Origin of the sequence: Streptomyces cavernae, assembly GCF_004023625.1 — a bacterium.
In the GTDB taxonomy this organism is placed as follows: domain Bacteria; phylum Actinomycetota; class Actinomycetes; order Streptomycetales; family Streptomycetaceae; genus Streptomyces; species Streptomyces cavernae.
In genome coordinates this window covers 381,572-437,960 of sequence record NZ_ML137708.1, presented here as the reverse complement: position 1 = coordinate 437,960, position 56,389 = coordinate 381,572, and the positions used below count along the sequence as shown (strand labels likewise).

52 protein-coding genes and 4 pseudogenes (2 of these 56 cut by a window edge) are annotated in these 56,389 nt (G+C 70.6%); 29 read left to right on the top strand and 27 right to left on the bottom strand.

Annotation, left to right across the window (positions count from 1 at the left end; genetic code table 11):
• From EF387_RS02025 to EF387_RS02015, 3 genes are all read left to right on the top strand, one after another.
• Nucleotides 1–49, top strand: the end of a protein-coding gene (locus EF387_RS02025; protein WP_338058077.1) for a glycine betaine ABC transporter substrate-binding protein. Its footprint begins 317 nt before the window's first position; only the last 49 of its 366 coding nucleotides appear in the window; its start codon lies off the left edge, out of view; its stop codon occupies nt 47–49.
• Complete coding sequence (locus EF387_RS49340; RefSeq protein WP_338058076.1) at nt 46–216, top strand: glycine betaine ABC transporter substrate-binding protein; 171 nt, start codon at nt 46–48, stop codon at nt 214–216. Before EF387_RS02025 ends, EF387_RS49340 begins: the two co-directional genes overlap by 4 nt.
• 350 nt (nt 217–566) lie before the next feature.
• On the top strand, nt 567–1,115 hold the full coding sequence (locus tag EF387_RS02015; protein WP_128374688.1) for a DUF1062 domain-containing protein: 549 nt from the start codon (nt 567–569) through the stop codon (nt 1,113–1,115).
• A gap of 181 nt (nt 1,116–1,296) precedes the next feature.
• On the opposite strand, the pseudogene EF387_RS02010 reads toward EF387_RS02015, so the two are convergent.
• A pseudogene (locus EF387_RS02010) lies at nt 1,297–1,485 on the bottom strand (MFS transporter); the annotation flags it as partial.
• A 30-nt stretch (nt 1,486–1,515) separates the two neighbouring features.
• Between EF387_RS02010 and EF387_RS47940 the strand changes: the two are divergent.
• Together EF387_RS47940 and EF387_RS02005 are read left to right on the top strand one after the other, a co-directional pair.
• A pseudogene (locus EF387_RS47940) lies at nt 1,516–1,605 on the top strand (hypothetical protein); the annotation flags it as partial.
• Between the two features lie 54 nt (nt 1,606–1,659).
• Nucleotides 1,660–2,304 carry a hypothetical protein gene (locus tag EF387_RS02005; RefSeq protein ID WP_238431295.1) on the top strand — a complete coding sequence of 215 codons (645 nt, stop codon included), beginning with the start codon at nt 1,660–1,662 and terminating at the stop codon, nt 2,302–2,304.
• A gap of 469 nt (nt 2,305–2,773) precedes the next feature.
• On the opposite strand, the gene EF387_RS01995 is transcribed toward EF387_RS02005, so the two are convergent.
• Nucleotides 2,774–3,169 carry a DUF5997 family protein gene (locus EF387_RS01995; RefSeq protein WP_128374687.1) on the bottom strand — a complete coding sequence of 132 codons (396 nt, stop codon included), beginning with the start codon at nt 3,167–3,169 and terminating at the stop codon, nt 2,774–2,776.
• Nucleotides 3,170–3,613: 444 nt separating this feature from the next.
• Between EF387_RS01995 and EF387_RS01990 the strand changes: the two genes are divergently transcribed.
• The 3 genes from EF387_RS01990 (at nt 3,614) to EF387_RS01980 (ending at nt 6,329) form a co-directional block, all read left to right on the top strand.
• Nucleotides 3,614–4,459 carry a LysR family substrate-binding domain-containing protein gene (locus EF387_RS01990; RefSeq protein WP_128374686.1) on the top strand — a complete coding sequence of 282 codons (846 nt, stop codon included), beginning with the start codon at nt 3,614–3,616 and terminating at the stop codon, nt 4,457–4,459.
• 128 nt (nt 4,460–4,587) lie between these two features.
• Nucleotides 4,588–5,562: a TIGR03619 family F420-dependent LLM class oxidoreductase gene (locus tag EF387_RS01985; RefSeq protein ID WP_238431281.1), complete on the top strand. Its 975-nt coding sequence runs from the start codon at nt 4,588–4,590 to the stop codon at nt 5,560–5,562.
• A complete protein-coding gene (locus EF387_RS01980) occupies nt 5,559–6,329 on the top strand; it encodes a type 1 glutamine amidotransferase (protein ID WP_128374685.1) in 771 nt (256 codons plus the stop codon). The genes EF387_RS01985 and EF387_RS01980 overlap by 4 nt, the downstream gene beginning before the upstream one ends.
• Nucleotides 6,330–6,390: 61 nt before the next feature.
• On the opposite strand, the gene EF387_RS01975 is transcribed toward EF387_RS01980, so the two are convergent.
• The 4 genes from EF387_RS01975 to EF387_RS01960 form a co-directional block, all read right to left on the bottom strand.
• Nucleotides 6,391–7,290, bottom strand: a complete 900-nt coding sequence (locus EF387_RS01975) for a carbohydrate ABC transporter permease (RefSeq protein ID WP_128374684.1) — start codon at nt 7,288–7,290, stop codon at nt 6,391–6,393.
• Complete coding sequence (locus EF387_RS01970; protein ID WP_238431292.1) at nt 7,290–8,135, bottom strand: carbohydrate ABC transporter permease; 846 nt, start codon at nt 8,133–8,135, stop codon at nt 7,290–7,292. The genes EF387_RS01975 and EF387_RS01970 overlap by 1 nt, the downstream gene beginning before the upstream one ends.
• Before the next feature lie 112 nt (nt 8,136–8,247).
• A complete protein-coding gene (locus EF387_RS01965) occupies nt 8,248–9,618 on the bottom strand; it encodes an ABC transporter substrate-binding protein (protein WP_128374683.1) in 1,371 nt (456 codons plus the stop codon).
• A 282-nt stretch (nt 9,619–9,900) separates the two neighbouring features.
• A complete protein-coding gene (locus EF387_RS01960; RefSeq protein WP_128374682.1) occupies nt 9,901–10,494 on the bottom strand; it encodes a TetR/AcrR family transcriptional regulator in 594 nt (197 codons plus the stop codon).
• 157 nt (nt 10,495–10,651) lie between these two features.
• Here EF387_RS01960 and EF387_RS01955 point away from each other — a divergent pair, with 157 nt between their 5' ends.
• Genes EF387_RS01955 through EF387_RS01945 form a run of 3 tightly spaced genes read left to right on the top strand, consistent with a single transcriptional unit; the run spans nt 10,652 to nt 14,129 of the window.
• Nucleotides 10,652–11,659, top strand: coding sequence for a patatin-like phospholipase family protein (locus EF387_RS01955; RefSeq protein WP_238431280.1), 1,008 nt, complete (start codon nt 10,652–10,654; stop codon nt 11,657–11,659).
• A gap of 1 nt (nt 11,660) precedes the next feature.
• Nucleotides 11,661–13,190, top strand: a complete 1,530-nt coding sequence (locus tag EF387_RS01950; protein ID WP_128374681.1) for a flavin-containing monooxygenase — start codon at nt 11,661–11,663, stop codon at nt 13,188–13,190.
• A gap of 60 nt (nt 13,191–13,250) precedes the next feature.
• Nucleotides 13,251–14,129, top strand: a complete 879-nt coding sequence (locus EF387_RS01945) for a fructosamine kinase family protein (protein ID WP_128374680.1) — start codon at nt 13,251–13,253, stop codon at nt 14,127–14,129.
• A gap of 120 nt (nt 14,130–14,249) precedes the next feature.
• Here EF387_RS01945 and EF387_RS01940 read toward each other — a convergent pair.
• The 8 genes and pseudogenes from EF387_RS01940 to EF387_RS01905 form a co-directional block, all read right to left on the bottom strand.
• Nucleotides 14,250–14,473, bottom strand: a pseudogene (locus tag EF387_RS01940) (alpha/beta fold hydrolase); the annotation flags it as partial.
• Nucleotides 14,474–14,596: 123 nt separating this feature from the next.
• The gene (locus EF387_RS01935; protein WP_128374679.1) at nt 14,597–15,340 is read right to left on the bottom strand and encodes a metallophosphoesterase family protein; all 744 of its coding nucleotides are present in this window, start codon (nt 15,338–15,340) and stop codon (nt 14,597–14,599) included.
• Nucleotides 15,337–15,600, bottom strand: coding sequence for a hypothetical protein (locus tag EF387_RS01930; protein WP_128374678.1), 264 nt, complete (start codon nt 15,598–15,600; stop codon nt 15,337–15,339). The genes EF387_RS01935 and EF387_RS01930 overlap by 4 nt, the downstream gene beginning before the upstream one ends.
• Complete coding sequence (locus EF387_RS01925) at nt 15,597–16,289, bottom strand: nucleotidyltransferase family protein (protein WP_128374677.1); 693 nt, start codon at nt 16,287–16,289, stop codon at nt 15,597–15,599. Before EF387_RS01925 ends, EF387_RS01930 begins: the two co-directional genes overlap by 4 nt.
• 307 nt (nt 16,290–16,596) lie before the next feature.
• A complete protein-coding gene (locus EF387_RS01920; protein ID WP_128374676.1) occupies nt 16,597–17,001 on the bottom strand; it encodes a universal stress protein in 405 nt (134 codons plus the stop codon).
• Between the two features lie 65 nt (nt 17,002–17,066).
• Nucleotides 17,067–18,569: a tripartite tricarboxylate transporter permease gene (locus EF387_RS01915; RefSeq protein ID WP_128374675.1), complete on the bottom strand. Its 1,503-nt coding sequence runs from the start codon at nt 18,567–18,569 to the stop codon at nt 17,067–17,069.
• Complete coding sequence (locus EF387_RS01910) at nt 18,569–19,102, bottom strand: tripartite tricarboxylate transporter TctB family protein (RefSeq protein ID WP_128374674.1); 534 nt, start codon at nt 19,100–19,102, stop codon at nt 18,569–18,571. Before EF387_RS01910 ends, EF387_RS01915 begins: the two co-directional genes overlap by 1 nt.
• Nucleotides 19,099–20,109 (bottom strand): Bug family tripartite tricarboxylate transporter substrate binding protein, encoded by a 1,011-nt coding sequence (locus EF387_RS01905; RefSeq protein ID WP_128374673.1) that lies wholly within the window; start codon nt 20,107–20,109, stop codon nt 19,099–19,101. The genes EF387_RS01910 and EF387_RS01905 overlap by 4 nt, the downstream gene beginning before the upstream one ends.
• Nucleotides 20,110–20,206: 97 nt before the next feature.
• On the opposite strand from EF387_RS01905, the gene EF387_RS01900 reads away from it, so the two are divergent.
• Nucleotides 20,207–21,880, top strand: coding sequence for a sensor histidine kinase (locus EF387_RS01900; protein ID WP_128374672.1), 1,674 nt, complete (start codon nt 20,207–20,209; stop codon nt 21,878–21,880).
• Entirely contained in the window at nt 21,877–22,551 is a 675-nt protein-coding gene (locus EF387_RS01895) for a response regulator (RefSeq protein ID WP_128374671.1), read from the top strand. The genes EF387_RS01900 and EF387_RS01895 overlap by 4 nt, the downstream gene beginning before the upstream one ends.
• A 180-nt stretch (nt 22,552–22,731) precedes the next feature.
• Here EF387_RS01895 and EF387_RS01890 read toward each other — a convergent pair.
• A pseudogene (locus EF387_RS01890) lies at nt 22,732–23,661 on the bottom strand (NAD(P)-dependent oxidoreductase); the annotation flags it as partial.
• 288 nt (nt 23,662–23,949) lie between these two features.
• The gene (locus tag EF387_RS01880; protein ID WP_128374668.1) at nt 23,950–24,642 is read right to left on the bottom strand and encodes a TetR/AcrR family transcriptional regulator; all 693 of its coding nucleotides are present in this window, start codon (nt 24,640–24,642) and stop codon (nt 23,950–23,952) included.
• A gap of 116 nt (nt 24,643–24,758) precedes the next feature.
• On the opposite strand from EF387_RS01880, the gene EF387_RS01875 reads away from it, so the two are divergent.
• Complete coding sequence (locus tag EF387_RS01875; protein ID WP_128374667.1) at nt 24,759–25,319, top strand: NAD(P)H-dependent oxidoreductase; 561 nt, start codon at nt 24,759–24,761, stop codon at nt 25,317–25,319.
• A 120-nt stretch (nt 25,320–25,439) separates the two neighbouring features.
• Nucleotides 25,440–26,000 carry a GNAT family N-acetyltransferase gene (locus EF387_RS01870; protein WP_128374666.1) on the top strand — a complete coding sequence of 187 codons (561 nt, stop codon included), beginning with the start codon at nt 25,440–25,442 and terminating at the stop codon, nt 25,998–26,000.
• Between the two features lie 73 nt (nt 26,001–26,073).
• Here the strand turns inward: EF387_RS01870 and EF387_RS01865 are convergent, their stop codons facing one another.
• The 3 genes from EF387_RS01865 to EF387_RS01855 form a co-directional block, all read right to left on the bottom strand.
• Nucleotides 26,074–26,916, bottom strand: a complete 843-nt coding sequence (locus tag EF387_RS01865) for an LLM class flavin-dependent oxidoreductase (RefSeq protein ID WP_128374665.1) — start codon at nt 26,914–26,916, stop codon at nt 26,074–26,076.
• 422 nt (nt 26,917–27,338) lie between these two features.
• Nucleotides 27,339–27,464, bottom strand: a complete 126-nt coding sequence (locus EF387_RS49335; protein ID WP_274388910.1) for a hypothetical protein — start codon at nt 27,462–27,464, stop codon at nt 27,339–27,341.
• A 71-nt stretch (nt 27,465–27,535) separates the two neighbouring features.
• Complete coding sequence (locus tag EF387_RS01855; protein WP_162467064.1) at nt 27,536–28,429, bottom strand: PhzF family phenazine biosynthesis isomerase; 894 nt, start codon at nt 28,427–28,429, stop codon at nt 27,536–27,538.
• Nucleotides 28,430–28,603: 174 nt separating this feature from the next.
• Between EF387_RS01855 and EF387_RS01850 the strand changes: the two genes are divergently transcribed.
• From EF387_RS01850 to EF387_RS01835, 4 genes are all read left to right on the top strand, one after another.
• Complete coding sequence (locus EF387_RS01850; protein WP_238431278.1) at nt 28,604–29,491, top strand: helix-turn-helix transcriptional regulator; 888 nt, start codon at nt 28,604–28,606, stop codon at nt 29,489–29,491.
• Nucleotides 29,492–29,596: 105 nt separating this feature from the next.
• Nucleotides 29,597–30,304, top strand: coding sequence for a TetR/AcrR family transcriptional regulator (locus EF387_RS01845; RefSeq protein ID WP_338058071.1), 708 nt, complete (start codon nt 29,597–29,599; stop codon nt 30,302–30,304).
• Nucleotides 30,305–30,483: 179 nt separating this feature from the next.
• The gene (locus tag EF387_RS01840) at nt 30,484–31,971 is read left to right on the top strand and encodes a glycosyltransferase (RefSeq protein ID WP_128374663.1); all 1,488 of its coding nucleotides are present in this window, start codon (nt 30,484–30,486) and stop codon (nt 31,969–31,971) included.
• A 34-nt stretch (nt 31,972–32,005) separates the two neighbouring features.
• Entirely contained in the window at nt 32,006–32,989 is a 984-nt protein-coding gene (locus EF387_RS01835; protein ID WP_128374662.1) for an endonuclease/exonuclease/phosphatase family protein, read from the top strand.
• Between the two features lie 278 nt (nt 32,990–33,267).
• On the opposite strand, the gene treS is transcribed toward EF387_RS01835, so the two are convergent.
• The 8 genes from treS to rhaI all read right to left on the bottom strand — a co-directional run bounded on the left by treS (nt 33,268) and on the right by rhaI (nt 45,150).
• Nucleotides 33,268–35,634: a maltose alpha-D-glucosyltransferase gene (gene treS, locus EF387_RS01830; protein ID WP_128374661.1), complete on the bottom strand. Its 2,367-nt coding sequence runs from the start codon at nt 35,632–35,634 to the stop codon at nt 33,268–33,270.
• Nucleotides 35,635–35,680: 46 nt separating this feature from the next.
• Nucleotides 35,681–36,670 (bottom strand): Gfo/Idh/MocA family protein, encoded by a 990-nt coding sequence (locus EF387_RS01825; RefSeq protein ID WP_128374660.1) that lies wholly within the window; start codon nt 36,668–36,670, stop codon nt 35,681–35,683.
• Nucleotides 36,671–36,987: 317 nt separating this feature from the next.
• Nucleotides 36,988–37,635: a LutC/YkgG family protein gene (locus tag EF387_RS01820; protein ID WP_128374659.1), complete on the bottom strand. Its 648-nt coding sequence runs from the start codon at nt 37,633–37,635 to the stop codon at nt 36,988–36,990.
• Nucleotides 37,632–39,155 carry a LutB/LldF family L-lactate oxidation iron-sulfur protein gene (locus EF387_RS01815; RefSeq protein WP_128374658.1) on the bottom strand — a complete coding sequence of 508 codons (1,524 nt, stop codon included), beginning with the start codon at nt 39,153–39,155 and terminating at the stop codon, nt 37,632–37,634. The genes EF387_RS01820 and EF387_RS01815 overlap by 4 nt, the downstream gene beginning before the upstream one ends.
• Nucleotides 39,152–39,925 (bottom strand): (Fe-S)-binding protein, encoded by a 774-nt coding sequence (locus EF387_RS01810; RefSeq protein ID WP_128374657.1) that lies wholly within the window; start codon nt 39,923–39,925, stop codon nt 39,152–39,154. The genes EF387_RS01815 and EF387_RS01810 overlap by 4 nt, the downstream gene beginning before the upstream one ends.
• 286 nt (nt 39,926–40,211) lie before the next feature.
• Nucleotides 40,212–41,672: a rhamnulokinase gene (locus EF387_RS01805; protein WP_202918112.1), complete on the bottom strand. Its 1,461-nt coding sequence runs from the start codon at nt 41,670–41,672 to the stop codon at nt 40,212–40,214.
• The gene (locus tag EF387_RS01800) at nt 41,669–43,708 is read right to left on the bottom strand and encodes a bifunctional aldolase/short-chain dehydrogenase (RefSeq protein WP_128374656.1); all 2,040 of its coding nucleotides are present in this window, start codon (nt 43,706–43,708) and stop codon (nt 41,669–41,671) included. Before EF387_RS01800 ends, EF387_RS01805 begins: the two co-directional genes overlap by 4 nt.
• Before the next feature lie 281 nt (nt 43,709–43,989).
• Complete coding sequence (gene rhaI, locus EF387_RS01795) at nt 43,990–45,150, bottom strand: L-rhamnose isomerase (protein WP_128374655.1); 1,161 nt, start codon at nt 45,148–45,150, stop codon at nt 43,990–43,992.
• Between the two features lie 269 nt (nt 45,151–45,419).
• Between rhaI and EF387_RS01790 the strand changes: the two genes are divergently transcribed.
• From EF387_RS01790 to EF387_RS01745, 10 genes are all read left to right on the top strand, one after another.
• A complete protein-coding gene (locus EF387_RS01790; RefSeq protein ID WP_128374654.1) occupies nt 45,420–46,934 on the top strand; it encodes a sugar ABC transporter ATP-binding protein in 1,515 nt (504 codons plus the stop codon).
• Nucleotides 46,931–47,971 carry an ABC transporter permease gene (locus EF387_RS01785; protein WP_128374653.1) on the top strand — a complete coding sequence of 347 codons (1,041 nt, stop codon included), beginning with the start codon at nt 46,931–46,933 and terminating at the stop codon, nt 47,969–47,971. The genes EF387_RS01790 and EF387_RS01785 overlap by 4 nt, the downstream gene beginning before the upstream one ends.
• Complete coding sequence (locus EF387_RS01780; RefSeq protein ID WP_128374652.1) at nt 47,964–48,989, top strand: ABC transporter permease; 1,026 nt, start codon at nt 47,964–47,966, stop codon at nt 48,987–48,989. Before EF387_RS01785 ends, EF387_RS01780 begins: the two co-directional genes overlap by 8 nt.
• 30 nt (nt 48,990–49,019) lie before the next feature.
• Nucleotides 49,020–50,102 carry a rhamnose ABC transporter substrate-binding protein gene (rhaS, locus tag EF387_RS01775; protein ID WP_128374651.1) on the top strand — a complete coding sequence of 361 codons (1,083 nt, stop codon included), beginning with the start codon at nt 49,020–49,022 and terminating at the stop codon, nt 50,100–50,102.
• A gap of 94 nt (nt 50,103–50,196) precedes the next feature.
• The gene (locus EF387_RS01770; protein WP_037671256.1) at nt 50,197–50,517 is read left to right on the top strand and encodes an L-rhamnose mutarotase; all 321 of its coding nucleotides are present in this window, start codon (nt 50,197–50,199) and stop codon (nt 50,515–50,517) included.
• A gap of 34 nt (nt 50,518–50,551) precedes the next feature.
• On the top strand, nt 50,552–51,982 hold the full coding sequence (locus tag EF387_RS01765) for a BNR repeat-containing protein (protein ID WP_128374650.1): 1,431 nt from the start codon (nt 50,552–50,554) through the stop codon (nt 51,980–51,982).
• A gap of 76 nt (nt 51,983–52,058) precedes the next feature.
• Nucleotides 52,059–53,078, top strand: coding sequence for a LacI family DNA-binding transcriptional regulator (locus EF387_RS01760; RefSeq protein WP_128374649.1), 1,020 nt, complete (start codon nt 52,059–52,061; stop codon nt 53,076–53,078).
• Nucleotides 53,079–53,252: 174 nt separating this feature from the next.
• Entirely contained in the window at nt 53,253–54,551 is a 1,299-nt protein-coding gene (locus EF387_RS01755; protein ID WP_128374648.1) for an alpha/beta fold hydrolase, read from the top strand.
• Between the two features lie 407 nt (nt 54,552–54,958).
• Nucleotides 54,959–55,600, top strand: a complete 642-nt coding sequence (locus EF387_RS46535; protein WP_155589727.1) for a hypothetical protein — start codon at nt 54,959–54,961, stop codon at nt 55,598–55,600.
• 103 nt (nt 55,601–55,703) lie between these two features.
• Nucleotides 55,704–56,389: the 5' portion of a PIG-L deacetylase family protein gene (locus tag EF387_RS01745; protein ID WP_128374646.1), read on the top strand. The gene runs 43 nt beyond the window's last position; 686 of the gene's 729 nt are visible here — the first part of the coding sequence; its start codon is at nt 55,704–55,706; the stop codon falls past the right edge of the window.

Here is a 56,389-nt window from a genome sequence, read left to right as displayed (position 1 = left end):
GCTGGAGGACCCGAAGAACCTGTTCTCCTCGCAGAACGTGACCCCCTGATCTACAAGGAGGCCTTCGACGACAAGTCCAAGGCGGCGCTCAACGCCGTCTCGGCCAAGCTCACCACCGAGGACCTGCTGGAGATGATGAAGAAGCTCGTCAACGACAAGGAGGACGCCGACACGGTCGCGAAGGACTGGCTGACCCAGGCCGGTCTGGTGAACTGACCGGAGGGGCGTCCGCTGTCGGCGGCGGTCGCATGCAGTGCCGCGACCGCCGCCGCGGCGACGCCGTCCTCGTCGGTCGGCATCCGCACGCCGCCGAAGCGCACACGGTGGAGGTGGGCGCCGCCCGATGGGTCATGATCCGCCGGATGGAACCTGGTGGTGAGGCGCTCGAAAACCAGTGGAGCCGTGCCGCTGTGCGCCATTACCGTGCTGCCGAGCCAAGTCGTCTGGGTAAGGACGTGCCGTTGTACACCGTGTGAGACCTCCCGAGAGCTGATGTGTCGCGCGTCGCGCATGCGCGCCGCGCTCCTTTTTGCTGCGGACTTCTCATCTGAAACCGGTGTACTTCTGTGCTCAACAACTGGGTGGTCATGCCCACCTGTCTGCCGACCGTTCTCCGCCGTTGCCACGCCTGCGCGTCCGAGCGTTTCCGGGCGAACGGCAAGTTTCGCGTCAACGCCAACCACAAACTCCTCGACGCCTGGCTCCTCGTGCTCTGTACCGCTTGCGGGGACACGGCAAAGCTCACGGTTCTGGAACGGATGAACGTGCGCTCGGTACGGCCTGAGCTGCTGGACCGGCTGCATGACAACGACCCTGTCCTGGCAGCCGAGCTGCTTCAGGACGCGGTCGTGCGGCGCCGTAATCGCATCGCCCTCGACTGGGACGGCGCCTGGCGCCTCGACACCGGCGGATCGGATCACCTGGACTGCGAGGTGATCGACGTTTCAGTCCGCTTTGCGGCGCGGATCCCCGTCCGGCCGGTGCGACTGGTCGCTGAAGGTTGCGGACTCTCGCGGGCGGAGGTCGAGAGACTGATCACGGAGGGGAATCTCGTTTCGGCAGTCCGGCTGACCGGCAAGCTCTCCGGCGACTTCACCTTCACGCTCAAGCGCTGAGCATCCTCGGACCGGGGGCCTGTCCGGTTGTTCCGCCGGACAGGCCCTCAGGAGGTGTTGCAAAGGATGACGCCATCCACTACCCCGATGACTGACTGCACGTGCCCGAGCAGCCGGCCGCTCCTGGTCCCGGCACGCGGGGCACAGCGCCGTCCGGACACCGGGCGACCCAAGGGTGCCGTCACGTGGCGAAGTCGCAGTCGCGGGTTTCCGGCAGGGCCAGCAGGCACAGGAGGCTCAGCAGACAGAGGCTGCCGGTGTAGAAACCGAGCACGAGCGGTGAGTTCCACCGGCTGTTCAGCCAGGTGGCGGCGAGGGGAGCGAAGCCGCCGCCGAGGGTGTTGGCGAGGATGAAGGCCGTGGAGGCGCCGTTCAGACTGCCGTTTCCGGCGGCGAGTTGATGCCGCCGGAGGTCGCGGAACGGTTCGCCGAGCGGTACGGCGTTCCGGTCGGCGAGTCCTACGGGACCACCGAGACCGGTGTGGTCGCCATGGACGTCGGCGGCGCGCTGCGGCCCTCGGTCGGCCGGGCGGCACCCGGCCTGGTGATACGGGAGCACAACGGCGAACCGGACGTCGCGCTGGAGGAGTCGCCGTACCTCTTCGACTCCGGCGGTACGCAGTACGCGGACGGCAGCCTGCACGCCCGCGACCGGGCCACGGTGGACGCCACCGGGGCGGTCCGGGTGCACGGCCGAGCGGACTCACTCGTCGTGATCGGCGGCCTGAAGGTCGACCTCACCGAGGTGGAGAACGTGCTCCGCGAGCACCCGGCGGTCGAGCAGGCGGTGCTGGTCGACGAAGGCATCACCGAGGCGTATGTCGCGCCGGCCGCCGGTGGAGCGCCCCTCCGCCGAGGAACTGCTGCGCTGGTGCCGGGAGCGGCTGGCCGACTACAAGCTGCCGCGGGTGATCCGGCTTTCATCACCACCGACACCGTCCGGGAGCTGCTGTCGGACCGCAAGATCTTCCCCGGGGTGCCCGCCGACCTCGGCGAGGACACCGAACTGGTCCTGGACTCCCTGGGTCTGGTGTGGCTGCTGCACGTGGTGGAGGAGCGCTACGGCCTGGTCGTGGAGCCCGGCGACGAGGACATCGCGCAGTTGACCTCACTCCGCAGGCTCACCGAGTCCCTGCACGCCGCCGCCCGGACGGATCAGGCGGACGGGGGTGGCCGTGTTGAGCGGTGAGGCGGCTGTGTTGAGCGGTGAGGCGGCTGTGTTGAGCGGTGAGGTGGCCGCGTTGAGCGGTGAGGTTGCCGTGACCGGCTTCGGCGTGCGCACCGCCTTCGGCGCGGGCGCCGAGGCCCTGCGGCGCGGGGTGTTCGCCGGAGTCCCCGCTTCACGCCCACTAGGTTCGACACCGGCCCCTACCGAACGCCGATGGCGGCGGCCCCGGACGACGGACCCGACGCGGTGGAGGACTGGGCGCTCCGCCACGCGCTCGCCCGGTGCGGGACGGAAGCCCTCGACATGGCCGGCCTCGGCCCGGGCACGGCGGCGGCGGTCCTGCTCGGTGTCGCCGGTGACCACACCAGCGTCACGCGGTACTGGCGGAGCGCCGGCCACGGCGCCTGGGCAGGCCACCCCGACGGCTCCGTGGCCGGGCCGCGGGCGGACGGAGGGGCCGGGCCGTGCGCCGGGCCTTGGGCCGGGCGCGCTATCGGCGGGTCTGCTCGGCGAGTTCGGCGTTCTTCTTCTTGATGCGTGCCGCTTCCTTGCGGACCTCGGCCTGGGTGGCGCGTTCCTTTTCCAGCCACTCGGGCGGAGCCGTCAGCAACGCCTCGATCTGCTCGGTCGTGAGAGGGTCCGTGATTCCGCCGCGGGCGAGACCCGAGATGGAGACGCCCAGTTTCGCCGCGACCACCGGACGGGGGTGGGGTCCGCGTCGCCGCAGCTCGCGCAGCCACTCGGGCGGATCGGCCTGGAGCTGGTTCAACTCGGCACGTGAGACGACACCCGCCTGGAACTCGGCCGGGGTGGCCCCGAGGTACACACCCAGCTTCTTGGCCGCGGTCGCGGGCTTCAGCGTCTGGGTGGTCTGTTGCGACTTCATGGCGACAAGACTATCGGCCTGACGCGGGAGCCTCTGCCGCCGTGCGCGGGACGGCTGCCGCGTGCGGGACCGCCGCCGCCAGGGCGGGGTCGGGGGCCGCGACCGGGATGCCGCTGCCGCTCGCCGGACCGCCGACACCCCGTGCGGGATACGGGCGCCCGCGCACTGGATCGCCGACGCCGGCTGATGGACCATCGGCCGCGACCGGGATGCGGGTGCCGCGTACGGTCTCCTGGTGCGTCAGTACGGGACCGCCGGCGGCCCGTGCGGGATGCCGGTGCCGTGTACGGTCTGCCGGTGCGGAGTACGGGACCGCCGGCGGCCCGTGCGGGATGCCGGTGCCGTGTACGGTCTGCCGGTGCCCGGGGCGGGACCTCCGGTGGCTCGGGCGGGATCGCCGATGCCTCGGGCGGGACCTCGGCCGTGAGCGGGTAGCCTGGCCGGGTGACAGGCTCGGAAGCATCCCCATCGTTCCGGCTCGCGTACGTCCCGGGGGTGACGCCCGCCAAGTGGGTGAGCATCTGGAACGAGCGCCTGCCCGACGTCCCCCTGACCCTGGTCCCCGTGCCCGCCGCGGAAGCGGCCGATGTGCTGCGGAGCGGGGGAGCCGACGCGGCGCTCCTCCGGCTGCCGGTCGACCGCGCGGTCTTCAGCGCGATCCCCCTCTACACCGAGACGACCGTGGTCGTCGTGCCCAAGGACCATCTCGTGACGGCGGTGGACGAGGTGTCGGCCGACGACATCGCCGACGATGTCGTCCTCCACCCGCTCGACGACGTCCTCGGCTGGGCCGCGCCGCCGGGGCGGCCCGCCGTCGAGCGCCCCGCCACCACGGCCGACGCCATCGAACTCGTGGGCGCGGGCGTGGGCCTCCTCGTCGTCCCGCAGTCGCTGGCCCGCCTGCACCACCGCAGGGATCTCACCTACCGGCCGCTCGTGGACGCCCCTCAGTCGAGCGTCGCACTGTCGTGGCCCGAGGACGCGACGACCGATCTGGTCGAGGACTTCATCGGGATCGTCCGCGGCCGGACCGTCAACAGCACCCGGGGCCGCCCCACGAGCGGCACGGCACAGCCGGAGAGCAAGCGCCCCGACACGTCCGGCGCACGGCGCAAGCCAGCCGGCGGGAAGACGAGCGGCGGGAAGACGACCGGCGGAAAGTCGAGCGCCGGGAAGCCGCGCGGCGGCTCCGGGGGCCGGGGCGGTTCCGCGGGTTCCGGCGGCTCCGGGGGCTCCGGGGGCTCCGGCGGCCCCAGAGGCGGCAGGCGCGGGAGGCCGCGCCACCGGTGAGGCACGGTGTGGCGGCCGACCGGCCGCCGCGCTGCCGCGGCCTTGGGCGGCTCCGCTGCGCCGACCCGGCTGCCTGAAAGGCACGCTCTTGCCGTCCCAGTCCGCATCGGCATATTGTTTGGGATCAAATGACATTCGAAGACCGGAGATCGGAGGTCCCGGTGCCGGACCGCATTCCCCGTATGCAGCTCGTGCTCAGCGAGAACTGGACCATGACCGGTGGTCGTGCCGACCTGCCGACGGTGGTGCGCTGGGCCCGGGAGGCCGAGGACGCCGGGTTCGACTCCGTGATGATCAGCGAACACATCGTGCTCGGACCGGACGCCGGCGTGAACGGCATCATGGGCAACCCCCGCGACTGGGCGCTGCCGGGCAACCAGGACCCGTACACACCCTGGCCCAACTCCCTGCTCCTGCTCGCCGCCATCGCGGCCGTGACCGACCGGGTGCGCCTCGCCGCCTCGGCGGTGATCGCCCCGCTCCGCCATCCGCTGCTACTGGCCCGCGAGTTGGGCACCCTCGACCTGCTGAGCGAGGGCCGGCTGATGGTGCTGCCCAATGTGAGCTGGAGCCGTGACGAGTACGAGGCCCTCGGCGTCCCCTTCTCCCGGCGCGGGAAGCTGCTCGACGAGCACCTGGAGATCTGGGCGAAGTTGTGGGGCCCTTCTCCCGTGTCGCACAAGGGCGAGCACTACGGCTTCGAGAACGTCTACTTCGAGCCCAAGGCCCACCGCCCCGACGGTCCGCGACTGTGTCTCGGCGGTGCCGGCATGCACGACGCCATGGTGCGCCGGATCGTACGGTACGGTCACGCCTTCAACCCGCTCGGACGGCCCACGCCCGAGGAGATGCGGAAGCTGACGCGGGCGATGGCCGCCGCCGGACGGGACATCGCCGACCTGGAGATGATCGGCGGCATACGCGTCGTCTTCCCGGACGACACCTCGTGCGCGGACCTCGCACGGGCGCTGGAGTCGATCCCCGAACAGATGGCGCAGGGTTTCACCACGTTCTGTGTGAAGCCCTCCCAGTTCACCGACGACCCCGGCGGCGTGGGTGCGTTCTGCCGCGAGGTCATGCGCCGGGTGGAGAAGCTGAGTTGACGACGCCCGCACGCGCCCTACGCGCCCTCGTGGTACGCCACGACCACGCGTCACTGTCCGGGCCCGTCGGTGGCCGGCTCACCCGGCTCGGCTACGTACTCGACGAGGTGACGGTCGTCCCCGCCGACCGCCACCGGGCCCCCGCGGTCGACTTCGTGTTCCCCGACCCGGCCGGGTACGACCTGCTGGTCCTGCTCGGCGCCCCCTGGTCCGTCTACGACCGGAACGCCGTCGCACCCTGGATCGACGGCGAACTCCACCTGCTGCGCACCGCGCACGCCTCGGGCACCCCCGTCCTCGGCATCTGCTTCGGCGCCCAGGCCCTGGCAACCGCCCTGGGCGGACGGGTCGAGAGGGCGCCACGCCCCGAGATCGGCTGGACGACCGTGGAGTCCGAGGCGCCGGAACTGGTGGCGGCGGGACCGTGGTTCCAGTGGCACTTCGACCGCTTCGTGACCCCGCCGGGAGCCGTCGAGCTGGCACACAGCGCCGTGGGACCACAGGCGTTCCGCTCCGGCCGTGCGCTCGGCGTGCAGTTCCACCCCGAGATCACCGAGGCGACCCTCCGGATGTGGTTCGACCTCGGCGGCCGCCGCCAGGCCGCGGAACACGGGGTCGACCCCGACCGGCTGCTCGCCGACACCACCGCCCTCAGGAACGAATCCCGGCAGCGGGCACATGACCTGGTGGACGCGTTCCTCGCCCAGGTGGCGGCATACGGGACCAACGCCGGTCCGGCGGAACGCCCGGACGCACATCCCGCTTGAACCCGTCCACCGTGAACCCGTCCCGTGTGAACCCGTCCCGTGTGAACCCGTCCAGTCCGGTTCAGCCCTTCAAAGCTCCACCGAGCGCCGAACTGCCGCCGATCAGGCGGGACATGACCACGTACAGCACGATCACCGGCGTCGAGTACAGCACCGAGAAGGCGGCGAGCTGGCCGTACTGGACCGTTCCGCGGGAGCCGAAGAAGGTGAAGATGCTGACCGAGGCCGGCTGTTGGTCGGGGGAGAGCAGCAGAAAGAACGGGACGAAGAAGTTGCCCCACATCAGGATGAAGGTGAAGATCGTCACGACCGTCACCCCCGGCCACATCAGCGGCAGCACGACCCGGCGCAGTGTCTGCATGCCGGACGCGCCGTCCGTCCAGGCCGCCTCCTCCAGCACCAGCGGTACGCCGTCCATGAAGTTCTTGGTCAGCCAGATGGCGAACGGCAGCGAGGACGTCCCCAGGAACAGGATGGTGCCGTACATGGTGTCGATCAGGTTGACCTGGACGAACATCCCGTAGACCGGCACCATCACGGCCGTGATCGGCAACCCCGTGGCGAACAGGATGGTGAGCAGGAACGGGCGCTTGAACCGGGACTCGTACCGGGAGAGCGGATAGGCCGCCAGGACCGACGCCGCCACACACAGTACGGTCGCCCCGCCGCACAGCACCAGGCCGTTGAACATCGGCAGGAAGGTGATGTCGGTGGTGAGCACGGCGCGGAAGTTGTCGAGGGTCAGCGGGTCCGGCGAGGTGATCCGCAGACCGGCCGTGCCGTTCACCGAGGCCAGGAACAACCACACCAGCGGTGCCAGGAAGCACAGGGCGATCAATGACAACACCGCGTTCACCACGGCACGTTCGGAGCGGCGGCGATCGCGGTGCCGTGTACCGAGCGCGGCCGGACGCCGGGCGCGCGGCGAAGTGGTGCTGTCCGGCCTGGCGATGACGGCCATCAGACCTCCGTCCGCAGCAGTCGCAGATACAGCACCGAGAACAGCGCTCCTACCACCAGCAGCATCAGCGCGACCGCCGTGCCGTAGCCGATCAGGCTGTTCTGGAAGGCCTGTTCGTACATATACAGCGGAAGGGTCTGGCTCTTGTTGCCCGGACCGCCACGGGTCATGACGAAGATCAGGCCGAACACCGACAGTGTCTGCAGGGTGTTGAGCATCAGGTTGGTGCCGATGGAACGACGGATCATCGGCAGGGTGATGTGCCACAGCCGGTGCCACCGCCCGGCGCCGTCCACCTCCGCGGCCTCGGTGATCTCCTGGGGGATCTCCCTCAGCGCCGCGGAGTAGACGAGCATGGAGAACGCCGTCCCCCGCCAGACGTTGGCCAGGGAGACGGCGAGGATGGGCAGCGTGTACAGCCAGTTCTGCTGCGGCAGATGGAGCAGGGAGAGGATGGCGTTGAGCTCTCCCTCCTTGCGGAAGAACACATACAGCAGGTAGGCGGCCACCACCTCGGGGATGACCCAGGCGGCGAGCACCACCGTGCCCGCGATCGACCGTACCGCCCGGGACGCCTTCTGGAGCAGGGCGGCGAGCGCCAGACCCAGCGTGTTCTGGCCGATGATCGACGACACCACGGTGAACACGAGGGTGAGGACGACCGCGTTGAAGAAGTCGGGGTCGTCGAAGGCCTTTGTGAAGTTGTCGAGTCCGACGAAACGCGCTCCGCTGGCGCCCGTCAGCCGCATGTCGGTGAACGCGTAGTACACGCAGTACGCGATCGGTCCGGCGAGGAAGAGCAGCAGCAGGACCACCGCGGGAAGCACCGGGAGCCCGCGCAGCAGCGACCGGCGGGCCCGCGCGGCGGGGGAGGGGGACCCGGAGGGGCGCGGGCGGCGGGCACCGGCCCACCGACCGCCCGCGCCCGCGCCGGCCGCCCCCGTAGTCACGGCGAGGTCACCCACGGCTGACGACCGCTCCGTCGGTAGCGCTCCTGACCGCCTCGTCGTAGTCGGCCGCTGCCTTGTCCGGGCTCGCCTGACCGGTCGTCACCGCTTCCATCGCCTCCTGGATCGCGGTGGACACCTGCGGGTAGACCGGCAGCGCCGGACGGTAGTGGGTGTACTGGACCAGGCCGGTGAAGAAGTCGACCCCGGGCATGGACTTCTGGTACCGGGCGTCGGCGGCGACGTCCTCGCGCACCGCGATGCCCGCGTTGCGGATGCAGTACTCGACAGCGTTGTCCTTCGTCTGCATCGCCTTGATGAAGTCGAAGGCCAGCTCGGGGTTCTTCGACTTGGACGGGATCGCCCAGGTCCAGCCGCCGGACAGGGTCACCGTGCCGGGGGACTGGCCCCCTTGGGTGGGCATGGCCGTGGTGCCGAGCACCGTGTTCCACTCCGGCCAGGGCTTGGCGCCGGTCTCGATCCAGTTGTTGCCCATCCACGACCCGTCCAGGTCGATGGCGAGCTTGCCAGCCGGCAGCAGCTCCGTGGCCACCGTGCTGCCGAAGTTCGCGTCGAGGGCGTCCTCGACGGCCGGGCCCAGCTTCTCCTTGAACACCGTGTCCAGGAATTCGAGGGAGTCCTTGAAACCCTTGCTGCCGACGACCCACTGCTTCGACGACGCGTCGTACAACGGATTCTCACCGGTGCCGTACAGCAGCATCTCGAAGCCCTGCATGGTCGCGGCCTCGCCCGCGGCCTTCCCGGTGTAGATGTTCATCGGCGTGACGCCGGGGAGCTTCTTCTTGATGGTGCGGGCCGCGTCCAGCACCTCGTCCCAGCTCTTCGGCTTCCAGTCGGTGGGCAGCCCGGCCTTCGCGAAGAGCTGCTTGTTGTACCACAGGCCGCGGGTGTCGGTGCCGTCCGGGACGCCGTACGTCTTGCCGTCCTGGCCCTTGGCGGCGGCCTTTGCGGTGTCGACGAACTGGCCCCAGTCCTCCCAGCCCTTCAGATAGTCGTCGATCGGGGCCAGATAGCCGCTGGCGATGTCGGCGTTGATCAGGAAGGTGTCCTCGTAGACCAGGTCGGGGGCGGTGCGCGGCGAGCGCATCATCAGCTGGATCTTGGAGTAGTAGTCGTTCTCCGAGGCCTGGATGGGGACCAGTTCGACCTTCCTGCCCTTGGCGGCCTTCTCGAACTGTTCCTTCACCATGGCCAGGTAGTTGTCCATCACCCGGGACTTGTTGTCCACCTGGCGCCAGTAGGCGACCTTGATGGTGTCGCTCGAGCCGGATTCCCCGGAGGAGCCTCCACAGGCGGTGAGACCCAGGGCGAGCGCCCCGCTCAGCGAGACGGCGAAAAGTGCTTTGAGGTGCGCGTTCATGAGCTCCTCGCAAGGAGAAGGCCCTCGAAGGTCAAGTGCTTCAAGGGAGTTGGCGCAAATCGATGCGGCTGAAAGTAAATCTGATGGATTGATGAAGTCAACTGCCGTGCGGCACATTGGTTAATCAATTCACCGATGGTGGGTGGGCGCGTACCCTCGGTGCGGTCCAGTGGTCCTTGCGCTCCCCAGGTGTCACCCACCGTGAGGCTCCGGCTGCGGTTGGGAGTGTGGCTGACCTTGGGACGGTGTCTGGCCTTGGGAATCCGGCTGATTCCGGTGATCTCACCGGCCCTTGCGCAGGATGAGCCGCAGGGTGTCCGTCAGCACCGCGGTCGGGACGGCCGGGTCGGCCACGCGCTGGATGCCGAGGCCGATGCCCAGGCTGAGCAGCGTCATCGCGGCCTGTTCGGCGGGCATCGCCAGGGAGGCGCCCAATTCCCGGGCCAGCGCGTCGAGAAGCTGCGCGAGCGCCTCACGGATCGCGCCGACGCGCTCCGTGATCTCGCGCCGCAGTTCCTCGTCATGCCGCGCCCGGGTGAGGAACTCGACCTCGAGCGTGGTCCAGGCCTCGTCACCGATGTGGGCCTCGCCCCAGGCGGTGAAGGTGGCGAGGCGGTCCTCGATCCGCTCGTCACGCATCACGGACTCGGTGAGCAGTGCCAGCTGCCGGGCGCGGATGTCGTCGAGGACGGCGAGACAGAGGTAGTCCTTGTTGCGGAAGTTGGAGTAGACGGCCCCCTTTGAGTACCCGGCCGTCTCCGCCACATCGCTGAGAGAGGTGGCGCCGTAGCCGTTGCGCAGGAACAACTCACGTGCGGTGGCGACGAGCCGCTCGCGAGTGAGTTCCTGACTCTCGACGCGGCTGAGGCGGGCCATGTCTCGCTCCCCTTCCCGTCCGGCGGCCTTCGGCTGACCCCGATCGTCGATCCCCTTGCTGAGGCCTTCGGATCCTATCCCCGCACAGGACTGTTCCCCCGTCTTCAGATACCACTAGTATCCGGATCTCATCGGTATCCGAATCGGCGGAGACTCAGTGACAACAACTGGTAGGCGAACGGCCCCTTCCCGGGGACTGGTGCTCGGCTGCGGCGGAACACTCGGCGCCGCATGGACGATCGGCGCCCTGCACTCACTCGAGGAAGCGCTGCGCTGGGACCCGCGGGACGCGGACGTGCTGGTGGGCACCTCGGCCGGGGCGGAGCTCGCGGCCATGCTCGGCGCCGGCATCGGTGTGGCGGAGCTGCTGGCGGCACAGCTCGCCCAGGAGGACGCCCGCCCGGAACTGGTCCGGCACTTCGCGGCCCCGCCCCGGGCCTTCCCGCCCCGCCCCGCGGCCTTCCCCGGATCGCCGCGGCTGGCACGTGGCGCGCTGCGGGGTACCGTTCCGGCGCTGGCGGGCCTGTCCGCGCTGCTGCCACAGGGGCGTGCCGACGCCGGTTGGCTGGCGGCCCTCGCCGACCAGCTGACGCCCGCCGGGCAGTGGGTCGGCCATCCCGCGACCTGGCTGGTCGCGGCCGACTTCGACACGGGCCGCCGCACCGTCTTCGGACACCCCGACTTCCCGCGGGCCGCCCTCCGGGATGCGCTGCGCGCCTCCTGGGCGGTCCCCGGCTGGTTCCGGCCCGTACGCATCGACAGCCGGCGCTACGCCGACGGCGGCATCCTCTCCACGGCCTCGGCCGACCTCCTCGTCCCCCATGGGCTCGACGAGGTGTACGTCGTGGCGCCGATGAGTTCCGTCTCGCCCGGACCGCGCCGCGGTCTCGGCCGGGCCGAGGCACTGCTGCGCCGGGCCATGACCCGCACGCTGAACGACGAGTGCGCGGCGCTGCGGGCTACGGGCACCCGGGTCGTCCGCATCGAGCCCACTCCGGCCGACCTCGACGTCATGGGCGGCAACTTCATGGACGGCGGACGCCGTCCGGCGGTCCTCGAGACGGCTCTGCGCACCACGCGGGCCGTCGTCCGCGACCGCCTGGCGCCCGCCCCCGATCCCCGCCGCACCGGCCACCTCCGCGACGACGCCCGTACAGGAGCCTGACATGCCGAGCCCCGACGCCCCCGGCCCCGCCGCGACCGTCACCCGCGAGACCCACCACTCAGAGGCGCTGATCATCGGCGGCGGACTGTCCGGCATCGGAGCCGCCGTGGGGCTCCGCCGCACGGGAATACGCGACGTCGTCGTCATCGAGAAGGCGGACGAACTCGGCGGCACCTGGCGGGACAACACCTATCCGGGCTGCGCCTGCGACGTCCCGTCGGCCCTTTACTCCTACTCCTTCGCACCCAACCCCGAGTGGACGCGTGCCTTCGCCGGCCAGCCCGAGATCCGTGCCTATCTCCACCGTACGGCCGCGGCGCACGGCATCACCCCGCTCATCCGCTTCGGTACCGAAGTAACCCGTGCGCAGTGGAACCCCCACGACGCCCGCTGGCACATCGAGACCAACCGTGACCACTACACGGCGCGCTTTCTGATCGCGGCGGCCGGGCCCTGGCACGAGCCCCTGCTGCCGGACGTGCCCGGACTGGCCGACTTCCCCGGCGAGGTCTTCCACTCCTCGCGCTGGCGCCACGACCACGATCTGACGGGTGCACGTGTCGCGGTCGTCGGCACCGGCGCGTCCGCCGTGCAGTTCGTTCCCGCCATCCAGCCGCGTGTCGGCCGGCTGCACCTGTTCCAGCGCACGGCCCAGTGGGTGCTGCCCAAACCCGACCATCATGTGCCGCGCGCCGAGCGATGGCTGATGCGCCGCCTCCCGGTGGCCCAACGGGTCCTGCGGAGCGCTGAGTACGCGGCCCTGGAAGCCCTCGGCACGGGATTCCGGCATCCCTCGCTCCTGCGCGCCGTGCAGCAGGTGGGCACGCTCCACCTCAGGGCCACGGTCAAGGACCCGGGGCTCCGCCGGGCCCTCACCCCCGACTACACCCTCGGCTGCAAACGTCTCCTGCTGTCGAACACGTACTATCCCGCCCTCACCAGGCCCAACGTCACCGTCCACGCCACGGCGGTCGAGGCCGTCCGGGGCAGCCGCGTCATCGGCGCGTACGGCAGCACCGCGGACGTGGACACCATCATCCTGGGCACCGGCTTCCGCATCCTCGACATGCCCATCGCCCAGCGCGTGTTCGACGCCGACGGAGCCAGCCTCGACGACCGCTGGAAGGGCAGCCCGGACGCCTATCTGGGCACCACCGTCAGTGGATTCCCCAACGCGTTCATCCTCCTCGGACCGCACCTCGGCACCGGGCACTCATCCGCCTACATGGTTCTGGAAGCCCAACTCGACTACATCGCAGCTGCGTTGCGACACTTCCGCTCGGCGGGCTGGACCGTGATGGACGTACGCCCGGAGGTCCAGGCCGCCTTCAACGCCGAGGTCCAGCAGGCACTGCCGTCCACCGTCTACAACGCGGGCGGATGCTCCAGCTACTATCTCGACGGCAACGGCCGCAACAGCTTCAGCTGGCCCTGGTCGACGGGCCGAATGCGCCGACGTCTGGCCCGGTTCGACCCCGAGGCGTACACCAGCACGTCACTCACCCCGGAAGGACACCCCGTGTCCGGCTGACGCCGTCGACGCCCGGGGTGGGCCTCCACAACCCGACGACCGGAAGAGCGGCTAACCGGAATGCAGCAGCGAACCCCACCCCCGGTGCCTCCCGCCGTCGCCGAATGGCTGCGGCTCACGGGACACGGCCAGGTCACCCGCAGCGAGGAACTGCACGGTGGGTCAATCAGCTCCACCACCCGCATCACCGGCGCCTCGGGGAGCAGTTGGATCCTCAAGCAGTCCACCGACGCTCCCGCCGACCTCTACCGCCTGGAGGCCGCGGGCCTGAGGCAGCTGGCGTCGGCCGGAGCCCTGCCCGTGCCGGCGACGCTGTTGTGCGGGGAGCGGTACCTCCTGCTGGAGGACCGCGGGAGCCACGCCTTCACCCGCGCGTCCTGGACGCACCTCGGACGCGGACTGGCCCGGCAGCACCAGGTCACCAGCGAGCGGTTCGGACACGTGACGGACAACTACATCGGCCGGATGGTCCAGCGCAACACCTGGAGCGACGACGGACACGCCTTCTTCGCTGAACACCGGCTGCTGTGCTGGCTGGACGCGCCCGCCTGCGCCCGGGCCCTCGGCCGGACGAACCGGGCACGCGTGGAACGCCTGGCACACCGGCTCCCCGACCTGATACCGCAGCAGCCCGCCGCGCTGCTCCACGGCGACCTGTGGCACGCCAATGTCCTTCCGGGCCTGACCGGGCCGCCCGCCCTGTGCGATCCGGCCGTGTACTACGGCTGGCCCGAGGCGGAGCTCAGCATGCTCTACGGATGCGGCGCGGTCCCCGAGGAGTTCACGGCCGCCTACCAGGAGATCAGCCCCCTCCAGGACGGCTGGCGTGAGCGGCTGCCCATCCTTCACCTGCGTGAACTCCTCAGCGTGCTGGCGCACTTCGGCGGCGACGGCGACACGCTCCGCAGGATCACGGAAGTCCTGGACATGTACAGCTGAGCCGCATCGCTGCCTGTGCCGCACTGCTGCCTGTGCCGTACCGATGGCACCCACGTGTCGGCAGACAGTCAGGCATTGGTCGATTTTGTTTAGTCAGGAGCGTTGCCTAAAGATGCGGTAGTGGTGCGGGGTGGGCGCCGGGCCTGTGGACCGGCCGTACCCCGGAGATCGGGACAGACCACGGTGAAACCGCGCCGGACGAGGAGCGGGGCGACGCGATGCCAGGTCGCAGATGTCCGGGGGTGGCCGTGCAGCAGCACCACCGGCGGCCCTTCCCTGCCGTAGCGAACGGAAATCGATGCTTCATCGACCTGAACCCGCTTGGTCTCAAACCCCTCGAACAAGGCCCCAACCTCCCGCCCTCGTTGGTACACCGCCCCGACACTCATCGGCCCAGGACAACTCCTCACTTGGTGACGGTGTAGTGCCGGGATCGCGTCGCCCACCGGGCCGGCCGCGGCGGCGGTTCACGCGGCCGCGGACGCTTCGCTGCCGTGCAGGTGGTACACGCTGAACGCCCGGCGGATGACCGGCTGCGCGACATTGCGTACGCGCACGCCCCCGCTGGTCATGCCGTGTTCCGTGCCCGCGTGGGCGTGGCCGTGGACGGCGAGGTCCGCGCCCGCGGTGTCGATCGCCTCGGCCAGCAGATAGCTGCCGAGGAACGGATAGATCTCCAGGGGCTCGCCGGCCAGGGTGTCGGGGACGGGGGAGAAGTGCGTGAGCGCGATCCGCGCCTCGCAGCCCTGCCGTGCCAGGTCCTCGAGACCGTCGCGCAGTCCGTCCGCGCAGCGACGCGTGTACCGGATGAACTCCTTCATCAGCGGCTCCCCGAACTCGCTGCCGCAGCGACCGGCGAACCCGCCCCCGAACCCCTTGGTTCCGGCGACACCGACACGTGCCCCGTCGACCTCGACGACCGTGCCCTGACCTTCCAGGACCCGCACGCCCGCCTCCCGGAGGACGGCGGTGACCTCGTCCGGCCGCTCGTCGTGATGGTCGTGGTTGCCGAGCACGGCGACCACCGGGACCGGCAGGCCGCTCACCTCCCGGGCGACCACCCGTGCCTCCTCCGGTGTGCCGTGACGCGTGAGGTCACCGGCGAGGAGCAGGAGGTCGGCGCAGTCGGGAAGCGTGTCGAAGGCCGGCCTGAGCAGCCCCTGGCTGTCCTTTCCCATGTGGATGTCGCCGACGGCCGCGACGCGGATCATGCCAGTTCCTCCGGGTGGTCGGGGGCGGTGGTCTCGGCTACCACGATGTCCGTGTGGACCGTGAGCCCCGCCAGTTCGTCGCGCACCACGTGCAGCAGTTCGTCACGGCACTGGGTGGTGGGCACGGTTCCCCGCACGGACACGGTCGTCCCGCGCACCTCCACGCGCATGCCCAGTTCGCCCAGTTCCTCGGCGGCGAGCCGTTCCTCCAGGTGCGCGACCCGGTACTCGGTGTTCGCCGCTTCGCCGTACTCGCTCATCGGGTTCCCCTCGGTGGTGCGATCACCTGCAGACGCTCCAGCAGGTAGAGGAAGGCCGCCGGCATCGGCGCGTCGTGGGAGTCCTCACGGATCCGCTCCCAGTCGACCTTCTCCCGCAGCGTCCGCGCGATCGGCAGCACGGCACCGAAGTCGCAGTGATGTTCGGAGAAGGATGCGAGCAGGCTGCGCATCAGGTCGGTGGGTGCCAGGACTGGCATGCGTACCGAGTCCACGGACAACTCCTCGGCCCTGCCCAGCAGTTCGGAGGTGACCGGCTCGTGGGCCAGCTCGAAGATCAGGTCGATGTCCTGGCCCAGGCACTTGGCCTTCAGCAACCAGTCCTCCGGCGGTTCGTAGACCACCAGACCGGCCTCGCTCAATGCGGAGACGACCGCGTCGGCGTCCTCTCGTCTGACGCAGAAGTCGGCGTCATGCTGCAGGTTGGCGGTTCCTCCGTGGGCGTAGACGGCGACACTGCCCGCCACGGCGAAGCTGTGTCCGTGCCGCTTCAACAGGGAACCGACCTGCTTCGTCGCCTCCAGGATCGCCTGGTGACGGTCGTGTGGCAGCTCCGTCTCGGGTTCCTCGGCCCCCGCGGGCCGATACCCCTCGTCGGCCGGCCGCACCGCCAGGTGCAGGCCGGGAACAGTGCCACGCTCGTCCCGAGCGGCGTCATCCGCCTGCTGCATCGCTGCTGCTCCCCTCTACTGGTTCCACTGGACCGGACAGCACCTGAGTACGGGTCCCCGCTCCACCGGCGCCCAACCACCCGCGGCCCTTCCCCGGACACCCGGCCCCCTCGACGCCAGGCCGTCGTGGCTGGGCTTCCCGGCTCCGGGCCCTCGGCCCCCCGTTCCCCTGCCCCCCGGCCCCCGTTCTCCTCCCCCGGCCCCAGCCCGACGGATCCCGAGCCCCGCTCCCGGCCCCGGGGATATGCGAAGGGCCGCACACCCACGAGGTGTGCGGCCGTTCGGCGAGTCGGCCGGGGGGCCGGGTTCAGGACGTGGTGGCTGCGGCCTTCACGGCCAGGACCGGGCAGCCGGCCCCCAGCAGGATCTGCTGCGCGGACGAGCCCATGATCAGCTTGCCCACCGCGCTGCGCCGCCGCAGGCCGATCACCACCAGGGACGCCTCCGACTTCTCCGCCAGCTCGATGATCTCCTCGGCGGCGTCACGTCCGCCGAGTACCTGGCGGATGTCGAAGTCGATCCCCAGCGCGGCCAGGTCCTCGCGCACATGGGCCAGATCGGGCTCCTGCGCGAACCGGGTGTCCACCATCGCATCACCTCGCGAAGTGTTCACCACCAGTATTCTCTCGCCACGCCGACGGGCCTCGTCGATGCCCGCGCGCAGCGCCGCCTCGCCCTCGGGCGAGGGTACGTATCCGATCAGTACGGTCAAGTCTGCTCTCCCTCCCGGGTAATTCCTGGTGATCCCGGGTGATCCAGGACAACCTCGGACAGGTCTCAGGCGCGGCGCGCCGCCCGCAGGGGACGGACGACGAACCGCCGGATCAGCGGCCACGCCAGCATCAGCACGACCGTCGTGTAGACCGCGTAGGACACCGGCCCGCCCACCAGGCCCGACAACTCGCCGCCCGAGAGCTGCAGCGAGCGCCGGCCCTGGAGTTCGGCCCGGGGGCCGAGGATGACGCCCACGATCAGCGGCAGCACCGGCAGTCCGAACCGCCGCATCGCGAATCCCAGGAGTCCGAGCACCAGCAGCACGAACAGGTCCACGGGCTGGGCGTTGACGGCGTACGCGCCCATCGACGCGAAGAACAGGATTCCGGCGTACAGGTAGGGGCGCGGGATCCGCAGCAGCTTCGCCCAGGTGGGAGCGAGCGGCAGGTTCAGCAGGAGCAGCAGCAGATTGCCGATGAACAGGCTGGCGATCAGCGCCCACACGAGGGCCGTCTCCCGCTCGAACAGCAGGGGGCCGGGCTGGATGCCGTGCATCTGGAACGCCGCGAGCATCACCGCCGCGGTCGCGTTCGCCGGCAGCCCGAGGGCCAGCATCGGGACCAGGGTGCCCGCCGCGGAGGCGTTGTTCGCCGCCTCCGGCCCGGCCACGCCCTCGATCGCGCCCTTGCCGAACTCCTCGGGGTGCTTGGTCAGCCGCCTCTCCGTCGCGTAGGACAGGAAGGTCGGGATCTCCGCACCGCCGGCCGGGAGCGCGCCGAACGGGAAACCGTACGCCGTACCGCGCAGCCAGGGCCGCCACGACCGCTTCCAGTCGCCGGCGCCCATCCACGGCCGGCCGACCGGGGTGACCTCGGCGGGCTTGCGCCGCAGATGCGCGGCGACCCACAGCGCCTCGCCCACGGCGAAGATCCCCACGGCGACGACGACCACGTCGATCCCGTCGGCCAGCTGGGGGATGCCGAGGGTGAGCCGCTGCTGCCCGGACACCGCGTCAATGCCGACGACACCGATGGTCAGACCCAGCAGCAGCGATATCAGGCCCCGGATACGGGACGAGCCGAGCACCGACGTGACCGCGACGAAGGCGAGCAGCATCAGCGCGAAGTAGTCCGGCGCGCCCAGGCTGACCGCGAACTCCACCACGAACGGTGTCACCAGCACGAGCAGCAGGGTGCCGATGGTGCCCGCGACGAAGGAACCGATCGCCGCGGTGGCGAGGGCCTGTGCGGCCCGTCCGGCCTTGGCCATCTTGTTGCCCTCGATGGCCGTCACCACCGAGGACGACTCCCCAGGGGTGTTCAGCAGGATGGAGGTGGTCGACCCGCCGTACATACCGCCGTAGAAGATGCCCGCGAACATGATGAACGCCTGGACCGGCTCCATGCCGTAGGTGATCGGCAGGAGCAGGGCCACGGTCATCGCCGGGCCGATGCCCGGCAGCACGCCCACCGCGGTGCCGATCACGACACCGATCAGCGCCAGCAGCAGGTTCATCGGGGCCACGACGTCCTCGAAGCCCTGCATCAGATGGTTCAGGTTCTCCATCACAGGATCCCTTGCAGCACACCGGCCGGGAGATTCACACCGAGCCCGATCGCGAAGGCGTAGAAGGTGATGAGGGACAGGGCCACCGCGATCGCCAGATTGCGTACGTAGTGCCGGTTGCCGAGGGCGAAGGCGGTGCCCCAGAACAGCAGCGTGCCGCTGATCACCCAGCCGAGCCGTTCGATGAGCACCGCGTTCACCAGGAACGCGACGATCAGCAGCAGGACCGTGCGCCAGTCGCTGCCCTGGGACAGGTCGACGTCCTCGCCGGCCTCCGGCTCACCGCGGCCGCCCCGGGCCACGTCGACCGCGTACACCGCCGCGACCACCAGGAGCAGCACTCCCAGGATCACCGGCACCGTGCGCGGCCCCACCGGGTCGGTGGTGCTGGTGAGGTGCCGGATGCCGAGCCCGTCGACGATCACCGCGGCGCCCAGCAGGGCGAGGAACGCGCACACCCCGTACTGTGCGCGGTCCTTGCCCTCGGGGGAACGGGTGCTCTCCGCGCTCCGTTCGTCTACCTGGGAGCTCATGCCAGCCCGAGCTCGGTCAGCAGATCGGCGACGGACTTGTCCTGTTCCTTGATGTAGGTGGCGAACTCGTCACCGGTGGCGAAGGCGTCGGTCCAGCCGCGCTTGCTCAGCTCGGCCTTCCACTGGGTGGAGTCGTGCATCCTGGTGAGGGCGTCGATCCAGGTCTCCTTCTGGTCTTCGGTGATGCCCGGAGGGGCGACGATGCCGCGCCAGTTGGTGAAGACCAGGTCGATCCCGGACGACTTCAGCGTCGGGGCCTTCTTCACGGCGGGGATCGCCTCCTCGCTGGTCACCGCCAGCACCCGCACCTGTCCCGCCTCGATCTGGTCGAGGAACTCGCCGAACCCACTGGCGCCGAAGGCGACCTTGTTGCCGAGGATGGCGGGCAGCAGCTCACCGCCGCCGTCGTAGCCGACGTAGTTGACCTTCTTCGGCTCGATGCCCACGGCCTTCGCCAGCTGCATCGGCAGCAGATGGTCCGGGCCGCCCGGCGACGAGCCGCCGCCCACCGAGACCTTCTTCGGGTCCTTCTTCCAGGCCTTCACGAGGTCGTCGATCGTCTTGTACGGGGAGTCCTTCGACACGACGATCGCGCCGGCCTCCTCGATCAGCTTGGCGAGCGGCGTCGTGTCGGTCAGGGTCGCCTCCGACTTGGACGTGTACGCGGCTCCGACGACGCCCAGGCCCATCTGCATGGCCAGCTTGCCGTTGCCCTTTTCGTTCACCAGGCGCTGCAGCCCCACGGTGCCGCCGGCCCCGGGCAGGTTGTACACCTGGACCCCGGAGGCGACCTTGGCACCCTGCATCACCTGGGCGACGGTGCGGGCGGTGACGTCGTATCCGCTGCCCGGGGTGTTGGGCACCATCAGACGCAGTCCGCTGACGGGCTTGTCCTTCCCGCCTACGCTGCCCGAATCCTCCTTGTTCGCGGTGGCGCCGCAGGCACTGGCTGCGAGCATCGACACTGTGGCAAGAGCTCCGAGAAGTGCGGCTCTGCGAGTTCTCATGGCTCATCTCTTTCGCTTGAGCGAGTCCGGCGCCATGATTGTGCGGTTCCGCGGACAGCCCGTCTGCGTTGTGTGACCATTGAAGGTTGAGTTCATAGTGGTCGTGACGTCCCGACGCCATACGCTCGCCGGTGAGCTGCTGGTGCTGCAGCTCGCCATCGTGGTGATCGTGCTGGTCGCGGTGGCCGCCGTCTCGCTGGCGCAGTCGAAGGCGACGTTCGACCGGGTCGAAGGACGCCGGGTCACCGCGCTCGCCGAGGAGATGGCCGGAAATCCCCTGCTGCGCACCCAGCTCGTCCGTCCGGCACCCGGCGAGACGCTCGCCCCGCTGCTGCAGACCAAGCTGACCCAGACGAACGTCACGTCCGTCACGGTCGCCGATGACCGCGGCGAGATCGTGGCGGCCACCAATCCCACCCTGGTCGGCACCCGGCTGCCCGTCGACGGAATCAGCGCCGCGCAGGCGCGCGGCTGGTCGGGGGAGCTGCCGGTGGGCGGCGTCCGCCAGCTGGTCGCCCAGGTCCCGGTACTCAGCGAGCACAGGAACCACGTCGGCGAACACGTCGGCACGGTGATGATCGGACGGGCCTCGCCCTCGGTCTGGCAGCGGCTGAGCGGCGCCTCCTCCTACCTGCTCGCCTACCTCGGCATCGCGAGCGTGCTCGGCGTGGCCGGGTCCTGGCTGCTGGCCCGCCGGATCAAGCGCCAGACCCTCGGCCTGGAACCCCGCGAGATCGCCGGCCTCGCCGAGCACCGCGAGGCGATGCTGTTCGGCATCGCCGAGGGCGTGATCGCGCTCGACCCGCAGCAGCGGCTCACCCTGGTCAACGAGGTGGGTCGCGGACTGCTGGACCTGCCCGAGGACTGCGTCGGGATGAGCCTGACCGATCTGGGCATCGAGGGCAGGCTTTACGACGTGCTGGCCGGCGGTGAACGCGGTGCCGACGGCGACCACGGCACCGGACGGCGCGACGAGGTGGTCGTCCGCCGGGGCCGGGTGCTGGTGATGAACCGGATGGACGTCACCAAGGACGGCCGCCGCCTGGGCTCGGTGACGACCCTCCGGGACCGTACCGAACTGGCCCAGCTCGAACGGGAACTGGGCTCGTTCCGCAGCAGCACCGAACTGCTGCGCGCGCAGGCCCACGAGTTCTCCAACCAGCTGCACACGATCTCCGGGCTCATCCAGATCGGCGAGCACGACGAGGTCGTGCGCTATGTCCGCGCCCTGCGCAAGCACCGCGAGTCGCTGGATCTGACCCTCACCAGCCGGGTCCGCGACCGGGCCGTCGCCGCACTGCTCATGGCCAAGTCCGCGCTCGCGGCGGAACGCAAGGTCAGGCTGCGGATCTCCGAGCGCACCGCCCTCGACCGGCTGGAGCCGACGGACTCGGCGGACGTGGCGACCGTGGTCGGCAACCTCGTGGACAACGCCCTCGACGCGGCCGCGGCCCAGGACCCCGCCCCCGGCCAGGAGGACGACGCCTGGGTGGAGGTCGAGCTGCGCCAGGACGCGTCGAGCGTGGAGATAGTGGTGCGCGACTCGGGGCCGGGCGTGGCCCCCGAGCTGGCGCAGGAAGTTTTCTCCCACGGTTTCACCACCAAGGCCGCGCAGGGCGGCGACCGGGGCATCGGGCTGGCGCTCACCCGGCTGGTCTGCAAACGCAGGGGCGGGGAGGTGTCGGTCGCCAACACTCACGCGGGCGCCATGTTCACCGCCAGGATGTCCGTGGGGCAGCTGACCGAACGGGAGACGGAGGAAGTCCGATGATCGACGTCCTGGTGGTCGAGGACGACTTCATGGTGGCGCGGATCCACCGCGGATTCGTCGACAGTGTCGAGGGCTACCGCGTGGTCGGAACGGCGAACTGCGGGGAGCAGGCACTCACCGCCGCGGCCGAGCTCCAGCCGGATCTGGTCCTGCTCGACCTCTATCTGCCCGACATGTTCGGACTGGACGTCATACCCCGGCTGCGCACCGCGGGCCACGACTGCGACGTGCTGGTGATCAGCGCAGCCCGGGAGGCGGACGCGGTCCGGGGTGCCGTCCGCCAGGGCGTGGTCGACTACCTGCTGAAGCCGTTCGACGCCGAGGACCTCAAGGAGCGGCTGGAACGCTACAGCGCCCGCCGCCGCAACCTGCGCGCGGCGATGGTCAGCGGGCAGGCCGACGTGGACCGGGCGCTGGGGCGGCTGGCGGCCCCGGCGGTGACACCGACCCTGCCGAAGGGGATGAGCGTGGAGACCGCGGAACTCGTCGAACGCGCACTGCGCGCCACGGACGGAACGCTGTCCGCGGCGGAGTGCGCGACCCAGGTCGGCATCTCCCGTGTCAGTGCGCGCCGCTATCTCGAGTACTTCAGCGTCACGGGCCAGGCGGAGGTGACGCTCCGCTACGGTCACGCGGGCCGCCCGGAGCGCCGCTACCACTGGGACGCTTGATCCTCACGTCGACCACCGCCCGGTTCCGACCTTGTCCCGAGCCGGCACCTCGTCCTCGATCGCCGGACGGGCTGCAACCACCCGGCCCCTCCGGCGTGTGAGGAGCGCTGTCCGGGGCCGAGCCCCGGAGGAACGGGACCGGGTAGGGCGGAGGGGGTGAAAAGCCGACCGGGCAATCCGTCAGGCCCCGGGAGCGGCACCGCCGGGCTCGGGGTCCTCCCCGAAGGAGGCGAAGTACGCGGCCGCCATGTCCTCCTCGCCATGCCCCTGCGCCGCGGCCCGCCGCAGGCGCTCCGCGCCGGCGGCGGCCACGTCGAGGCGGACGCCGTTTCGCCGCCCGGCCTCGACGATCAGCCGGGCGTCCTTCTCCGCGGTGGTCACCGCGAAGCTGGCCGGTGTCAGCCGCTCGTTGAGGATGAGGTCGGCCTTGGCGCGCAGGTAGCCCATGTCGAGCGGGCCTCCCGCGATGGCGTCGAAGAACTGCCGCGGGTCCACGCCCAGGGCCCCGGCGAGGGCCAGCACCTCGCCGGTGGCGCTGGTGGCCGCGAGGACCCAGCTGTTGGCGACCAGCTTCAGCCGGGTGGCACCCGCCCCCGCGCCGTCCTCGCCCGTCCACACGGTACGGGCGCCCACGGCCGCGAAGACCGGCGTCACCGTGTCCCGGCCGTCGACCGGCCCCGCGGCCAGCACCAGCAGCTGCCCGGCCTCCGCGGGCTGCCGGGTGCCGAGCACGGGCGCGTCGTAGAAGACCAGCCCGTGCTCACGGGCGAAACGGGCGAGCTCCTCGACGGCCTCGATGCCGGCGGTGGTCGACTGCATCCACGCGGTGCCGGGACGCAGGGCCGGAGCGGCCTGCCGCATGACGTCCAGCGCTGCCGGGCCGTCGTGGAGCATGGTCAGGACGACGTCGGCGTCCGCCACCGCCTCGGCGGGGTTCCCGGCGATCTCGACGCCGTCCGCGGTGAGCGGTTCCGCCTTGTCGCGGGTGCGGTTCCAGGCCCGGACGGTGTGTCCGGCCCGGGCGATGTTGCGGGCCATCGCGGCCCCCATGATCCCGGTGCCCAGGACGCTTACGGTGAGCTTGTCGGTCATGACGCCAACTTCCTGATCCGTCCGTCGTGTTACTCGGACGCTCGCTGTCGGGTTACCTGGAGGCCGGGCGGGTCACCTGGGAACCGCCCGGGGCGCTTGGGGACTGCCCGGGTCACCTGGGGGCTGCCCGGGGCACCTGGAGGCTGCCCGGACCGGCCCGTCCAGCCGGGCCTGGTGGCCGATGAGCATGAGCTTCGGCCGCTCCAGGACCGGCGCCGCGGCCGGACGGCCGATCCGGGTCTCCTGCGTGAACTGAGGGACCCGGCTCCGGCAGGCGGCCCTCACCTGGTGAGTCCCCCTCACCCCTCATGCCGTCCGCGCTCCCGGTGCCAGGCCCTCCACCAGGTCGTACCAGCCGGCCTCGAGACGTTCGAGGGACATCCCGCGGCGGGTGAGCAGATGGTTGACGAGCATCGGGTCGAGGTAGCTCAGCAGCACCTGCGCCTTGAGCTCGGTGTCACCGCCGGCCCCCGCCTCGCGCAGCAGCAGGGTGACGTGGGTGAGGCGCAGACGGTGCGGCGCGAGGGTGTAGTTGCGGGTGACGTCGGCCCGGGCGGCCAGGTAGAGGTCGTCGTGGGTGTGCTCGTGACGGATGACGGCCGGCCCGAAGGCACGCAGACGTTCCCCGGCGGGAGCCTCGGGACCCAGCGGGGGCGGCCCCGTGAGGAAGGCCGCCTGGAGCTGCCGCTCGCGGTGGTCGAGGAGTGCCAGCAGCAGACCCGTGCGGTCCCCGAACCGCCTGAACAGCGTTCCCTTGCCGACGTTGGCCGCGGCGGCGACGGCATCCATGGTCAGGTTCGCGGCGCCTTGCTCGGCCACCATGCAGGAGGCGGCCTCCAGCAGGCGCGCCCGGTTGCGTGCCGCGTCGGCCCGCAACTGGGGGCCCGGCTCCCCGACCGGGAGGAGGGAGAGCTCCCTCCTGCTCTCCGGAATCACGCCCGACCCGACCGGGGCCGCGCACGACGGGGTGCCGATCGTGTACGAGGGTGAACCGTTCATGGCGCCAGCGTAACGTTTCCCGGGGGAACTGGACCACGGTCCGCTTAGGTGCTACAAATTTCAACCGGGGACCTGGTGTCCCCATATCAGTCCCCCTTTCTTTCAGGAGTACCGCCATGTCCGTACGTATCCTCGCGCTCGTCGGCAGCCTTCGCGCCGGATCCCACAACCGCCAGCTCGCCGAGGCGGCTATCAAGCACGCACCCGAGGGCGTGGAGATCGACCTGTACGAGGGCCTGGCCGACGTGCCCTTCTACAACGAGGACATCGACACCGAGGCGGGGCTCCCGGCCGCGGCCGCCAAGCTGCGTGAGGCGGCCGCCGGCGCCGACGCCTTCCTGCTCTTCTCGCCCGAGTACAACGGCACCATTCCCGCCGTGCTGAAGAACGCGATCGACTGGCTGTCCCGTCCGTACGGCGTCGGCGCGCTCTCGGGCAAGCCGGTCGCCGTGGTCGGCACCGCGTTCGGTCAGTTCGGCGGTGTGTGGGCGCAGGACGAGACCCGCAAGGCGGCCGGCATCGCCGGTGCCGCCGTGCTCGAGGACGTCAAGCTGTCCATTCCCGGCTCCGTGACCCGCTTCGCCGAGACCCACCCCGCCGACGACACCGAGGTCGTCACCGGGCTGACCCAGGTCATCGAGCAGCTGACCGCGCAGACCGGCAGCGTCGCTGCCTGACCGTCCGCGCCGTCCGCGTCGCTGCCTGACCGTCCGCAGCGTCCCTCGGCCGTGAGAAGATCCGTCGTTGCGAAGATCCTTTTTCGGGATCCGCTTTCGGTCTCATGGTGAAGGGTGACGATGTACGCGATATCCCTGGGCGACGACGGCGCGGAGCTGCGTCCGCTGGAACCGTGGCGGGCCGAGGAGTTCCTGACCCACGTCAACCGGGGGCGGGAGTTCATCGGCCGGCACATCGGGCTGGCGGACGCCGTGACGGACCTGGCGTCGAGCCGCGCGTTCCTCCAGGCGTACGCGGAGAAGGCCGCGGCCGACACCGGTCGGATCCACGGCATCTGGACGGACGGCGAACTCGTCGGTGGCGTTCTCTTCCGGACGATGGACGTCGCCCAGGGCACCGTCGAGGCGGGCTGCTGGCTGGAGCCGACCGCGGTGGGCCGGGGGCTGGTGACCCGGGCCGCCCGAGTGATCATCGACTGGGCCGTCGAGGAGCGGGGCATCCACCGCGTGGAGTGGCTGGTCTCCACGGCGAACAAGGCCAGTGCCGCCGTGGCCCGGCGGCTGGGGATGACCAAGGACGGAGTGCTGCGGGAGAGCTTCCTGTACCGGGGCCGGCGCAGCGACATCGAGGTCTGGTCGGTTCTCGCCCCTGAGTGGCGTGCGGTCGGCCGGACACCGTAACGCGCGGCTGGCACCGCCGCCGTGCCGAGGGCTCCCCGTCACCGAAGGAGCGCCGGTCCACCACCGGGGACGGTCACAGACCGGCGGCGGCCGCGAAGGCGCGCAGTTCCCGTGGGATGTCCGGGCCGGCGGGCTGGTACACGACGGAGGTGGCGCCGGACTGCCTCAGCAGTTCGAGCCGCTGCCGGACCTGCTCGGGGGTGCCGGTGTTGGTGGCGGCCTCGATCGCATTCGGGGTCAGGAAGGGGCGCTCCTGCTCGGTGACACCGATCAGGAGCTCGCGGTGCGTCTCGATGTGCCGGCGCTCCGGCGGCACCGTGGCCAGCCAGGACTGGTAGCCGCGCACCTCGTCCGTGCCGGCGAGCGGCCCGAACTCACCCAGAGGCAGGGCCGGCGCGGCTCCCGGACCGGCGGCCTCCACGACCCGGTCGGAGTCGAGTTCCTCGCCTGCCTCCAGCACCGTGCCGTAGGTGGTGACGATGCACCGCCCCTCGAACGGGATCGGCTCGGAGCTGTGACCGGGGTTGGTGACGATGCCGTCGGCGACGCGGGTCGCGGTGGCGAAGCCTTTGGGACCGTGCGCGGCGGCGAGGGTCGGGACGTCGGTGACCGGCGCGAGCCCGGAGTGCCGGGGGTGGGTCAGGGTGATCGTGGCACCCTCCCAGTCGATCTCCTCCCCGGCCGGCAGCGCGCGCCGGGCCAGGATGTACTGCTCCACCTCCCTCCAGGGGGTGCCCTTGCGGCCGAGCAGCGCGGCGCTGGTGAAGCCGGCTCCCACCCCGATCTCGACCCGCCCGGGGGCGAGCGCCGCGAGGGTCGCCCCCGGCCCGGCGTTGTCGACGAGGTGGCGCAGTCGGGGCGTCACCACGCACACGCCGAGCCGGATCCGCGAGGTGCGGTCCGCCGCCCGGCCCAGAGTGGACGAGGTGGCGCAGTCGGGGCGTCACCACGCACACGCCGAGCCGGATCCGCGAGGTGCGGTCCGCCGCCCGGCCCAGGGTGGACGAGGTGGCGCAGTCGGGGCGTCACCACGCACACGCCGAGCCGGATCCGCGAGGTGCGGTCCGCCGCCCGGCCCAGGGTGGACGAGGTGGCGCAGTCGGGGCGTCACTCTCGACCCGCCCGGGGGCGAGCGCCGCGAGGGTCGCCCCGGCCCCGGTGCAGGGGCGGCGGGGTACCGGGATGGCCTTCCTCGCGGGGCGCGTGGGAGAGGGCCATCCGGTTGGGGCGGCGGGGCGCGGAAGGTCCCCGTTGGGGCGGCGTGGGGGGAGGGCCCTCCCGGCCGGAGCGGCGGGGTGCGGGACGGCCTTCCGGATGGCCTTCCGGTCGGGCAGGCTGCTACGCCGGATGTTCCTGGTTGACGAGTTTGCCCAGCAGTACCAGCAGTTGCCCGATCTCCTCGTCGCCGAGGACGCCCATCCACGCGTGCTCCCGGGCCGTCTGGCCCTCGATCGCCTTGTGCAAGTGCGGCGCGGGCAGGGCACTGAGGGCCCGGCCCCTTGGGAGACACGCGGGTGTTGCGACGGAGGGGGGTGCTAGCCGATCGGGACGGCTTGTCCGGTGACCCGGGTGCGGGTGTCCTGCGGTGTCACGTCGATGAGCAGGTCGCTGGGGCGCCCCATGTCCTCTCCCTGACGGATCGCGATCCTGGCCGGCCCGGTGACCAGGCCCAGTGCGTGGAGGTATCCACCGAAGGCCGCCGCCGCTGCTCCCGTCGCCGGGTCCTCGACCACACCGCCCACCGGGAAGGGGTCTCGGGCGTGGAAGCGCTCCGGCGACTCGCGCCACACCAGGTGGACCGTCGTCCACCCGTGCCGACGCATGATGTCGGCGAGCCCGTCGAAGTCGTAGTCCAGGTCCGCCAGGCGCTCGCGGGAGCGGGCGGCCAGCACCAGGTGGTCGTTGCCGGCGAAGGCCACGTGCGGCGGCAGCGCCGGGTCGAGGTCTTCGGTAGCCCAGTCCAGGGCCTTCAGCGTCGCGCCCAGTTCGGCTTCCGCGGCGGGACGTGACCGGGCCGGAACGCTGGTGAGGGTGGCCGTCACGGTTCCGTCGCCGTTCACGGTGGTGGCCACCGGAATCTCGCCCGCGAGGGTGTCGAGGACGATGTCACCGGCGCCCAGCCGTTCGGCGAGGGCTACGCCCAGGGCGACGGTCGCGTGCCCGCAGAAGGCCACCTCGACGAGCGGGCTGAAATAGCGGACCCGGAACCGGCGCGCCGCTTCGTCGCGTTCGGTGACGAAGGCCGTCTCGGAATAGCCCAACTCCGCGGCGATCGCGAGCATGGCGGCCTCGTCGAGCCCGGAGGCGTCGGGCACGACCCCGGCCGGATTGCCGCCCGCGGGATCGTCGGTGAAGGCGGAGTAGCGCAGGATCTCGGTCATCGGCTCGGGACGGTTCCCGGAGGCGGCCCTGCTCACATTCGTGGTCATGGCGCCACGCTGTCATCCCCTGCCGATCGGGTTCAACGACATTTTGAGCTGTCCGGTCCGGTGGAGATGAGCGGTGACCGGCAGGAAATGAGCAGTCGAACGGTCTGGAAATGAGCCGTCGGACCGGCCCACACTCCCTGCGTCATCTCGGTCGGGCAAGGAAACGAGCGGTACATGTGCACGCACTGCGACGCGGTGGCCGGCGGTGAGGATCTTCGGAGCGAGAACGAGCACGAGCACGAGAACCGGAAAGAGCACGAGAACCGGCAAGAGCACGAGCACCCGATCGAGCCCGAGCACATGAGCGACGGCGAGCTCGAGGACGAGGCCGGCGACGGTGGCGCTGCGGGGCGCCAAGGCCCGCCGGTTCCGGCCGGGACCCGCGGCCCGGCCGTTGTCTGCCGTCCCACCCCGCCCGCACCCGTCCGCCGGCCCGTCCCCGTCGTCGTACGGTCGACCGATCCGCTGTCCCGCGAAGGAGCGACCTCGTTGCTGGGCCGCCTCAGTGCCGTCCAGGTGATCGACGGAGCCGACACGCCGCCCGGCACCGTGACCGTGACCATCCTCGACGTCCTCGACGACACCTCGATGCCCCGGTTGCGCCGACTGCTCGGCGCGGACGAGGCCCATGTCGTCCTCGTGGTGGGGGAGATCGGCGAGGAACAGCTGCTCGACGTCGTCGCCGGCGGGGTCAGCGCCATCCTCTGGCGACGGCAGGTCACACCGGAACGGCTGCTGCACGCCGTACTGGCGGTCGCACGGGGCGACGCCGACATTCCGCACGATCTGATGGGCCACCTGCTGGCCCAGGTGGGCCGCCTCCGGCGGGCCGGACCGGGCGAGCCGGGCGGGCCGGACCAGCCGCAGGACGGCCTGACCACACGTGAGACCGATGTGCTGCGGCTGCTCGCGGACGGTATGGACACCGATCAGGTCGCCCGGAAACTCGGGTGCTCCACCAGAACCGTGAAGAGCGTGCTGCACGGAATGACCACCCGCTTGGGCCTCAACAACCGCACCCACGCCGTCGCCTACGCGCTCCGGGGCGGCCATGTCTCCTGATCTGCCGGGCGGCGGCGCCGCCCCCAGGTGCCGCCCCACCACCCCGCGCGACGGTGCGGAACGACCGCGACGGCCCGCCGCACTCGGCGGCGCGGGAGAGTGACCGTGACCTCCTCACCGCGGGCCCGCTACCGCGAACATACGCGTACCGAGATCAAGGACATCGCGCTCAGGCAACTCGCCGACGGCGGTGCCCCGGCGCTCGCGCTCACCCGGATCGCCAAGGAGATCGGCCTGTCCGGCCCGGCCCTGTACCGGTACTTCGACAGCCGGGACGCCCTGCTCGGCGAACTCGTCCAGGAGGCCTACGCGGACCTGGGCGCCGCGGTCCACGCCGCCGCGAGCGGCCGGCCGGCCGAAATGCCGGGGCGTGCGTTGCTGCACACCCTCGCCGACGCCTGCCGCGGCTGGGCGATCACGCACCCCCATCGCTATCTGCTGATCGAGGGCACCCCCGTGCCCGGCCCGACCGCCCCGCATGACGCCCTCGACAGTGCCCGCGCCGTCCTCGGCCCCTTCCTCGCCGCGTTCCGGGAAGGCCGCCCCACCGCGGCGGTCCAACCCGTGGTGGCAGAGATGGCGCGCTGGGCGGAGAAGGACGAGGCCGTGGGGGAGTGGATCAGGCAGTACGTCCCGGAGGCCGAGGAACAGCCCGGCCACGGCACACTGCTCGCCGGGGCCGTCCTCGCCCGGACCCATCTGCACGGTGTGATCAGCCTGGAGGCGTCCGGGCGTTTCACGGAACTGGGGCACCCCGGGGAAACACTGCTCACCGCGCACATCGACAGCCTTGCGGACGCGTTCGGTCTCTGAGGCCGCCGAAACGCCGCGACGACAGGCGGCGCCGGTATGACGTACGGAGTCATGACGATCACGTCCGACGGGTGGAAAGCATCTCGAACACCCCTGAAGATGTACATAGAGGAATTCTTCCTGACGTATGCGTGACGAAGGGGAGAACGACCAGGAAACCCTTGACGGGCGGTCGTCCCATGACACAACTCGACCCCATACCGGTTACCGACGAGGCGACCCCGCCGGTCGTCACGCGGCCCACCCTGCCCGAAGCGGACATCGACCCAGCCGAGCCGTCGCTGCTCAGCGACACCATCGGAGCCGAGCGCACGGCCGGACTGACGGCGGCCGTCCAGGACCTTCAGGAGCGGCTCGACGGCCGGCGCATCGTCGACATCAACTCGACACTGACCGGCGGCGGCGTGGCCGAGATGCTGTACCGGCTGCTGCGCTACAGCCGTGGCGCCGGCATCGACGCCCGATGGTTCACCATCGAGGCCGACCCCGCGTTCTTCGCGCTGACCAAACGGCTCCACCACCTGCTGCACGGCGCGGACGCCCCCGGCCCGGCGCTGGACCGCGAAGCCACCACCCACTACGCGGCGATCGGCGAGCGCAACGCCCAGGCACTCCTGCGCTCCGTACGGTCGGGAGACCTGGTCACCCTGCACGACCCGCAGACGGCCGGGCTGGCCGGCCCGCTGCGGCACGCCGGGGTGCGCGTCGTGTGGCGGTGCCACATCGGCACCGACAACCACAACCACCGCACGGACCAGGCCTGGGCGTTCCTGCGGCCGTTCCTGGAACCGGCGGACGCCTTCGTCTTCTCCCGAGCCCAGTACGTGCCCGAATGGCTGGCCGACCGGCAGGTCGCCGTCATCCAGCCGTCGATCGACCCCCTGTCGGCCAAGAACCGGCCGATCGACTCCGACACCGCCGCGGCGATCGTCGGCCGGATCGGGCTGCGCGCCCCCACCGGCGGCGACGGGCCGGCCGTCTACCGGCGCGCCGACGGATCCATCGGCGTCGTCCGGCAGGACCCGACCTGCCTGTACAGCGAAGCGCCGCCGCCCGCCGACGCCCCCCTGGTCGTCCAGGTCTCCCGCTGGGACCCCCTGAAGGACATGGCCGGTGTGCTCAGCTCCTTCGCCGACGCCGACAGCTTCCTCGACGGGGCGCATCTCGCGCTCGTCGGACCGGACGTCTCCGACGTCGTCGACGACCCGGAAGGCCTCAGGGTCTTCGAAAGCTGCGCCGAGCTGTGGCACAGACTGCCCACCCGTACCCGCGCCCGCGTTCACCTGGCCTGTCTGCCGCTGACGGACCCCGAGGAGAACGCCGTCATCGTCAACGCCCTGCAACGCCATGCCACCGTCGTCACGCAGAAGAGCATCGCCGAAGGTTTCGGACTGACCGTCACCGAGGCCATGTGGAAAGGGCGTCCGGTCGTCGCCAGCGCCGTCGGAGGCATCCGCGACCAGATCGAACACGGCGTCCATGGCATCCTTCTCGACGACCCCCACGACCGGGCCGACTTCGCCGCGCAGACAGGCGGCCTCGTGAAGGACCAGAGCCGGGCCGACTTCCTCGGCGCCGGAGCCCGGCAGCGCGTCCTCGAGTACTTCCTGGACGACCGCCAACTGCTGCAACAGGCCGCCTTCTACCGCTATATCGCCGCACTGTGACCTGCGCCTTTCCTTCGCGAGGAACGAGGACCGCGTGCCGCCCGAAGCCGACATACTCACTCCGCCCGACGCCGTCTCAGCCCGGGTGGCCCGGCTGGACGCGGTCCTCGACGGGGCTGTTCCCAACCGCCGACGCGGCCGCAACATACTGGTGGCGACCTGGAACATCCGGGCCTTCTCCGGCCTGACCAAGAACTGGACCACCCCGCAGGGCACCGCGCCCCGGCGGAACTTCACCGACGTCCACTGCATCGCAGCGGTGATCCGCAGATTCGACGTCGTCGCCGTGCAGGAGGTGCGCGGAAACCTGCGCGCACTGCGTCATCTGCTGAAGGTGCTCGGCGACAACTGGGCGTTCGTCCTCACCGATGTGACCCTCGGTGACGCGGGCAACGACGAGCGGCTCGCCTTCCTCTTCGACACGCGCCGCGTCAAACTCTCCGGACTGGCCTGCGAGTTGGTGGTCACGGTGGAGCGGGAGGTCCCAGGGGTGACCGCGAGCACCCTCGACCGGCAGTTCGCCCGCACCCCGTACGCGGTCAGTTTCCAGTCCGCCGGGCAGACGTTCACCCTCGTCACCCTGCACGTCAACTACGGCAAGCAGGCCGCCGACCGGGTCCCGGAACTCCGGGGCATCGCCGAATGGCTGGCCCGCTGGGCGGAACGCGAATTCGACTGGGACCACAACCTGATCGCCCTCGGCGACTTCAACATCGACCGCGCGGACGACCCCCTGTTCAAGGCCTTCACCTCCACCGGACTGACCCCCGCACCCCAACTGGCCGGCCTGCCGCGCACCATCTTCGACAAGCCGGGCCGGGCGCACTTCTACGACCAGATCGCCTGGTTCACCAAGGGCCAGCGGGGCCGCCCCGTGCTGAACCTGGAATGCGCCGACGCCGGCCAGGTCGACTTCGTCACCGAACTGCTCGGCGCCGGCACACTCGTCGACCTGTCCTGGCACATCTCCGACCACTTCCCGCTGTGGGCGGAGTTCGCGATCCCTGAGAACTCGTAGCTCTAAGGGGTCCTTGCACTATGCCCGCCCGGGTCGCGCGGCCTGGCACCGCTCCCCCAAGCTCTCGGCTGCGCTCGAGCAGGGGGCACCCCCATCGCCGCGTTGCCGAAAAGCCCAGGTAGCTCCTCCCCCAAGCTCTCGGCTCCGCTCGAGCAGGGGGCACCCCCATCCAGGGCTCTCCGGCGTCTTGCGATGCTCCCCCACAGCCCGAAAGGCGTGGGAGGTGCCCCCAGCACCAGACCACGCGACCTCATCGGACGCTCATAGTGCAAGGACCCCTAAACCTGGTCGTCGTCCGCCCCGGCCTCGGTGCCGTCCGCCACCGACGGGTTCCGGAAGACCAGGAACAGCCCGTCGTGCCCGCGCAGATCGACGGCGAGCGCCCGCATGTCGTCCACCACGCCGATGTCCCGTCCGGTCAGCTCGTCCCGCGCCGTCCAGCCCGGCTCGAAGTGCTCCGAGGTCACCGAGGCGGACATCGGAGCGGGGCTGAAGTTGAGGACCGTTGCCTGGAGTTCACCGACGGTGGTGCCCTGATGGATCATCACCAGCATGGCGGCGTTGGGGACCGACGGGACCTCGATCTGGTCGGCCGTCGCGATACCGGTCTCCTCGCGGACCCGCAGAACGTGCCCCAGCTGCGAGGCGAACGACTCCGGGTCGGCGAGCTGGGCGGGCAGACTGCCGTACAGCGTCTGCCCCTTGGGCATCCCCGAGGACGACGCCCGCGCCTCGGGCTGATAGTCCATCAGATCGTAGGCGGCGCGGTGGATCCACCGGGTGTCCCCGGTCGCCAGCAGTTCCGCCACCAGCTCCCGGTCCAGGGTCAGCAGACCGCACAGGTCCCAGCCGGAGAGCGAGAACACCCCGGGCTGCAGCGCGTTGAACATCGCCAGCAGCAGATGTGCGCGCTTGATCTCCTGCACGTCCTCCTTGGCGAGGTCCGCGAGGCTCGTGTGCCCGAGACAGGCGGCGATGACACTGGCCGTCGTGGAGGCGATGCCGTTGGTGGTGAAGATCGCGTTGTACGGGGCGTTGGGCGCGGTCAGCGCCTCGACCAGTTCACCGCGGACGTGCTCGGCGAGCTGACCCCCGGTCACCTCCACCCCGTGGTAGGGGAATAGGTCATCCTGGTGCAGGGTGCCGAAGTGGACGAGCTCGTAGGTCAGTTCGTCGTGGTTCTGCAGCGCGTGCACCAGGCTGCCGGCCGCGACCCCGCTCTCCAGTGAGATGTTGAGGGTCAGTCTCAGGAACTCGGTGTCCTGGGTGGCGAGGGCGTGGTGGTAGGCGGGCCGGTTGACGAAGTCGTAACTCAGGTCCGCCCCGGCCTCCGACGTGATCTTGATGTCGTCGACCGTGAGGTTCAGCTCCTGGAAGGTGAAGCCGCCCATCTTGCGCACCATGCTCGCGATCAGCTGGTTGGCCGCCTCCGACAGTGGATGGCCCTCCGACCAGGCGGGCAGCCCCTCCGCGCTCTTCTCCACCCCCAGGAACCCGTTGGCGTCCAGCCTGAGCGCGCCCGAGCCCAGGTCGCCCAGCGAGTGCAGCGCGTCACCGATCACCAGCCGCATACCGGCGAAGGTCGGGTCGAGCCAGTTGATCGACGGCTGGCCCTCCTTGAAGTAGTGCAGATACACCCAGCGCCGGGTGACACCGTCGGGGCCGACGACCTCACGGGTCGCGCTCCAGTTGGTGTCCTTGATCCCCGGACTGTGGAAGATCACCCGTTGCAGCCGGCCGATGATGTAACCGGCCCGCTCCAGTTTCTCCTCGGCCTCGGCGTCGAGGTTGGCCGAGTCCCGGCCGGGCGTCACCTCGGGCAGCAGATGCCAGTCCCCGGGCTCGATCTGCACCATGTGGTAGATGCCCGGGTAGTCCTCCACGTTCATCTCCGCCAGCCGGAAGTCCGGGCCCTTGCCGGTGTGTCCGGGCACGATGTCGTCGATGATCGTGCCGTCGTGGTCCGCGGCGACCTGGCACATGCGCCGGAACTCCTCCTCCGTCCCGAACGCCGCGTCGATGTCCGTGCTCACCCGGTCGAAGTGGCCGTCCACACTCGGCGTCGGCTCCCAGCCGCGGACCCCGCCGGCCCGCTTGACCGGGCCGGTGTGCACGGCCCTGATCCCGATCTGCGCGAAAGCGGTCCACAGCGCGGGATCGGCCAGCGTGCCCAGGAAGCTCTGCCCGGGCGCGGTGATCAGCGAGATCGGGTACGCGGTGAACCACACCGGGGCCGCGCTCACCGCGCTCTTGGGGTTGGGGCGCGCGAACGGGTTCTGCCACATGCTGCCCTGACCCGTGAGCTGGACGGACAGCTGCCGGGCGTCCTGGAGCATCGACTCCCGGCGCAGCCACGCCACATAGTCCGGGTTGGTGCCCACCGGCTCCCCGGTCCGCTCGTCGGCAGTCGGCCGTCCCTGTGGCCTCAGCCGGGCCCGCGGGCGCAGCTGCCGCGGGCGCGCCGGATAGAACTGCTCCGAGTACGTGATCTCCGTCGGTTCGTGGGCCTCGACGGGGGTTTCCTCGGGGGTTTCGTCAGGGGGGCCGTTGGAGTCGGGGGTGTCGTTGGAGTCAGGGTTGTCGTTGGAGGTGTCGGCCTGCGGGCCCGTGCGGTCCAGGTCTGCTGCTCCCGGTGGCTGGTTCATCTGCGTGCCGTTCGTTCGGTGGGTGCGGGTTTCAGCGTCACGTGGTTCACCCGGCGGTAGGTGCCGCCTCGGTCGCGAAGGGCCGGGGAACCGCGGCGCGGTCGGGCAGGGGACGGGAGAGCTGCCGCTCCGCCGCGTCGAGGACGGCGACGACGTCACGGGCGTAGAGCGCGTCCAGGGGGTGCGGCCGGCCGCTCCGAGCGGACTCCCGCAACTGGTCGACGGCGCGTGCGAAGGCCTCCCGTGCGCCCCCGGTCAGCACGGGCAGCGCATGACGGCCGCCCGGTCCCCACACGACGAGCGAGGCCCCCTGCGCGTTCTCCGGCGCGGTGACGGTGAGGGTCAGCGAGCTCCCCGGGCCGCCGGTGTGCTCCAGGCCCAGGTTGACGGTGTCACGCACCCCGCGCGCCGCGCTGACCCGTTCGACGGGCGGCAGCAGGGACAGCACGAGCGACAGGGCGTGCGGTCCGACGTCCCACAGACCGCCGCGCTGCTGCCGCCAGAGGGAGTCGGCGTACGGACCGCCGGGGACGTCGATCGCCCCGGCGAGGCTCGCCACGACGCCCTCCCACGGCCCGTGCCGCTCGGCCAGCTCCCGCATCCTGGCGAGCCAGTCCATCACCTCCGGCTGGTAGAGGAGGGTGACGAAGTTGACCGACGCCACGCCGGTCTCCCGGACCGCGACGACCACCTCGTCGGCCGCGGACACGTCGAGGGCGAGCGGCTTGTCCAGCAGCAGGTGCCGGCCGGCCCGGGCCGCACGCACCGCCAGGGGCGCCTGGATGTCGGGCGGCAACGCGATCGCGACCGCGTCCACCTCCGCCAGCAACGCGTCCAGGTCGGCGAAGCCCCGGCCGCCCTCGTGCTTCGCCGCGTCCTCGGCCTTGGCGGGATCCCGGCCCCAGAAGCCCACGAGCTCCACCTCCGGGTGTGCCGCCAGCGCCGCGCCGTGGCACCAGCGGGCCCAGTGGCCGGTACCGAGGACACCGAAACGGCGGGGCGCCTTCGAGGCACCGTCCTGTGCGTTGTCGGTCACCGACGACTCCTGTCCTGTCCGTGTTCACCCTGGAACGCCACCCTGCAACACCAGGATGCTCTCGGACGGGTGTCCCGTACGGGGAGGGGCAGTGCCGGTCGGGACCAGGAATTTGACCGTCCCTTTCCGAAACACCGCTTCGAGACACCTCTGAACACCGCTTCGAGACATCTCTGAGCACTGCTTCGAGACACCTCTGGCGGACGGCCACGGACAGGGAACCCGCTCACGCCGCTCGGCGTGGCGGTGGCCGTCGTTCCCGGGCATCGTCCCGGCGCCGTCGCGCTGCCGGGACGGCCGGCGTGCCGACGCCCGGGTCAGTCCCCGCTGACCAGCACCACCTCCAGGGTGCGCGGACCGTGCACCCCCTCGACCCGGTCCAGTTCGATGTCACTGGTGGCCGACGGGCCGGAGATCCAGGTCAGCGGGCGTGTCGGGGTGAGCCGTTCCAGGGCCTGGGCGACCGAGGACACGACCTGGCCGGGAACGCGTACGACACAGATGTGGTGGTCGGGCACGAGGCTGATCCGCCGCCTGCCCTGCCCCGGTCCGGCGTCCAGGACGATGGTGCCCGTCTCGGCGATCGCGACGGCGCATCCGGTGACCACGCTGTCCACCTGGTCCAGCTCGTGCGGGCTGCTCGCCACCGTGTCGGCGATCTGCTCCGCGGCCGCCGCGTCCAGCCAGAAGGACGGCAGCCCGGCCGGAACCAGGACCGTCTTGGCGCCCCGCTCGGCCAGCAGCCGTGCCAGCAGCGCCGGAAGCCCGTCCGTGTCGGCGCGGTGCACGATCGCCCGGTAGTCCGCCAGGTTCTCCGCCAGCAGATCGACGGTCGCCTCGACACTCCGGTCGCCGTGCTCGCGCAGGTAGTCACGCTGAATCGCCTGCTCGTACGGAGTGTCGTCCTTCGGCACATCCGCCAGGGCGCGCCGTACGCGGCCCAGGATCCGCTCCCGGCTGCTCACTTCGCGTCCCTCCTGTCCTGGGCCTTGGTGTCCTTGGCCTGTTCGTCCTTCCCGCCGTTCGTGCGCTGCCACCAGTCGCGGAAGGGCTCCTTGGGGATCGCGGGCAGCTCGCGGGTGCCGCTCCACGCCTTGCCGGGGCCCGGTAGCGTCCTCGGATGGAAGCGCCGGGTCCTGGACGCCAGCCGCTGCCCGGCGCGGAGCGCGCCCGGACGGCTGAGCGCCCAGCGCGCCGCCCGCATCGCCGCCCGCTCGGCCGCGTGTCCCTTCGCCGGCTGCAGCACGACCTTGTCGCCGCCCTGCATCACCGGGCCGCCCTCCGCGACCCGCTCCCGCAGGTGCACCAGCACCTCCGGGATGTCGATCGCGACCGGGCAGACCTCGTAGCAGGCCCCGCACAGACTCGACGCATAGGGCAGCGAGGCGTCGATCTCGCTCTGGGTGCCCCGCAGTTGGGGGCTGAGGATGGCACCGATGGGCCCCGGGTACACCGAGCCGTACGCATGCCCGCCCGCGCGTTCGTACACCGGGCAGACATTGAGACACGCCGAGCAACGGATGCAGCGCAGGGCCTGCCGGCCGACTTCGTCGGCGAGCGTGTCGGTGCGGCCGTTGTCGAGCAGCACCAGATGGAAGGTGCGCGGCCCGTCGGCCGTCTCGGAGTCCGTGGTGCCCGTCCACATCGACGTGTACGGGTTCATGCGCTCGGCGGTGGAGGAGCGGGGGAGGGTCTGCAGGAACACCTCCAGGTCACGCCACGTCGGCAGGATCTTCTCGATGCCGACGACCGAGATCAGCGTCTCGGGGAGGGTCAGGCACATCCGGCCGTTTCCCTCGGACTCGACGACCACCAGGGTGCCGGTCTCGGCGATCATGAAGTTGGCGCCGGAGATGCCGACCTTGGCGCGCAGGAACTTCTCCCGCAGATGCAGACGTGCCGCCTCGGCGAGTTCGGCGGGCGTGTCGGTCAGGCCCTCGGGCGCCGGGCGGCCCCACTCACCCATCTCGGAGCGGAAGATGTCCCGGATCTCACCGCGGTTGCGGTGGATCGCCGGGACGAGGATGTGCGAGGGACGGTCCTTGCCCAACTGCACGATGAGTTCGGCGAGATCGGTCTCGTAGGCGCGGATGCCCTCGGCCTCGAGTGCCTCGTTGAGCCCGATCTCCTGTGTGGCCATCGACTTGACCTTGACGACCTCCGATTCGCCGGTCTCCTTGACCAGCCGGGCCACGATCCGGTTGGCCTCGTCGGCGTCGGCGGCCCAGTGGACGGTGCCGCCCGCCGCCGTGACCGCCTCCTCCAACTGCACCAGGTAGCGGTCGAGATGGCGGAGCGTGTGGTCCTTGATCCGGCGGCCCGCCTCACGCAGCTCGGCCCAGTCCGAGACCTCCGCCACGGCCTTCGCGCGCTTGGCGCGGATCGTGTGGGTGGCATGCCGCAGGTTCCCGCGCAGGATGCGGTTGTTGAGGGCCTCGTGGGCCGCCTGCGGAAAGGCGGGCATTCCGACAAAGGTTCCGCTCATGCGCTCGTTCCCTCCACCACGGCCGGGTCGTCCTCCGTGCTCGCCAGGATCTCCGCGATGTGCACCGGCCGCAGACGGGTGCGCAGCCGGGCCATCGTGCCGCCGAGGTGCATCAGACAGGAGTTGTCGGCCGCGCACAGCACATCGGCGCCCGTCGACTCCGCGTTGCGCACCTTGTCGGCGCCCATCGCCGCCGAGACGTCGGAGTTCTTCACCGCGAAGGTGCCGCCGAAGCCACAGCACTCCTCGGCACCCGGCAGCTGCCTGAGCTCCAGCCCCTTGACCGCCTGCAGTAGTCTGCGCGGCCGGTCACCGAGGCCGAGACCGCGCAGCCCGTGACAGGTGGGGTGATAGGTGACGGTGTGCGGGTAGTACGCCCCCACGTCCGTCACACCCAGGACGTCGACCAGGAACTCCGTCAGCTCGTACGTCTTCGGGACGACCGGCGCCACGGTGCGCGCCAGCGCGTCGCCGCGCCCCTCGGCCCGGGCCCGCTCACCCATCCGCGGATACAGCTCCCGCACCATGGCGCCACAGGACCCCGAAGGAGTCACGATCGCCTCATACTCCCGGAAGACATCGGAGAAATGCTCGGCCAAAGGCTCTGCCTGACGCCGATAGCCGGTGTTGTAGTGCGCCTGCCCGCAACAGGTCTGGCCCATCGGAAAGTCGACCTCGACCCCCAGCCTGGTCAGGAGCTTCACCACGGCACGCCCGGTATCCGGATACAGCGTGTCGTTGACACAGGTCAGGAACAGAGCGACACGCATCGCGGCTCCTTGGGGTCGATCATCGGATGAGTGAAGGGTACGCGTAGTGAGGGCCTGACGGGAGACAGTGGCCGGGGGTGGTGTGGCGGGGGTGTGCGTGGGGTGCCCGGCCGTCGTCCCTTGCTGGTCGGTGCGCCCGCTGTTCCGGGTGAGTCGGGGGCGTGCCGGACACTCCGTCCTCGGACTGGCGCGGTCCATGTCTCACGGACGGCCCAGTGCCCCGAGCGCCAGTCGCTGAGGGTGGAGTGTCCGGCACGCCCCTCGCGCCGGATCGCGGCTGATCCGCTCATCGGGAGAAGAGCCGCTCCTCGGCCGACCTCCACTCGGAGGCGTCGCCGCGTGGCTCGTACCGCTCCAGCCGCTGCGTCCGCGCCAGCAGGCACCGTAGCGCCGTCCGGTCGCCGGAGGCCGAGCCATGGGCCCGCGCCTGTACCAGGACGTTGCCGAGGGCCGCCGCCTCCGCGGGGCCCGCCACCACCGGCAGGCCGCAGGCGTCCGCCGTCAGCTGGCACAGCAGGGCGTTGCGGGTACCGCCGCCGACGATGTGCACCACGTCCACCGGGTGGTCGGCCAGCTGCTGCGCCTCCACCACCGCCCGGCGGTGGGCCAGGGCGAGTGAGTCGAGGATGCAGCGGGTGATCTCGGCCGGGGTTTCGGGAACTGGCTGATCCGATGCCCGGCACGCCTCGGTGATACGCGCGGGCATGCGGCCGGGCGCGAGGAACGCGGCGTTCCCGGCATCCACCACCGACCGCAGCGCCGGCACCGCGGCGGCCTCCTCCAGCAGCGTGGACAGGTTCGGGTCACCCCATTCCCGTACGCACTCCTGCAGCAGCCACAGCCCCATGATGTTGCGCAGATAGCGGACCGTGCCGTCCAGCCCCAGCTCGTTGGTGAAATTGGCCGCCCGGCTCGCCTCGGTCAGCACCGGGCGGTCCAGCTCCAGACCCGCGAGGGACCAGGTGCCGGTGCAGATGTAGGCGAATCGCTCACCCTCGGCGGGCACCGCGGCCACCGCCGAGGCGGTGTCGTGCGAACCGACCGTGGTCAGCGGCACCGGATCCGTCGTGCCGAGCATGTCCGGCCCGATCAGCCCCGCGGGGTCCCCCGGCCGGCGCAGCGGCGCGAAGAGCTTCAGCTCGATGCCCAGCCGCTCGGCGACGTCGCGGGACCAGTCGCGCGTCCGCGGGTCGACGAGCTGGGTGGTGGAGGCGTTGGTGATCTCGGTGCCCTGCTCACCGGTGAGCCAGTACGCCAGCAGGTCCGGGATCAGCAGCAGCCGCTCGGCGCGGGCGAACTGGGCCGAGGACCGGGCCGCCACCAGCTGGTACAGCGTGTTGAACGGCGCGTACTGCAGCCCGGTCGCCGCGTAGAGCTCGGCCGCGGGCACGGTCGCCCACACCTTCTCCGCGATGCCTTCCGTCCGCCCGTCCCGGTAGTGCACGGGGTTGCCCAGCAGCGCCCCATCGGCGTCCAGCAGCCCGTAGTCCACGGCCCAGCTGTCGATGCCGACCGAGTCGACCGGGCCCGCCGCCCGCAGCCCGTCGAGGACGCCCGCGTACAGCGCGAGGATGTCCCAGCGCAGCCCTTCGGGCACCGTCACCGGCCGGTTGGGGAAGCGGTGCACCTCGGTGAGGTCCAGCACGTCGGGCCCCACCCGGCCGACCATGACGCGCCCGCTGGACGCGCCGAGGTCGACCGCGGCGTACGACTTCACGGCCGTGCCCGTCGTCGAGGCCGCGCTCATCGCAGGAACGCGGCGGCGACGCCGGCGTCGACCGGGACGTGCAGCCCGGTGGTGTGCGTCAGCTCCCCGCCCGTCAGGGCGAACACGGCGTTCGCGACGTGCTCCGGAAGCACCTCCCGCTTGAGGATGGTGCGCTGGGCGTAGAACTCGCCGAGCTTCTCCTCCTCCACCCCGTACACCGCCGCCCGCTGGGCCCCCCAGCCGCCCGCGAAGATGCCGGACCCGCGCACCACCCCGTCCGGGTTGACCCCGTTGACGCGAATACCGTGCTCGCCCAACTCGGCGGCCAGCAGCCGCACTTGGTGGGCCTGGTCGGCCTTGGCGGCGGAGTAGGCGATGTTGTTGGGGCCGGCGAAGACGGCGTTCTTGGAGGCGATGTAGACGATGTCGCCGCCGAGCCCCTGCGCGATCATCGCCCGGGCCGCCTCCCGCGAGACCAGGAAGGAACCGCGGGCCATGATGTCGTGCTGCAGGTCCCAGTCCTTCGCCGAGGTCTCCAGCAGCGGCTTGGAGATGGAGATGCCGGCGTTGTTGACTACGAGGTCGACCCCGCCGAAGGCGAGCAGCGCCGCCTTGAAGGCCGCGGCGATCTGCTCCTCGTCCGTCACGTCCACGGTGACGGCGACGGCCTTGTCGGAGCCCCCGAGCTCCTCGGCGACCGCGGCCGCGTTCTCGGCGTTGAGGTCGGCGACGACGACACATGCCCCCTCGGCCACCAGCCGGCCCGCGATCGCCTTCCCGATCCCGCTGCCCGCGCCCGTGACGAGGGCGACTCGGGTGGCGAGGGGCTTCGGCTTCGGCATCCGCTGGAGCTTGGCCTCCTCCAGCGCCCAGTACTCGATGCGGAACTTCTCCGACTCCTCGATCGGCGCGTACGTCGACACCGCCTCGGACCCGCGCATCACATTGATCGCGTTGACGTAGAACTCGCCGGCCACTCGCGCCGTCTGCTTGTCCTTGCCGAAGCTGAACATGCCCACACCGGGTATCAGCACGATCGCGGGGTCGGCACCGCGCATGGCGGGGGAGTCGGGCTCGGCGTGCCGCGCGTAGTAGGCGGCGTACTCCTCGCGGTACTCGGCGTGCAGCTCCGCCAGCCGCGCGATCGCGTCCTGGAGCGGAGCGGTCGGCGGCAGGTCCAGCACCAGCGGCCGGACCTTCGTGCGCAGGAAGTGGTCCGGGCAGGAGGTGCCCAGCGCGGCCAGCCGCGGGTGCTCGGCGCGGGCCACGAACTCCAGCACCACGTCGGTGTCGGTGAAGTGCCCGACCTGCGGCTTGTCCTTGGAGGCGACCGCGCGGACGTACGGCGCCAGCGCGGCGGCCCGCTCCCGGCGCTCGGCCTCCGGCAGCGCCTCGTACCCCTCGATCACCGGCCCGAAGGGCTCGTCCTTGCCACGCTCGGCGAGGAACGCCTCCGCGGTGCGGATGATGTGCAGCGAGTTGCGCTCGCACTCCTCGGAGGTCGAGCCCCACGCGGTGATGCCGTGGCCGCCCAGGATGCACCCGATGGCCCCCGGGTTGGCCTCCTTGACCGCGGCGATGTCGAGCCCGAGCTGGAAGCCGGGCCGGCGCCACGGCACCCAGACCACGGTGTCGCCGAAGCACTCGGCGGTCAGCTTCTCCCCGTCGGCCGCACAGGCCAGCGCGATACCGGAGTCGGGGTGCAGGTGATCGACGTGCGGCGCGTCCACGAGACCGTGCATGGCGGTGTCGATGGAGGGGGCGGCGCCGCCCTTGCCGTGCAGACAGTAGTCGAAGGCGGCGACCATCTCGTCCTCGCGCTCGACGCCCGGGTAGACGTCCTTGAGCGCGTGCAGCCGGTCCAGTCGCAGGACGGCGAGCCCGGCCTCGGTGAGCGTGCCGAGGTCACCGCCCGAGCCCTTGACCCACAGCAGTTCGACGTCGCCACCGGTCACCGGATCGGTGGCGATGCCCTTGGCGGAGGCGTTGCCGCCCGCGTAGTTGGTGTTGCGGGGGTCGCTGCCGAGCCGATGGGAGCGGGCGAGGAGGGCGCCGGCTTCGGGGTGGGGTGCCATGGGTGTGAGTCCTTACCTGAAGTGTTTACCGAAGGTCGGTGCGCCCCTTCAGGGGCGCGAGGAACTGCGCGACCAGCCCACAGGGGGCCGCGGTCTGCGACCGGCCGGGGAGGGCAGACGAGAAGCAGCGGCTCGGGGGACCGTGAGCCGGGGCATTCGCCGAGGCTCAGTGGCTCGGGGGACCGTGAGCCGGGGCATGCACGGAGGCTCAGTGGCTCGGGGGACCGTGAGCCGGGGCATTCGCCGAGGCTCAGCAACCCCCGGCCGACGCGAGCGCAGCGCTACGCACCCCACCCGGCCTGCTCCCCGCCGACCCGCTCCTCCACGATCTTCTCCGCCCAGCCGGACCGCCGGTACGCGGCGATCGGGTCGGGGTCGAGCCCCAGCTCCTCCCGAACCTCACGAAGCAGCGGCCGAACGTCGGTGTTGTACGCGTCCATGAGCACCGCGTTGGCCTCCAGCACGTCTCCGGAACGCTGGGCGGAGGCCAGGGAGTCACTGTCCACGAGGAGAGCCTTCGCGGTCGCCTCCTGGACGTTCATCACCGAACGGATGATCGCCGGGATCTTGGCCTCGATGTTGTGGCACTGGTCGAGCATGAAGGCGACGTCAGGGGTGAACCCGCCGCCCCGTACCACCTCGTACATGATCCGGAACAGCTGGAACGGGTCGGCCGCCCCCACCATCAGGTCGTCGTCGGCGTAGAAGCGCGAGTTGAAGTCGAAGCCGCCGAGCTTGCCCTCCCTGAGCAGCGTGGCGACGATGAACTCGATGTTGGTCCCCGGCGCGTGGTGCCCGGTGTCGACCACTACCTGTGCCTTCTCGCCCAGCTTGAGGCAGTGCGCGTAGGCCGTGCCCCAGTCCGGGACGTCCGTGGTGTAGAAGGCGGGCTCGAAGAACTTGTACTCCAGCAGCATCCGCTGCCCGTCACCGAGCCGCTCGTACACCTCGGCCAGCCCCTCGGCCAGCCGGTCCTGCCGGGCATGGATGTCGTCCTGACCGGGGTAGTTCGTACCGTCGGCGAACCACAGCTTCAGATCGCGCGAGCCCGTGGCGTCCATGATGTCGACGCACTCCAGCAGATGGTCGAGCGCCTTGCGCCGCACCGCCGCCTCGGGGTGACAGATGCTGCCCAGCTTGTAGTCGTCGTCCTGGAAGGTGTTGGAATTGATCGCGCCGAGCTTCACGCCGCGGTCCTCGGCGTGCTTCGCCAGCGCCGCGTAGTCGTCGACCTTGTCCCAGGGGATGTGCAGCGCCACCGTCGGCGCGACACCCGTGAAGGCGTGCACCTGCGCCGCGTCGTCCAGCTTCTCCTGAGGTGTCCGGGGTACGCCGCGCTGAGCGAACACCTTGAACCGGGTCCCCGAGTTCCCGTACGCCCACGACGGCGTCTCGACGGCCTGTGTCTTGAGGGCGGCCTTCACCGCGGCGAGCTCGGTCACTTCGGGGCTCCTACGACGTAGACACTGAAACGGATAATGAAACGATTCAGGGAGCGAAGCTATGAGCGTCCCCGGGGGCTGTCAACCCCTCAGGCGTGGCCTTCCTTTCGTGACCAGGTTGTGACCGCCAACTATCGGAGAACGATCGAAAGATTTCGGCGCCCGGCCCATTGACGGGGCCAGCGGCGCGTGTCTAACGTCCCGGCAACCAAGTTGAAACCTTTCACGACGCAGTGAGGCCGCCCCGCACGCGTCGTCGAGGAGCCCTCATGACCCTCCCGTCCGATCCGGGCCCGGCCTCTGTGCTCGCCCTGAAGGACATCTCGAAATCCTTCGGCGCGGTGCGCGCCCTGCGGGACGTCTCCCTGGAGCTGTTCCCGGGCGAGGTGCACGCGCTCGCCGGTGAGAACGGCGCGGGCAAGTCGACCCTCATCAAGACGCTCGCCGGAGTGCACCGTCCGGACGCCGGACTGGTGCTGCTCGACGGCGAGCCCACTGTCTTCCACGGCCCCGGCGACGCCCGGGACGCGGGCATCGCGGTGATCTACCAGGAGCCGACCCTCTTCCCGGACCTGTCGATCGCCGAGAACATCTTCATGGGCCGCCGGCCCCGCCGTGCTCTCGGCCGCATCGACCACAAGGCCACCCACGCGGCCACCCTCGCCCTGATGCAGCGGCTCGGCGTCGAACTCGACCCCGACCGCCCGGCCCGCGGCCTGTCCATCGCCGACCAGCAGATCGTCGAGATCGCCAAGGCGCTCTCCTTCGACGCCCGCGTCCTGATCATGGACGAGCCGACGGCGGCCCTGACCGGCAGCGAGGTCGCGCGCCTCTTCGGCGTCGTGCGCACCCTGCGCGAGCAGGGCGCCGCGGTGCTGTTCATCTCACACCGCCTGGAGGAGATCTTCCAGATCTGTCAGCGGGTGACCACCCTGCGCGACGGTGCCTGGATCGCCAGCGAACCGCTGGACGGCATGACCGAGGACGACCTCGTGCGCCGCATGGTCGGCCGCGACCTCGACGAGCTCTACCCCAAGCAGGACGTCGAGGCCGGGGAGGTCGCCCTGAGCGTACGGCGGCTGACCCGCGAGGGCGTCTTCACCGATGTCTCCTTCGACGTCCGGCGCGGTGAGATCGTGGGCCTCGCGGGTCTGGTCGGGGCGGGGCGTACGGAGGTCGCCCGGGCCGTCTTCGGCGTCGACCGCTGGGACGCGGGACAGGTCGAGGTGGACGGAAAGGCACTGACCAACGGCGCCCCCTCCACCGCCATGGCCGCCGGGCTCGCCCTGGTCCCGGAGGACCGACGCGCCCAGGGCCTGGTGATGAGCATGTCCATCGAGCGCAACATCGGCCTGACCGGCCTGCGGACGACGGTGAAGGCCGGCCTCATGGACCGCGGCGCCGAACGCAGCCGCTCGCTCGACTGGGCCGTCAAGCTCCAGGTCAAGTACGCGCGCATCGCCGACGCCGTGTCCACGCTCTCCGGCGGCAACCAGCAGAAGGTCGTCCTCGCCAAGTGGCTCGCCACCGGCCCCAAGGTGCTCATCGTCGACGAGCCCACCCGCGGCATCGACGTCGGCACGAAGGCCGAAGTGCACCGGCTGCTCAGCGAGTTGGCCGCCGACGGAGTGGCCGTCCTGATGATCTCCTCCGACCTGCCCGAGATCCTCGGCATGGCCGACCGCGTGCTCGTGATGCACGAGGGACGCATCACCGCCGAGATCCCCCGCTCCGAAGCCACCGAGGAAACCGTGATGGCCGCCGCCACCGGGAGGGCCGCATGACCGTGACGGCTCCCAACCCAGCTCCCGCCACCGACATACCCAAGTCGAGCGGCACCCGCCTCGTCGACCGCGTCTTCAAGATGCGCGAACTCGCCATCCTGGTCGTCTTCCTGGCGATGATCGTGATCACCCAGGCGGGCAACAGCGAGTTCCTGTCCGAACAGGGCATCAAGGACCTGCTGCTCAACGCGACCATCCTGGTCCTGGTCGCCACCGGCCAGTCGCTCGTGGTGATCACACGGAACGTCGACCTGTCGGTCGGTTCCACGCTCGGCATCACCGCCTTCGCCGCCGGTACCTACCTCCAGGGCGGCGGGAACTCCGTCGTGGCCGTACTGCTCGCCGTCCTGCTCGGCATCGGCTGCGGCCTGCTGAACGGACTGCTCGTCAGCCTCGGCCAGGTGCCCGCACTCGTAGTGACCCTCGGCACGCTCTACATCATCCGCGGCATCGACTCCATCTGGGTCGGCTCACGCCAGATCACCGCCGCCGATCTTCCCGGCGGATTCGTGGACTTCGGCTCCGGCGGCATCTCCGCGGTGCCCTGGCTCGCCATGATCGCCCTCGCCGTCCTGGTCGCCACCGCCTACTACCTCAAGCACTACGGCAGCGGACGGGAGCTGTACGCGCTGGGCTCCAACCCGGAGGCCGCACGCCTGGCGGGCATCCCGGTGCGCAAGCGGATCCTCGCCGCGTACACCTTCTGCGGCGCCCTCGCCGGCCTCGCCGGAGCGATGTACCTTGCCCGGTTCGGCAACGTCGACTCCTCCACCGGCAACGGTTACGAACTCACCGTCGTCAGCGCCGTCGTGGTGGGCGGCGTGGTCTTCACCGGCGGCTCCGGCAGCGTCTACGGCGCCGCGTTGGGAGCGCTCCTGCTGACATCCATCAACAGCGTGCTGCCGGCCCTCGGCGTCAGCTCCGTGTGGGTGCTCGCGATCAACGGCATCCTGCTCCTCCTCGCCATCGCAGTCGACCGGATCGTCGCCGTGCGGGTGGCGTCCGCCCTGAAGAAGAGGAACGCCCGCCATGGCTGACTCCGCTCTCGCGCGCGCCGTCCGCTGGGACACGGTCGTCGGCGCCCTCCTGATCGTCGTGCTCCTGCTGTCCTTCGGCACCGTCGACGGCTTCGGCAACGCGCTCAACCTGTCGTTCCTGATCGGCAACACCCTGCCGATCGCGCTGATCGCCCTGCCCATGACGATGCTGGTGGTGGCGGGCGAGATCGACCTGTCCGTCGCCTCCACGGCCGGTCTGTCCGGTGCCGTGATGGGCGCCCTGTGGAACCAGGGCATGACCATCGAGACGATCATCCCGCTGTGTCTCGCGCTGGGTGTGGTGTGCGGGCTCATCAACGGCCTGCTCGTCACCCGGCTCGGACTTCCCTCCCTCGCGGTCACCATCGGCACCCTCGCCGCCTACCGGGGCATCGCACAGATCGTGCTCGGCTCGGACGCGGTCACCGACTTCCCCACCCAGTACCTGGACTTCGCCGCCGGACGCATCGGGGACACCTTCATCCCGTACGCCTTCCTGCCCTTCCTGGTACTGCTCGCCATCGCCGTCGTGGCACTGCACGCCACCCCGTTCGGCCGGTCGCTGTTCGCGGTCGGCGCGAGCGAGGAGGCCGCCCGGTTCGCCGGCATCCGCGTCAAGCGGCAGAAGCTGATCCTGTTCACAGTGACCGGTCTGATGGCCTCGCTCACCGGCATCTTCTGGGCCCTGCACTACGCCAGCGCCCGCTTCGACAACGCCACCGGACTCGAACTGTCCGTCGTCGCCGCCGTGTTGCTGGGCGGCATCGACTTCGACGGCGGCAAGGGCACGCTCGGCGGCGCGATCGCGGGGGTCTTCCTGCTCGGCGCGCTGCAGAACGTGATGAGCCTGGTGAACGTCTCCGCACAGTCGCAGATCGTCGTCACCGGCGTACTGCTCGTCGTCTCCGTGCTCGGCCCGCGGGTCGCACGGCAGATCTCGGTCGCGAGGGCGGGCCGCAGGGCCGCGCCGCCGCCGACCCCGGCGGACCCCAAGACCGCCGCCGCCCCCACCTCGTAACCGCCCACCTTTCGTAAAGGACCCACCACCATGCGTAAGTCATCGATCCGCCGTGCCTGCGCGGCCCTCGCCGCCGCCACCTCGCTCGCCCTCGCCCTCACCGCCTGCGGCGGCACCACCAAGAAGGACGTCGCCTCCGACAGCGGCTCCGCCGCCTCCGACGGCAAGGCCGACCCGAACGCGGCCACCAAGAAGGGCCTGACCGTCGGCTTCCTGCCCAAGCAGGTCAACAACCCCTACTTCACCTCCGCCGACAAGGGCGGCGAGAAGGCCCTGAAGGAACTGGGCTCCAGCTACAAGGAGGTCGGCCCGAACAGCGCCACCGACACCGCCGGCCAGGTCTCCTACGTCAACACCCTCACCCAGCAGCAGGTCGACGCCATGGCCGTGTCCGCGCAGGACCCGGGCGCCCTGTGCACCGCGCTCAAGCAGGCCATGAAGAACGACATCAAGGTCGTCACCTACGACTCCGACACCAAGCCCGACTGCCGCAACGCCTTCGTCTCCCAGGCCAGCGCCGAGGACCTCGGCCGCACCGAGGTGCAGCTCCTCGCCGAGCAGATCGGCTACAAGGGCGAGATAGCGATCCTGTCCGCGGCGCAGACCGCGACGAACCAGAACACCTGGATCGACTTCATGAAGGACGAGCTCAAGGACCCGAAGTACAAGGACATGAAGCTGGTCAAGGTCGCCTACGGCAACGACGACGCCCAGCAGTCCTTCCAGCAGACCCAGGGCCTGCTCCAGGAGTACCCGAACCTGAAGGGCATCATCTCCCCGACCACCGTCGGCATCAAGGCCGCCGCCCAGTACCTGTCCGGCTCCAAGTACAAGGGCAAGGTCCAGCTGACGGGCCTCGGCACCCCGAACGACATGCGCAAGTACGTCAATAACGGCACCGTCACCGCGTTCGAGCTGTGGGACCCGGCGAAGCTCGGCGAACTGGCCGCGCGTACGGCCGTGGCCCTGGCGTCCGGGCAGATCACCGGCAAGGAGGGCGAGTCCTTCAAGGCCGGCTCCATGGGCGACTTCACCATCGGCAAGGACGGCGTGATCTCGCTCGGCAAGCCGACCGTGTTCAACAAGGACAACATCGACCAGTTCAACTTCTGATCCGGCCAGCCCTCGACCACCGGCTGCCGGCTACCGGCGCAGTCCCCGGTAGCCTCGCCACCCCCCACAGTTCCCGTACCTCGGAAGGTCATCGATGCAGCGCGTGTGCTTCCTGCTGAAGGTCCGGGCGGACCGCCTCGACGAGTACCGCGAGCGGCACGCCGCCGTGTGGCCGGAGATGCTTCAGGCGCTCTCGGCCACCGGCTGGCACAACTACTCGCTCTTCCTGCGTGAGGACGGCCTGCTGGTCGGCTACTTGGAGACCGAGGACTTCGCCGCCGCCCAGGCCGGCATGGAGGCCACCGACGTCAACGCCCGCTGGCAGGCGGAGATGGCGCCGTTCTTCGAGTCGCTGGACGGCGCCCGGCCCGACGAGGCCATGAAGCCGCTCACCGAAGTGTTCCACCTCGCCTGAACCCTTCCCCTCGATTGTCCCAGGAGCCGCGGACATGAGAAGACGCACCCTGCTGGCGACCGCCCTGCTGACCGGCGTGGCGGCACCGGGTGCCGGCGCGGGTATCGCACGGGCCGCCGACCCCGGCCCCTCGCTCACCCTGACCGGCAGCACCACACTCGACACCCAGGCCCTCTACTTCGTCTCCTACGACGGCCTGGTCAACAACAACGCGTTCCAGAAGAACGGTCTGCTGACCTACAAGGGCTACCAGTACGCCGTCTGGTACACCGCCGACCGCAACGCCGTCGTCGGCCGCCGCGTGTTCGGTTCCAGCACCTGGTCCACGGTCAAGGTCGGCCACACCCTCCGCTACAACGACTCCCACAACGTCATCTCCATGGGCGTCTCCAAGGTCGACGGCCGGCTGCACCTCAACATGGACTCCCACAGCGACGGCTTCACCTACGTCAAGTCGGTGGCCGGACTGATGGACAACCCCTCCGGACTGAGCTGGACCGCGAGCCGCTTCGGCGCACCGCAGTCCACCCTCGACGGACTCACGCTCACCTCGCAGTTCACCTACCCGCAGTTCATCTCGACGCCCGAGGGCAAGCTCCAGCTGAGCTACCGCGTCGCCGTCTCCGGCAACGGACGCAACGCCCTCGCCGAGTACGACGGCACATCGTGGACCAACCTCGGTGAGTGGACCAGCTCCACCGGCACCTACACCAGCGAGCACGGCTCCAGCACCGCCCGCAACATGTATCTGCACGGCATCGACTACGACAGGAACGGGCGGCTGCACTCATTCTTCACCTGGCGCGAGCAGAACGGCGCCGTGATGTGCAGCAGCGGCGGCATCACCAACCACGACACCGGCTACGTCTACTCCGACGACCGCGGCCGTACCTGGCGCAACAACGCGGGCACCGTCGTCGGTACCACCGGAAGCTCCGACAAGGTCTCCGTCGCCGACTCCGGGCTGGTCGTGGACCCGCTCAACCCGGACCACTCGCTGATGAACCAGGAGAGCCAGTTCACGGACTCGGCGGGCCGCCCGCACGCGATCATCAGCTATGTGCCGGGCCGCTTCGGCCAGTGCACCACGAACTACGTCGCCGACCGCACCGCCAACGGCCGGGCCTTCCACGTCCGCAAGAACTCCTCCGGTACCTGGCAGAAGACCGAGATACCGGTACCGCTGAACTCCAGCCAGCGCACGAAACTGATCCTCGACAAGTACGACAACGCGTACGCGATCTTCCCCTTCTGCCGTGTCGCCGGGGCCTCCAAGGCATCCGGGTACACCGACTGGACGATGCTGTACGACGGGGTCGCGGCCGGGCTGAACGCCTTCGGGGAGGTCGTGATCGACGAGACACGGGTCACCCAGGACCACTACCTGTCGATCATGTACCAGGAGAAGTCCAGCGGCACCACGCCCTCGGCGCTCCGCAACCTCAATTTCCGCCTGCCCACCTGACCTGTGGCGGGTGCGGCACGCAGGTTAATGTAAGCGCGCACCCGCCGCTCCGCTTCATTCTGGAGGTCCTCGCCCGATGGCCCATTCGGTGGGTATCAAGGACGTCGCCCGCGCCGCCGGAGTCTCCGTGGGCACGGTGTCCAACGTGATCAACCGCCCGGACACCGTGGCCTCCGAGACGCGCGCCCGCGTGCAGTCCGCGATAGACCGCCTCGGCTACGTCCGCAGCGAGTCCGCACGCCAACTGCGCGCCGGGCGCAGCCGGATCATGGGTCTGCTCGTCCTCGACATGGGCAACCCCTTCTTCGTGGACGTGGCCCGCGGGGCCGAACGAAAGGCCCGTGACGCCGGACTCGGCGTCATGGTCTGCAACAGCGCGCAGAGCGCCGGCGAGGAGGCCGATTACCTCTCGCTCTTCGCCGAGCAGCGGGTACGCGGAGTGCTGCTGACCCCCGCCGACGCGACCGGGCGCAACATCGAGACGTTTCGCCGGCACGGCATCCCGTTCGTCCTGGTCGACCGGGTCGCCGAGGGCACCACCGAGTGTTCGGTCTCCGTCGACGACGTGGCGGGCGGGGCACTGGCCGTACGGCACCTGGTGGACGCGGGCCACCGCTCCATCGCCTACGTCAGCGGGCCGCCCGGCCTCAACCAGGTCAGCGACCGCCGGCAGGGCGCCGTCCGCGCCCTCGCCGAGGCCGGCCTCGGCCCGGACGCCCTGCGCGAGCTGCCCACGGAACGGCTCGACGTGGCCGCCGGACGGGACGCAGGCGCCCGCCTGCTGGGGCTCGCCGACCGCCCGACCGCCGTGTTCTGCGCCAACGACCTGCTCGCGCTCGGCGTGCTGCAGGCCATGTTCGCCGCCGGGGTCAGCGTCCCGGACGACCTGGCGATCGTCGGCTACGACGACATCGAGTTCGCCGCCGCGGCGGCCGTCCCGCTCACCTCCGTACGGCAGCCGGCGGTCACCATGGGTGCCCTGGCCGCGGAGCTGCTCCTGGAGGAGACCGAGGCGGACGCCGCACGGCACGAGCACCGCCGGGTCGTGCTCCAGCCCGAGCTGGTGGTCCGCAGCTCCAGTCTGCCGACACGCTGATGTGACCGAGAGTGAGTGCCGCGGGGGCGCACGGACAGGCCGACCGTCGGTATTCGGCCGAAACCGCGGCCGATCGGCATTTCAGGAGCGGAACGCTCATCCGGGCTCTGGGCCGATCGGCATACATGTGTTGAACTGGGTCGCAGCCTGGAACCGTACGTCCCTGGAGCCCCGTTGACCACTTACCGCCAGCCCGGTGTCGTTCTCACCGACCGTCACTTCAGCGTGCCTCTCGACCACGACGACCCCTCGGGGGAGCAGATCGAGCTGTACGCGCGCGAGGTCGTCGCGAGCGACAGGGTGGACGCCGGCCTGCCCTGGCTGGTCTACCTCCAGGGCGGACCCGGCTTCGGTGCCAACCGCTTCGTCGGCAGGGCCGCCTGGCTCGACCGCGCCCTCAGGGACTTCCGGGTACTCCTGCTCGACCAGCGCGGCACCGGCGCTTCCACCCCAGCCAACCGCCAGACGCTCCCGTTGCGGGGCGGCCCCCGCGAACAGGCCGACTACCTCGCCCTCTTCCGCGCCGACTCCATCGTCCGCGACTGCGAGGCGATCCGCCCGCAGGTCACCGGCGGCGCCCCCTGGACCGTCCTCGGCCAGAGCTTCGGCGGCTTCTGCGCCGTCACCTACCTCTCCTTCGCGCCCCAAGGGCTGAGTGCCGCCCTGATCACCGGCGGACTGCCCGCGCTGGACGGCCACATGGACGACGTGTACCGGGCCGCGTTCCCGCGTGTCGAACGCAAGGTGGCCGCGCACTACCGGCGCTATCCGCAGGACGTCGAGCGGGCGCGGCGGATCGCCGAGCACCTGATCCGGCACGAGCCGGTCCTCAGCAGCGGCTACCGGCTGACGGTCGAGGCCTTCCAGTCCCTCGGTATCCTGCTCGGCACCTCGGACGGCAGCCACCGCCTGCACTACCTCCTCGAACACGCCTTCGTCCCCACCCCCGAGGGACCGGCCCTCGCCGACGCATTCCAGGAGGAGGTCCACGGCCTGCTGTCGTACGCGGGTCACCCCCTGTACGCGTTGGTCCACGAGGCCTGCTACGCCCAGGGCGCGCGGCCCACCGACTGGTCCGCGGAACGGGTGCGCGGGGAGTTCCCGCAGTTCGACGCGGCAAAGGCGCTAGCCGGTGAGGGCCCCGTCCCGTTCACCGGTGAGTCCGTCCACCCCTGGACCTTCGACTGCGACCCGGCCCTCCGCCCGCTGCGGGAGACGGCGGACCTGCTCGCGGCCCGCACCGACTGGCCGCGGCTGTACGACCCCACGCGCCTCGCCGCCAACGAGGTACCGGTCGCGGCGGCGGTCTACCACGACGACATGTACGTCGACACCGAACACTCCCTGCGCACCGCACGGGCGATCCGCGGTCTGCGCACCTATGTCACGGACGAGTTCGAGCACGACGGAGTACGGGCCGGCGGGTCACGGGTCCTGGACCGGCTGCTGGCACTGGTGCGTGACGAGGCCTGACGCCTACTCAGCCCTGGTAGCTCCGCTACGAGGACCTTCCGGCGACTTGCGATCGCACGCAGCAGACGATGTGCGCTGATCGGGCCAGGCTTCGACACAGGCTCGTGGCTTCACCGTTCGTCCTCAGTGAGCCTGCTGGGCGGCCGGAGCGGAGCTCGACAGATGGGCGCAACATGATGCGCACCCACCGCGTGGACGCCGCGAAGCGGTACATCGGCGCCGGATGGCCCGACCCCGTGGAGGACCGGACCGCCCTCGGCCAGGCCCCCCAGGTCTCTCGGCGGGGGCAGTGTCACGGTGTGACACTGCCCCCGCCACAAGTAATTGGGGGACCTCCACCCATGTGCCGCCTCATGTCCGCGTACACATTGGACACAGCGTGACAACACGTATGGACAGGAGGGGCATTGGCAACTTCGAAGCGCACAGGGCTGCAGGCCGTCGTGACGGCGTCGGCGGTGGGCGCGGTGATGGCGCTATCGGCCGGGCAGGCTCACGCAGCTACCGGTGTTTCCGCGTACTCGACCCACATCAACGTCTTCGCCGCGGCCGGAAAGGCGAACGAGATATTCATCAATCCGTCCGGCGGCAACGTCATCATCACCGACTACGGTGACACCGTCACTGCGGGACCCGGCTGCACCCAGCTCACCAGCAGATCGGTCTCCTGCCCGGCCGGCAACCGCATCATCGAACTCCTCGCCGGGGACCGCGGCGACACCGTGGTCCTGCGGGCCAACCTCCTCGCGCGTCTCCACGGCCAAGCGGGCAACGACATCTTCACGGTGATCGACGACGTGACCCAGCGTGTCGTCATGTACGGCGACGACGGGGACGACACCCTCCGCGGCGGCTCCGGGAACGACGACCTGCTCGGCGGCGGCGGCAATGACACCATGCGGGGCAACGCGGGCAACGACCGCTTCGCCTCCTTCGACGGACTGGTGGGCAATGACTCCTCCTACGGAGGCGTCGGCACGGACAACTGCACCGGGGAGGTGGGCGACGTGCGGGTCGACTGCGAGATCTCCGAAACCTGGCGGCCGTGAGCGGGAGGTGACTCGCACGGTCCTCCCGCTCCAGCGCCCGCAGTTCCGGCGGGCCGTCGGCCGACACGCACGGCGAGCCCGGCCGCGGCACTAAGGTGCGATCATGACCGAGCCGACACAACTTGAGCCCATGCCCGACGACTGGAAGCGCGCGCTCGCCGTGGTCGCCCACCCGGACGACCTCGAGTACGGCTGCTCGGCCGCCATCGCCGCGTGGACGGACGGAGGCCGAGAGGTCGCCTACGTCCTCGCGACCCGCGGCGAGGCGGGCATCGACACCCTGGATCCCGCGGAGTGCGGGCCGCTGCGGGAACGGGAACAGCGCGCGAGTGCCGCCGTCGTCGGTGTCACCGAGGTGGAGTTCCTGGATCACAAGGACGGGGTGATCGAGTACGGAACGGTGCTCAGGCGGGACATCGCCGCGGCGATCCGCCGGCACCGCCCCGAGCTGGTGATCACCCTCAACCACCGCGACACCTGGGGCGGCGTCGCCTGGAACACACCTGACCACGTGGCCGTCGGCCGCGCCGTCCTGGACGCCGCGGCGGACGCCGGCAACCGCTGGATCTTCCCCGAGCTGGACCTGGAACCCTGGGACGGCGTGCGCTGGGTCGCCGTCGCGGGCTCGGCCACCCCCACCCATGCGGTGGACGCCACCCCGGGCATGGAGCGAGCCGTCCGCTCCCTGCTCGAACACCGCACGTACATAGAGGTGTTGACGGACGAGGACCCGGAGACGTACGTACGCTCCTTCCTCACCTCCTGGGCGGAGACCACCGGCAAGCGCTT

What these genes read in the sequence shown, in the direction of transcription:
- EF387_RS01995 (WP_128374687.1), bottom strand. Translation starts at nt 3,169, where the DNA reads ATGAAGTCGCAACAGACCACCCAGACGCTGAAGCCCGCGACCGCGGCC.
- EF387_RS01985 (WP_238431281.1), top strand. Translation starts at nt 4,588, where the DNA reads ATGACATTCGAAGACCGGAGATCGGAGGTCCCGGTGCCGGACCGCATT.
- EF387_RS01975 (WP_128374684.1), bottom strand. Translation starts at nt 7,290, where the DNA reads ATGGCCGTCATCGCCAGGCCGGACAGCACCACTTCGCCGCGCGCCCGG.
- EF387_RS01965 (WP_128374683.1), bottom strand. Translation starts at nt 9,618, where the DNA reads ATGAACGCGCACCTCAAAGCACTTTTCGCCGTCTCGCTGAGCGGGGCG.
- EF387_RS01960 (WP_128374682.1), bottom strand. Translation starts at nt 10,494, where the DNA reads ATGGCCCGCCTCAGCCGCGTCGAGAGTCAGGAACTCACTCGCGAGCGG.
- EF387_RS01950 (WP_128374681.1), top strand. Translation starts at nt 11,661, where the DNA reads ATGCCGAGCCCCGACGCCCCCGGCCCCGCCGCGACCGTCACCCGCGAG.
- EF387_RS01945 (WP_128374680.1), top strand. Translation starts at nt 13,251, where the DNA reads ATGCAGCAGCGAACCCCACCCCCGGTGCCTCCCGCCGTCGCCGAATGG.
- EF387_RS01935 (WP_128374679.1), bottom strand. Translation starts at nt 15,340, where the DNA reads ATGATCCGCGTCGCGGCCGTCGGCGACATCCACATGGGAAAGGACAGC.
- EF387_RS01930 (WP_128374678.1), bottom strand. Translation starts at nt 15,600, where the DNA reads ATGAGCGAGTACGGCGAAGCGGCGAACACCGAGTACCGGGTCGCGCAC.
- EF387_RS01925 (WP_128374677.1), bottom strand. Translation starts at nt 16,289, where the DNA reads ATGCAGCAGGCGGATGACGCCGCTCGGGACGAGCGTGGCACTGTTCCC.
- EF387_RS01915 (WP_128374675.1), bottom strand. Translation starts at nt 18,569, where the DNA reads ATGGAGAACCTGAACCATCTGATGCAGGGCTTCGAGGACGTCGTGGCC.
- EF387_RS01910 (WP_128374674.1), bottom strand. Translation starts at nt 19,102, where the DNA reads ATGAGCTCCCAGGTAGACGAACGGAGCGCGGAGAGCACCCGTTCCCCC.
- EF387_RS01905 (WP_128374673.1), bottom strand. Translation starts at nt 20,109, where the DNA reads ATGAGAACTCGCAGAGCCGCACTTCTCGGAGCTCTTGCCACAGTGTCG.
- EF387_RS01895 (WP_128374671.1), top strand. Translation starts at nt 21,877, where the DNA reads ATGATCGACGTCCTGGTGGTCGAGGACGACTTCATGGTGGCGCGGATC.
- EF387_RS01880 (WP_128374668.1), bottom strand. Translation starts at nt 24,642, where the DNA reads ATGAACGGTTCACCCTCGTACACGATCGGCACCCCGTCGTGCGCGGCC.
- EF387_RS01875 (WP_128374667.1), top strand. Translation starts at nt 24,759, where the DNA reads ATGTCCGTACGTATCCTCGCGCTCGTCGGCAGCCTTCGCGCCGGATCC.
- EF387_RS01870 (WP_128374666.1), top strand. Translation starts at nt 25,440, where the DNA reads ATGTACGCGATATCCCTGGGCGACGACGGCGCGGAGCTGCGTCCGCTG.
- EF387_RS01855 (WP_162467064.1), bottom strand. Translation starts at nt 28,429, where the DNA reads ATGACCACGAATGTGAGCAGGGCCGCCTCCGGGAACCGTCCCGAGCCG.
- EF387_RS01850 (WP_238431278.1), top strand. Translation starts at nt 28,604, where the DNA reads ATGTGCACGCACTGCGACGCGGTGGCCGGCGGTGAGGATCTTCGGAGC.
- EF387_RS01840 (WP_128374663.1), top strand. Translation starts at nt 30,484, where the DNA reads ATGACACAACTCGACCCCATACCGGTTACCGACGAGGCGACCCCGCCG.
- treS (WP_128374661.1), bottom strand. Translation starts at nt 35,634, where the DNA reads ATGAACCAGCCACCGGGAGCAGCAGACCTGGACCGCACGGGCCCGCAG.
- EF387_RS01815 (WP_128374658.1), bottom strand. Translation starts at nt 39,155, where the DNA reads ATGAGCGGAACCTTTGTCGGAATGCCCGCCTTTCCGCAGGCGGCCCAC.
- EF387_RS01810 (WP_128374657.1), bottom strand. Translation starts at nt 39,925, where the DNA reads ATGCGTGTCGCTCTGTTCCTGACCTGTGTCAACGACACGCTGTATCCG.
- EF387_RS01805 (WP_202918112.1), bottom strand. Translation starts at nt 41,672, where the DNA reads ATGAGCGCGGCCTCGACGACGGGCACGGCCGTGAAGTCGTACGCCGCG.
- EF387_RS01800 (WP_128374656.1), bottom strand. Translation starts at nt 43,708, where the DNA reads ATGGCACCCCACCCCGAAGCCGGCGCCCTCCTCGCCCGCTCCCATCGG.
- EF387_RS01790 (WP_128374654.1), top strand. Translation starts at nt 45,420, where the DNA reads ATGACCCTCCCGTCCGATCCGGGCCCGGCCTCTGTGCTCGCCCTGAAG.
- EF387_RS01785 (WP_128374653.1), top strand. Translation starts at nt 46,931, where the DNA reads ATGACCGTGACGGCTCCCAACCCAGCTCCCGCCACCGACATACCCAAG.
- EF387_RS01780 (WP_128374652.1), top strand. Translation starts at nt 47,964, where the DNA reads ATGGCTGACTCCGCTCTCGCGCGCGCCGTCCGCTGGGACACGGTCGTC.
- rhaS (WP_128374651.1), top strand. Translation starts at nt 49,020, where the DNA reads ATGCGTAAGTCATCGATCCGCCGTGCCTGCGCGGCCCTCGCCGCCGCC.
- EF387_RS01770 (WP_037671256.1), top strand. Translation starts at nt 50,197, where the DNA reads ATGCAGCGCGTGTGCTTCCTGCTGAAGGTCCGGGCGGACCGCCTCGAC.
- EF387_RS01765 (WP_128374650.1), top strand. Translation starts at nt 50,552, where the DNA reads ATGAGAAGACGCACCCTGCTGGCGACCGCCCTGCTGACCGGCGTGGCG.
- EF387_RS01760 (WP_128374649.1), top strand. Translation starts at nt 52,059, where the DNA reads ATGGCCCATTCGGTGGGTATCAAGGACGTCGCCCGCGCCGCCGGAGTC.